The sequence below is a fragment of the Gammaproteobacteria bacterium genome (assembly GCA_022450155.1).
Classification (GTDB): domain Bacteria; phylum Pseudomonadota; class Gammaproteobacteria; order Arenicellales; family UBA868; genus REDSEA-S09-B13.
The window spans coordinates 1-57,671 of the sequence record JAKUQR010000012.1 but is presented as its reverse complement, the minus strand read 5'-3'; the positions used below and the strand labels follow the sequence as shown (position 1 = coordinate 57,671).

53 protein-coding genes (1 of these 53 running past the window's edge) are annotated in these 57,671 nt (G+C 56.3%); 18 read left to right on the top strand and 35 right to left on the bottom strand.

Annotated features, from left to right (window positions below; genetic code table 11):
• Positions 1-43, bottom strand: the 5' end (the start) of a protein-coding gene (locus MK323_08555; protein MCH2482214.1) for a hypothetical protein. It extends 185 nt beyond the left edge of the window; the window shows 43 of its 228 coding nt (coding positions 1-43); the start codon lies at positions 41-43; its stop codon lies beyond the left edge, outside the window.
• Positions 44-119: 76 nt separating this feature from the next.
• On the opposite strand from MK323_08555, the gene MK323_08550 reads away from it, so the two are divergent.
• Both MK323_08550 and MK323_08545 read left to right on the top strand, forming a co-directional pair.
• On the top strand, positions 120-2,183 hold the full coding sequence (locus MK323_08550; GenBank protein ID MCH2482213.1) for a hydantoinase/oxoprolinase family protein: 2,064 nt from the start codon (positions 120-122) through the stop codon (positions 2,181-2,183).
• The gene (locus tag MK323_08545) at positions 2,180-3,856 is read left to right on the top strand and encodes a hydantoinase B/oxoprolinase family protein (GenBank protein MCH2482212.1); all 1,677 of its coding nucleotides are present in this window, start codon (positions 2,180-2,182) and stop codon (positions 3,854-3,856) included. Before MK323_08550 ends, MK323_08545 begins: the two co-directional genes overlap by 4 nt.
• 53 nt (positions 3,857-3,909) lie before the next feature.
• On the opposite strand, the gene MK323_08540 is transcribed toward MK323_08545, so the two are convergent.
• From MK323_08540 to typA, 6 genes are all read right to left on the bottom strand, one after another.
• On the bottom strand, positions 3,910-5,214 hold the full coding sequence (locus MK323_08540; GenBank protein ID MCH2482211.1) for an ArgE/DapE family deacylase: 1,305 nt from the start codon (positions 5,212-5,214) through the stop codon (positions 3,910-3,912).
• A 9-nt stretch (positions 5,215-5,223) separates the two neighbouring features.
• A complete protein-coding gene (locus tag MK323_08535) occupies positions 5,224-6,216 on the bottom strand; it encodes an amidinotransferase (GenBank protein ID MCH2482210.1) in 993 nt (330 codons plus the stop codon).
• Positions 6,217-6,341: 125 nt separating this feature from the next.
• Entirely contained in the window at positions 6,342-7,574 is a 1,233-nt protein-coding gene (locus MK323_08530) for an ABC transporter permease (protein ID MCH2482209.1), read from the bottom strand.
• On the bottom strand, positions 7,571-8,314 hold the full coding sequence (locus MK323_08525; GenBank protein ID MCH2482208.1) for an ABC transporter ATP-binding protein: 744 nt from the start codon (positions 8,312-8,314) through the stop codon (positions 7,571-7,573). The genes MK323_08530 and MK323_08525 overlap by 4 nt, the downstream gene beginning before the upstream one ends.
• A 15-nt stretch (positions 8,315-8,329) precedes the next feature.
• A complete protein-coding gene (locus MK323_08520; GenBank protein MCH2482207.1) occupies positions 8,330-9,826 on the bottom strand; it encodes an efflux RND transporter periplasmic adaptor subunit in 1,497 nt (498 codons plus the stop codon).
• Positions 9,827-9,969: 143 nt separating this feature from the next.
• Positions 9,970-11,784 (bottom strand): translational GTPase TypA, encoded by a 1,815-nt coding sequence (gene typA, locus MK323_08515; GenBank protein ID MCH2482206.1) that lies wholly within the window; start codon positions 11,782-11,784, stop codon positions 9,970-9,972.
• 195 nt (positions 11,785-11,979) lie between these two features.
• On the opposite strand from typA, the gene MK323_08510 reads away from it, so the two are divergent.
• Both MK323_08510 and MK323_08505 read left to right on the top strand, forming a co-directional pair.
• On the top strand, positions 11,980-13,251 hold the full coding sequence (locus MK323_08510) for an MFS transporter (GenBank protein MCH2482205.1): 1,272 nt from the start codon (positions 11,980-11,982) through the stop codon (positions 13,249-13,251).
• Positions 13,252-13,253: 2 nt separating this feature from the next.
• The gene (locus tag MK323_08505; GenBank protein MCH2482204.1) at positions 13,254-14,246 is read left to right on the top strand and encodes a serine/threonine protein kinase; all 993 of its coding nucleotides are present in this window, start codon (positions 13,254-13,256) and stop codon (positions 14,244-14,246) included.
• A 54-nt stretch (positions 14,247-14,300) separates the two neighbouring features.
• Here MK323_08505 and glpE read toward each other — a convergent pair whose 3' ends face one another.
• Positions 14,301-14,615, bottom strand: coding sequence for a thiosulfate sulfurtransferase GlpE (gene glpE, locus MK323_08500; protein MCH2482203.1), 315 nt, complete (start codon positions 14,613-14,615; stop codon positions 14,301-14,303).
• 119 nt (positions 14,616-14,734) lie between these two features.
• Between glpE and MK323_08495 the strand changes: the two genes are divergently transcribed.
• The 3 genes from MK323_08495 (at position 14,735) to MK323_08485 (ending at position 18,981) form a co-directional block, all read left to right on the top strand.
• The gene (locus MK323_08495) at positions 14,735-16,570 is read left to right on the top strand and encodes an ABC transporter ATP-binding protein/permease (GenBank protein MCH2482202.1); all 1,836 of its coding nucleotides are present in this window, start codon (positions 14,735-14,737) and stop codon (positions 16,568-16,570) included.
• Between the two features lie 110 nt (positions 16,571-16,680).
• Positions 16,681-17,712: a phosphotransferase gene (locus MK323_08490; GenBank protein ID MCH2482201.1), complete on the top strand. Its 1,032-nt coding sequence runs from the start codon at positions 16,681-16,683 to the stop codon at positions 17,710-17,712.
• A gap of 18 nt (positions 17,713-17,730) precedes the next feature.
• A complete protein-coding gene (locus tag MK323_08485) occupies positions 17,731-18,981 on the top strand; it encodes an acyl-CoA dehydrogenase family protein (protein MCH2482200.1) in 1,251 nt (416 codons plus the stop codon).
• A 33-nt stretch (positions 18,982-19,014) separates the two neighbouring features.
• Here the strand turns inward: MK323_08485 and MK323_08480 are convergent, their stop codons facing one another.
• From MK323_08480 to MK323_08465, 4 genes are all read right to left on the bottom strand, one after another.
• The gene (locus MK323_08480) at positions 19,015-20,127 is read right to left on the bottom strand and encodes an ABC transporter ATP-binding protein (protein MCH2482199.1); all 1,113 of its coding nucleotides are present in this window, start codon (positions 20,125-20,127) and stop codon (positions 19,015-19,017) included.
• 3 nt (positions 20,128-20,130) lie between these two features.
• Positions 20,131-21,840 carry an iron ABC transporter permease gene (locus MK323_08475; GenBank protein ID MCH2482198.1) on the bottom strand — a complete coding sequence of 570 codons (1,710 nt, stop codon included), beginning with the start codon at positions 21,838-21,840 and terminating at the stop codon, positions 20,131-20,133.
• Positions 21,841-21,908: 68 nt separating this feature from the next.
• The gene (locus MK323_08470; protein MCH2482197.1) at positions 21,909-22,931 is read right to left on the bottom strand and encodes a Fe(3+) ABC transporter substrate-binding protein; all 1,023 of its coding nucleotides are present in this window, start codon (positions 22,929-22,931) and stop codon (positions 21,909-21,911) included.
• A gap of 150 nt (positions 22,932-23,081) precedes the next feature.
• Positions 23,082-24,287, bottom strand: coding sequence for an MFS transporter (locus tag MK323_08465; protein MCH2482196.1), 1,206 nt, complete (start codon positions 24,285-24,287; stop codon positions 23,082-23,084).
• 138 nt (positions 24,288-24,425) lie between these two features.
• On the opposite strand from MK323_08465, the gene MK323_08460 reads away from it, so the two are divergent.
• Complete coding sequence (locus MK323_08460) at positions 24,426-25,034, top strand: peroxidase-related enzyme (GenBank protein MCH2482195.1); 609 nt, start codon at positions 24,426-24,428, stop codon at positions 25,032-25,034.
• A 43-nt stretch (positions 25,035-25,077) separates the two neighbouring features.
• On the opposite strand, the gene MK323_08455 is transcribed toward MK323_08460, so the two are convergent.
• The 3 genes from MK323_08455 to MK323_08445 all read right to left on the bottom strand — a co-directional run bounded on the left by MK323_08455 (position 25,078) and on the right by MK323_08445 (position 27,621).
• Positions 25,078-26,142, bottom strand: coding sequence for a TauD/TfdA family dioxygenase (locus MK323_08455; GenBank protein ID MCH2482194.1), 1,065 nt, complete (start codon positions 26,140-26,142; stop codon positions 25,078-25,080).
• 33 nt (positions 26,143-26,175) lie between these two features.
• Positions 26,176-26,838 carry a class I SAM-dependent methyltransferase gene (locus MK323_08450; GenBank protein ID MCH2482193.1) on the bottom strand — a complete coding sequence of 221 codons (663 nt, stop codon included), beginning with the start codon at positions 26,836-26,838 and terminating at the stop codon, positions 26,176-26,178.
• 84 nt (positions 26,839-26,922) lie between these two features.
• Complete coding sequence (locus tag MK323_08445; GenBank protein MCH2482192.1) at positions 26,923-27,621, bottom strand: SDR family NAD(P)-dependent oxidoreductase; 699 nt, start codon at positions 27,619-27,621, stop codon at positions 26,923-26,925.
• 186 nt (positions 27,622-27,807) lie between these two features.
• Here MK323_08445 and MK323_08440 point away from each other — a divergent pair, with 186 nt between their 5' ends.
• Together MK323_08440 and MK323_08435 are read left to right on the top strand one after the other, a co-directional pair.
• Entirely contained in the window at positions 27,808-28,944 is a 1,137-nt protein-coding gene (locus MK323_08440; GenBank protein ID MCH2482191.1) for a Rieske 2Fe-2S domain-containing protein, read from the top strand.
• Positions 28,945-28,982: 38 nt separating this feature from the next.
• The gene (locus tag MK323_08435) at positions 28,983-29,384 is read left to right on the top strand and encodes a nuclear transport factor 2 family protein (protein MCH2482190.1); all 402 of its coding nucleotides are present in this window, start codon (positions 28,983-28,985) and stop codon (positions 29,382-29,384) included.
• Positions 29,385-29,471: 87 nt separating this feature from the next.
• Here MK323_08435 and MK323_08430 read toward each other — a convergent pair whose 3' ends face one another.
• On the bottom strand, positions 29,472-29,771 hold the full coding sequence (locus tag MK323_08430) for an HlyU family transcriptional regulator (protein MCH2482189.1): 300 nt from the start codon (positions 29,769-29,771) through the stop codon (positions 29,472-29,474).
• A 124-nt stretch (positions 29,772-29,895) separates the two neighbouring features.
• The gene (locus MK323_08425; protein MCH2482188.1) at positions 29,896-31,689 is read right to left on the bottom strand and encodes a DUF885 domain-containing protein; all 1,794 of its coding nucleotides are present in this window, start codon (positions 31,687-31,689) and stop codon (positions 29,896-29,898) included.
• A gap of 59 nt (positions 31,690-31,748) precedes the next feature.
• Here MK323_08425 and MK323_08420 point away from each other — a divergent pair, with 59 nt between their 5' ends.
• Complete coding sequence (locus MK323_08420; protein MCH2482187.1) at positions 31,749-32,489, top strand: sulfite exporter TauE/SafE family protein; 741 nt, start codon at positions 31,749-31,751, stop codon at positions 32,487-32,489.
• Positions 32,490-32,516: 27 nt separating this feature from the next.
• On the opposite strand, the gene MK323_08415 is transcribed toward MK323_08420, so the two are convergent.
• From MK323_08415 to MK323_08375, 9 genes are all read right to left on the bottom strand, one after another.
• Positions 32,517-33,620, bottom strand: a complete 1,104-nt coding sequence (locus MK323_08415) for a pyridoxal phosphate-dependent aminotransferase (GenBank protein ID MCH2482186.1) — start codon at positions 33,618-33,620, stop codon at positions 32,517-32,519.
• A 43-nt stretch (positions 33,621-33,663) separates the two neighbouring features.
• A complete protein-coding gene (locus MK323_08410; protein MCH2482185.1) occupies positions 33,664-34,884 on the bottom strand; it encodes an MFS transporter in 1,221 nt (406 codons plus the stop codon).
• 13 nt (positions 34,885-34,897) lie between these two features.
• Entirely contained in the window at positions 34,898-35,812 is a 915-nt protein-coding gene (locus tag MK323_08405; protein ID MCH2482184.1) for a hypothetical protein, read from the bottom strand.
• A gap of 67 nt (positions 35,813-35,879) precedes the next feature.
• Positions 35,880-37,187 carry an amidase gene (locus MK323_08400; protein MCH2482183.1) on the bottom strand — a complete coding sequence of 436 codons (1,308 nt, stop codon included), beginning with the start codon at positions 37,185-37,187 and terminating at the stop codon, positions 35,880-35,882.
• Positions 37,177-38,550, bottom strand: a complete 1,374-nt coding sequence (locus MK323_08395; GenBank protein ID MCH2482182.1) for an AMP-binding protein — start codon at positions 38,548-38,550, stop codon at positions 37,177-37,179. The genes MK323_08400 and MK323_08395 overlap by 11 nt, the downstream gene beginning before the upstream one ends.
• A complete protein-coding gene (locus MK323_08390; GenBank protein MCH2482181.1) occupies positions 38,547-39,920 on the bottom strand; it encodes an MmgE/PrpD family protein in 1,374 nt (457 codons plus the stop codon). Before MK323_08390 ends, MK323_08395 begins: the two co-directional genes overlap by 4 nt.
• A 2-nt stretch (positions 39,921-39,922) precedes the next feature.
• Entirely contained in the window at positions 39,923-40,795 is an 873-nt protein-coding gene (locus MK323_08385; GenBank protein MCH2482180.1) for a polysaccharide deacetylase family protein, read from the bottom strand.
• A 39-nt stretch (positions 40,796-40,834) separates the two neighbouring features.
• Positions 40,835-41,749: a 3-hydroxyacyl-CoA dehydrogenase NAD-binding domain-containing protein gene (locus MK323_08380; GenBank protein ID MCH2482179.1), complete on the bottom strand. Its 915-nt coding sequence runs from the start codon at positions 41,747-41,749 to the stop codon at positions 40,835-40,837.
• Positions 41,750-41,848: 99 nt separating this feature from the next.
• A complete protein-coding gene (locus MK323_08375; protein ID MCH2482178.1) occupies positions 41,849-42,160 on the bottom strand; it encodes a hypothetical protein in 312 nt (103 codons plus the stop codon).
• 138 nt (positions 42,161-42,298) lie between these two features.
• On the opposite strand from MK323_08375, the gene MK323_08370 reads away from it, so the two are divergent.
• Positions 42,299-42,718: a DUF971 domain-containing protein gene (locus tag MK323_08370; protein MCH2482177.1), complete on the top strand. Its 420-nt coding sequence runs from the start codon at positions 42,299-42,301 to the stop codon at positions 42,716-42,718.
• Between the two features lie 31 nt (positions 42,719-42,749).
• Positions 42,750-43,139 (top strand): nuclear transport factor 2 family protein, encoded by a 390-nt coding sequence (locus MK323_08365; GenBank protein MCH2482176.1) that lies wholly within the window; start codon positions 42,750-42,752, stop codon positions 43,137-43,139.
• Here MK323_08365 and MK323_08360 read toward each other — a convergent pair whose 3' ends face one another.
• The 9 genes from MK323_08360 to MK323_08320 form a co-directional block, all read right to left on the bottom strand.
• Positions 43,140-43,340, bottom strand: coding sequence for a hypothetical protein (locus MK323_08360; GenBank protein ID MCH2482175.1), 201 nt, complete (start codon positions 43,338-43,340; stop codon positions 43,140-43,142). It lies immediately after the preceding gene.
• A gap of 134 nt (positions 43,341-43,474) precedes the next feature.
• Entirely contained in the window at positions 43,475-44,605 is a 1,131-nt protein-coding gene (locus MK323_08355) for an aromatic ring-hydroxylating dioxygenase subunit alpha (GenBank protein ID MCH2482174.1), read from the bottom strand.
• A 41-nt stretch (positions 44,606-44,646) separates the two neighbouring features.
• Positions 44,647-45,621, bottom strand: a complete 975-nt coding sequence (locus MK323_08350; protein ID MCH2482173.1) for an NADPH:quinone oxidoreductase family protein — start codon at positions 45,619-45,621, stop codon at positions 44,647-44,649.
• A complete protein-coding gene (locus tag MK323_08345; GenBank protein MCH2482172.1) occupies positions 45,618-46,823 on the bottom strand; it encodes an acetyl-CoA C-acyltransferase in 1,206 nt (401 codons plus the stop codon). Before MK323_08345 ends, MK323_08350 begins: the two co-directional genes overlap by 4 nt.
• A 14-nt stretch (positions 46,824-46,837) precedes the next feature.
• Positions 46,838-47,734 (bottom strand): thioesterase family protein, encoded by an 897-nt coding sequence (locus tag MK323_08340; GenBank protein ID MCH2482171.1) that lies wholly within the window; start codon positions 47,732-47,734, stop codon positions 46,838-46,840.
• Positions 47,718-48,509: an SDR family NAD(P)-dependent oxidoreductase gene (locus MK323_08335; protein ID MCH2482170.1), complete on the bottom strand. Its 792-nt coding sequence runs from the start codon at positions 48,507-48,509 to the stop codon at positions 47,718-47,720. The genes MK323_08340 and MK323_08335 overlap by 17 nt, the downstream gene beginning before the upstream one ends.
• A gap of 8 nt (positions 48,510-48,517) precedes the next feature.
• Complete coding sequence (locus MK323_08330; protein ID MCH2482169.1) at positions 48,518-49,657, bottom strand: acyl-CoA/acyl-ACP dehydrogenase; 1,140 nt, start codon at positions 49,655-49,657, stop codon at positions 48,518-48,520.
• Positions 49,658-49,680: 23 nt separating this feature from the next.
• Positions 49,681-50,856 (bottom strand): acyl-CoA dehydrogenase family protein, encoded by a 1,176-nt coding sequence (locus MK323_08325; protein ID MCH2482168.1) that lies wholly within the window; start codon positions 50,854-50,856, stop codon positions 49,681-49,683.
• Positions 50,857-51,074: 218 nt separating this feature from the next.
• Positions 51,075-52,355: an aromatic ring-hydroxylating dioxygenase subunit alpha gene (locus MK323_08320; protein MCH2482167.1), complete on the bottom strand. Its 1,281-nt coding sequence runs from the start codon at positions 52,353-52,355 to the stop codon at positions 51,075-51,077.
• On the opposite strand from MK323_08320, the gene MK323_08315 reads away from it, so the two are divergent.
• The 5 genes from MK323_08315 (at position 52,354) to MK323_08295 (ending at position 57,504) form a co-directional block, all read left to right on the top strand.
• The gene (locus MK323_08315) at positions 52,354-53,313 is read left to right on the top strand and encodes an isopenicillin N synthase family oxygenase (GenBank protein ID MCH2482166.1); all 960 of its coding nucleotides are present in this window, start codon (positions 52,354-52,356) and stop codon (positions 53,311-53,313) included. The two genes, MK323_08320 and MK323_08315, sit on opposite strands and share 2 nt — an antisense overlap.
• Positions 53,314-53,464: 151 nt before the next feature.
• Entirely contained in the window at positions 53,465-54,874 is a 1,410-nt protein-coding gene (gene cysS, locus MK323_08310) for a cysteine--tRNA ligase (protein MCH2482165.1), read from the top strand.
• Positions 54,875-54,877: 3 nt separating this feature from the next.
• Positions 54,878-55,537 carry a thiopurine S-methyltransferase gene (tmpT, locus tag MK323_08305; protein ID MCH2482164.1) on the top strand — a complete coding sequence of 220 codons (660 nt, stop codon included), beginning with the start codon at positions 54,878-54,880 and terminating at the stop codon, positions 55,535-55,537.
• A gap of 53 nt (positions 55,538-55,590) precedes the next feature.
• Positions 55,591-56,166 (top strand): class I SAM-dependent methyltransferase, encoded by a 576-nt coding sequence (locus MK323_08300; protein ID MCH2482163.1) that lies wholly within the window; start codon positions 55,591-55,593, stop codon positions 56,164-56,166.
• Between the two features lie 216 nt (positions 56,167-56,382).
• Positions 56,383-57,504 carry a hypothetical protein gene (locus tag MK323_08295; GenBank protein MCH2482162.1) on the top strand — a complete coding sequence of 374 codons (1,122 nt, stop codon included), beginning with the start codon at positions 56,383-56,385 and terminating at the stop codon, positions 57,502-57,504.
• Positions 57,505-57,671: the final 167 nt, after the last annotated feature.

Below are 57,671 nucleotides of genomic sequence, written 5' to 3'. Positions count from 1 at the left end.
GTTCCCGGACTTCAGGAATATTGGATGAATCCGTGTCGGTCATTCGTATTAAGACGCACGTGGCAGATAACTGCAATTATACTTCCGGCGAGAGTTAGGGTTTTCCGGAGCGACAAAGCATGGTGTGGACTGTAGGTGTAGATGTAGGTGGGACTTTCACAGATTTCTTTGCCGTTGACGAGTCTAGCGGGGCAGTTCATGTGGGCAAGTTTCCATCGACACCGGGGAATCCGGCCCATGCAGTGCTCAATGGCCTTGAGACACTGGCCCGGGAACACAGCCTGGATCTCTCCGAACTCCGCCAGTTCTCGCATGGTACTACCGTGGCAACCAACGCCCTGCTGCAGCGGCGCGGCGGTGATGTCATGCTGCTGACGACCGCTGGTTTTGCCGACCTGCTCGATATCGGGCGCCAGACCCGGCCGCACATGTTCGACCTTTATCAGGATTACCCTGCAGCCCTGGTCCCAAGGTCGCGACGGATCGAAGTATCCGAAAGAATCACCGCTGGCGGAGAAGTCCTGACTCCGCTTAGTCAGCATGAAATCGAGCGCGCAGTCGACTGTGTCCGCGCTGCCGACCCTCAGTCCTGTGCCGTGTGTTTTCTGTTTGCGTTTCAGAACCCCGAACACGAACGGGCAATTACCGATGCACTGCGTCAGTCTTTGCCAGACATCGAGGTCAGTGCGTCATCTGAAGTTCAGCCTGAATTTCGCGAATTCGAACGTTTCTCAACAACCGTTCTCAACGCTTACCTACAGCCGGTTATGGCGCAATACATGACTGATCTCGACAGCGGTCTCAAAAGCGCCGCTCCCAATGCCAGCTTTGGCCTCAACCAGTCCAGTGGCGGCCTGATGTCTGTGGGTCGGGCTCAGCGGCTTCCCGTTCGCACTGCTTTGTCTGGTCCGGCCGCAGGCGTGGTTGGCGCCGCACATGTCGCCACTGCGGCACAGCGATCGGACGCTATTACGCTGGATATGGGTGGAACCAGTGCCGATGTTGCGCTGATCCGCCAGGCGCGCGTACCCACGGTGTTTTCCCGGGAAGTTGGCGGCTTTCCCATTCGCATGCCGATGGTTGATGTCGAAACCGTGGGTGCTGGCGGTGGGTCGGTTGCCTGGATCGACCGTGACGGTCTGCTCAAGGTTGGCCCGAAAAGCATGGGAGCAGATCCCGGTCCGGCTTGTTACGGACTCGGCGGCACACAGTCGACCGTCACTGACGCCAACCTGCTTCTGGGTCGACTCGGCGAAGATGGTCTTCTGGGCGGGACGATGAAACTCGACAAGGCAGCAGCGGACTCGGCATTCGATACCTTGGCACAGTCGCTTGACGTGAGCCGTCTGCGCGCCGCTCAAGGCGTGATCGACATCGTTGTTGCCAACATGGTGCGAGCGATCCGTACCATATCGGTAGAACGCGGCCATGATCCCCGGGAATACTGTCTGATGCCGTTTGGCGGGGCCGGTCCACTACACGCCAGGGATGTTGCGCGCAACCTGGGCATTCAAGAGATTCTGGTTCCACCGGCCCCGGGCATCATCTGTGCGCACGGCCTGGTGGTGTCTGATCTGCTGGAGGACTTTGTTGACAGCGGCCGAATCGAGGTCAATGCGGGAAACGTCGAACATATCAGGCAAATCCTCGACTCGCTCAGCCTACAGGCTCGAAAATGGTTCGAACAGGAAAGCATTCTGGATCACACCCGGTCCATCCAACTCCGGCTCGATATGCGCTATGTGGGACAGAATTTCGAACTTGCGGTACCCCTTGAGACAACGGGTAATCAGGTGCCTGAGCTGGTGGTCGACGATCTTCAGCAACGGTTCTTCAGGACACATGAAGGAAGCTATGGCTATTTCAACCCGGACGATCCAATCGAGATCATCAATATCCGGCTGACTGCCCGCGGTCGGCTCTCCCCGCTTGCAGATTACCGCAAACTGGACCCATCAGATACCGCACCGGTTATGGCTGGAGAACGTCAGGTCGTGTTTCATTCCGATAAACCCGTGAACTGCCCCGTGTTTGAGCGCAGCGAGCTTAGAGCCGGTCACATCCTGACAGGCCCAGCCGTGATTGCCCAACTGGATGCGACTACTCTGCTGTATCCAGGCGATGTCGGTACAGTCGATGAATCCGGGACACTCCTTATTACCCTTACGGAGGATCTCAATTGATCCGACTCGACCCCATCAGTCTGGAGATCATATCGAACGCCCTGCGTTCGATTACAGACGAGACCTATGTCGCGCTGATGAAGTCGGCGTATTCAACCAACATTAAGGAGCGCCACGATCACTCGACTGCAATCATGGACCGTTCCGGTCGACTGGTGGTGCAGGCGGTCGAATCCCTGCCGATTCATATCGCGTCCATGCATGGCCTGATGCAAGCACTGCTCGATAAATTCGGCAATGACATTCAACCCGGTGACCTGTTTGTGGCCAACGATCCGCATGCAGCAGGCGGCACACATCTGCCCGATGTCAATCTCGCGATGCCGGTTTACATTGACGACGAAATCTTCGGTTTTATCTGTAACATCGCACACCACGCAGATATCGGTGGGATGGCCCCTGGCAGCATGGCCGGCGGTATGTCTGAAATCTATCAAGAAGGACTTCGAATACCCGTTGTTCGCCTGTTTCGCAACGGCGAACTGCAGCAGGATCTGTTTGATTTGATGCTGCTCAACGTGCGGGTCCCCAAAGAACGGCGGGGAGACTACTTCGCCCAGATCTCGGCCTGTCGCCTGGGTGAACGCCGTCTGCAGGAAGTCGTTGCCGACCACGGCACGGAACAGATCAACACTGCGTTCAGCGATATTATCGACCGGACCCGAAAACGAATGGGCGACAGCATCGAGACCATTCCGGACGGAGACTATCATTTTGCCGACATGATGGATGGCGATGGCATCGATGCCCTGGACCTGCCTATAGAACTGATGATCACGGTAAGCGGTCGTGAGATCACGTTTGACTTTGAAGGCACCTGTGCACAGGTCGCCGGCAATATCAACGTGACCCTGAACGCGACACAGGCCGCGGTCTGCTACTCGCTCAAGGCTCTGCTGGATCCTGACGTGCCCAACAATCAGGGTGTGCTCGATTCAGTAAAGATCCTGGCCCCGCGCAGCACTCTGGTCAACTGCACCTTTCCGGCACCGGTTGCGGCCCGCGCCAACACCTGCCAGAGAATCATTGACGTGGTTCTCGGCGCACTGTCCGTCGCCTTCCCGGAACGGGTCATTGCTGCAGCGAACGGTGCCAATACAACGGCAGTGTTCTCCGGGACAGACCCCAGGACGGGTCAGTCGTACCTGTATTTGGAAACCCTCGGCGGAGGTATGGGGGCAAGACCGACCAAAGACGGAAAAGACGGTGTTCAGGTGCACATCACCAACACATCCAACCTGCCGATTGAAGCCATCGAAATGGAATATCCGCTTGTGGTCGATGAGTACAGCCTCGTTGAAGACTCAGCCGGGGCCGGCAAATACCGTGGCGGAATGGGACTGCGGCGGGTCATCACACCGCGCCATGACAACTGTATTTTTAACGGTGCCGGCGAACGCTTTCGTCACCAGCCCTGGGGGCTGTTTGGCGGTGGCGCCGGTGGCGCCGGACGGTTTCTTTTGCGCTCACCAGACAAAACCACACGGCTGGACAACAAACCAAACGCCGTCAAGGTGCCACGCGACTCTGCCATCGTGATCGAAACACCCGGGGCCGGTGGTTATGGGCCTCCTTCTGAAAGGACTGCCGACTCTCTGCGCGCTGATCGTGAAACAGGCAAGTTCAGCGACGATTACCTGGCGCGGCACTACGGAACCGAAGATCGTTCATAGCAGATTCGGCATCGATCGAGCATAGTTTGCAGCTGTCGACCGCAACCGAATCTTCAGCGCAGCTTTTCCAGCCCGCACCAGTTGGCAATGAACAACGCGATGGTGCCGGTGATACGCTGTACCGAAGCGAGGCTGACGCGCTCGTCGAACGCGTGGATGTCTTTTGATACCGGCCCGTAAACCAGGCAGGGACAGTCGTCGTACAGAACGAAAACCCGTCCGTCCAGATAGCCCGGTGTGACAAACGATTCCAGTGAACTGCCAAAACTCACGGCATGCGCTTGGGACAGTACTTTCTCCGCGTCGCTGCCTTCCTCCAGTACGTAACCGCGGCTGAAAAAACCGTTGTATTCGACCGTCGGTGGGTTGTCAGACAAAAACGGGTCCTCGCGGCTGCTGGACTGCAGGCATGCTTCAATTTCACGGGCCGCGTCCCGCGGGTTGACGCCCGGATAGATGGCCGCACGGATATCCAACGTGCACCAGGCCGGAACGGAGGATGCCCAGTCGCCGCCTGCAATCTTTCCGACATTGAAATTGATCGGGTGATCCAGGTCTTCGAAGTACTTAATATCTGCTCGACGGGCATTCCATTTTGCCTCGAGCTTTTTCAGCGAACCGATCAATCGGTAAGCAGCCTCGATAGCGTTCGCGCCCTGACCTGCTTCGCGAACATGCACAGGACGCCCACGGACGTGCACCTGAAACCAGATAACACCCACATTTGCCCGCACCAGCATATCCTCTTCCGGTTCAGGAATCAGTGCCGCATCGGCGCGGTAGCCACGGACCAGCGCGGACAAGGCACCGTTACCGGTACATTCCTCTTCGGTCACAGACTGCAGGAACACATCAGCCGAAGGTTGCAGGTCGAGGTTGCGCAGTGCGTCCAGGGCAAAGATATTTGCGCACAATCCGGCTTTCATGTCGGCGCCGCCCCGCCCGTAGAGCCAGTCACCATCTATCGACGGGTCGAATGGGGGACGTGTCCACATGTCCAGCGGCCCGGTCGGTACCACGTCGATATGACCATTGAGAATCAACGACCGGCCGAGATTCTGTGCGGGAGTGTGTGTACCCACGACATTGACTGCGTTGCTGTAATCGACCTTGACCGGGGAAAAACCCGGGTGCGCTTCGATTTCACCGATATCGATGGCCCAGCGATCCGTCTGATAGCCGCGGGTTTCAAGCGCCGTGTACACCAGCGCCTGGGCGCTTTCCTCCTGGCCCCGCACAGAAGGCTGCCGCATAAGATCCATCGTAAAACCGAGTTGGGATTCAAATCCCGCGGCTACCGCGTCAAGAATCCGGCTGGACAGCTCGCTGTCCAGCTGACCTGGCAGACTACCGCTCACTGACGATCTTCAAGGGTCGCGAGACACAGCATGAGTGGAACAGGACACGCAACCGCCCCAGTAACTGACGTGGTCATAGTCGATCTCGATCGGTTCCACCCCGCGCCGGGACAGCTCGTTGGCTATCCGACTCAGCCCGGAAGGCATGATGTATCGTGAATCATCCAGACTCACACCGACCGTCGCGTAGGCCCGTGCTTCCGATTCGTTCACTTCAATAACTTCCCAGTCGGCAAGAATCTCAGGCAGCTCACAGTCAAGATCGTCGCGATGCAGAAGCAGTAATCCTTCCCGAACTAACACCATGATGCCCAGCAAGTGAAGGAAGTCACCTTTCATCGGCATCGGATGCACCTGGTAGCCAAAAGGACCGATGTAGTGCTCAAGCCAGCGCGTACCGGCTCGATTTGTCGCGATATCGGATTCGCCAACGAAAAGATGGTTGTTGTAGCAGATGATGTCGCCGCCTTCCAGATAGGGCCCGGGACCACCGCTGGACGGTGCAAAAGGTTGCGCTGGAGGCATCACGGCATAATGAGTGTCTGCACCGTCGTCGATCAGCGGCGCCACCGTATCACGCAACGGAAACACTTCTTTTCGGCGATAGGCCCGCCGGATATTCACTTCAATATAGTGTGTGCCCACGGTATACACCGGATCAGCCGGGTATAACAGCGACGCACCTGGCTGCAGATCTGCAAGGTAGCCCCTTTCCTCGGCTGTATAGGGTCTGGGCCGGTAGACCTTGACGCCATTGGCCTCATACAGGGCCGCAAGGTTATCGAGTTGTTCTGCTGTTTTTTCCCAGCGCTCCGGCATCGCCTTTCGGATATCCAGGGGTTGATCACCACAGGCTTTCAGTGCGGTCTGAACTTCCTCGTTGTAGTGGTACAGGGTCGGATTGAACGGTGGCAAGCTCAGACCATCGGCACTGCCGACTATCGCGCCGCGCAATGCGCCGTAATCCGTATAGGCACCAAAACTAGGATTTTCCTGGTTCATCATCTGTACTCCAGATCAGTTTAAGCTCAAGTCAGGATCTGACTCACCCGACCTGATTGTCTATTGCAGCCCACGACACGCTTCAGGTCAACGCATAGCATTAGACGGGATGTTCTGAACCGAGTTTACTCGTGGCGAAGTGCTGCGATAGGATCGAGCCGGGACGCTTTGAGTGCAGGATAATAGCCAAAAAATATGCCGACCACGGCCGCAAATCCCATGGCAATCACCGCAGACAAAGGTGAGGTGATCACCGGCCAGCCGGCAATTCTAGCCGCGGCCAGGGAACCCCCAAATCCCAGCACCACACCAACAACTCCCCCGATCAAGGACACCACAACGGCCTCGGTCACAAATTGAAGCAGGATGTCACGACTGCGGGCCCCGACGGCCATTCTCAAACCCACCTCGCGGGTGCGCTCGGTCACCGAGACCAGCATAATATTCATGATTCCAATCCCTCCCACCAGCAGGGAGATTCCTGCGACCGCCGCAAGCAGCAGCGACATTGTCCGCTCCGACTTGGCTCTGGCTTCGAGGAACTGGGCGATATTCCGTACATAAAAATCGTCCGGCTGACCCGGGCGAATCCGGTGACGCTGTCGTAGAAGATCATTGATCTCCTGCTCAGCCGCCTCCAGTACATCGCTCGAGCGCGCTTTGACAGTAATGTCACGCACGTACCGACTGCGGTACCGCTCACCGACATTCATGCGTGACTTGGCGGTTGACAGGGGCACAAATACCACATCGTCGTGGTCGCGACCCCATGAAGACTGACCCTTGGCTCGGGTGACCCCGATTACGCGAAACGGGATTCTCTGGATACGGACAATTTCACCCGTGGGATCCTGTCCGCCGAACAACTGTTCAACGATGGTCTCTCCGATAATCGCCACTTTCGCTGACGCTCGCTCTTCCTGAGGATTAAACGTACGCCCTCGGTCTATGACCCAGTCGCGGGCCCGAAGGTAATCGTCTCCAACACCGAATATCGTCGTAAACCAGTTTAGATTTCCGGAAATCACCTGACCGGTAGACCGGACCGTAGGCGCAGCTATCGCCACCGAAGGGGCCTGATCCTCGATGGCAGCGGCATCAGCCTCTGTCAGGGACACTTTGCTGTTGGCACCCCCTCGCACCCCGCCGGACACACTGGTCCCGTTGCGCACGAACAGAACGTTTTCACCCAGGCCCTGAATCGCTTCCTGGATCCGTTTCTCAGCACCCTTGCCGACGCCGACCATCGCAATGACCGCCGCCACGCCAATGATAATGCCCAGCGTTGTCAGCCCGGTTCTGAGCTTGTTGGCGCGTAACGAAGCCAGCGCAGCCTGAAGGCAATTCCAAAGCGTCATTGCGTCGATGCTCTTGTATCCGCTGTCGGGGTCGAAGGGCTACTGACCTTTTCTACCACTTGGTTTTCACCCAACAGCCGACCATCCCGAAACTTCAGCACCCGCTCTGCGTACCCGGCCACCTCCGTCTCGTGCGTAACCACAATTACGGTCATACCCTGACCATTCAGCTCCTTGAGCAAGTCCAGGATCTCGCGACCGGTCACCGAATCCAGCGCCCCGGTAGGTTCGTCGGCCAGCACGATATCCGGTTGATTGACGATTGCCCGTGCGATCGCCACCCGCTGCATCTGACCACCTGAAAGCTGCGTCGGCCGATGGTGCATGCGATCGGAAAGTCCAACTCTTCCCAGTGCGCTTTTAGCCTTTTCTGAACGCACAGCGCGTGGGTCTCCCCTATATAACAGCGGCAATTCGACATTGGCCTGGGCACTGGCATCGGCCATGAGATTGAATGACTGGAAAACAAACCCGATCTTGTTTCGACGTATGCGGGCCAGGTCGTCAGGCTGGAATTCCGAAACAGCCTCGCCGTCGAGCAGGTATTTGCCCGCTGTTGGCGTATCCAGGCACCCCAGCACGTGCATACAGGTGGACTTGCCTGATCCCGACGGTCCCATGATCGCGATAAATTCGCCTCGATGGATGCGCAGGTCTACATCGCGCAAGGCATGTACGACGTGAGCCCCCACTGAAAAATCCCGACACAAACCCTGGGTCTGGATGACAACGGGTTGCATAGCAGGATCCATTACTCAGGAACCATCCGATGATAGGCCAACGATGACCTGTGCACCTTGAGCAATATCACCGCGGACAATCTCCGTATGGGTACTGTCAGAAATGCCAACCGTAATACCCACCGCGACAGGCTCACCCCCATCGAGTACCCAGACGTTTGCCCGCCGGTAACTCGAACTTTTTTCTTCGGCACGCATCAAGCGGTAGCGTTTCTTCTGATCACTTTCCAGCAGCTTCTCCACCCGCTGTGCGGCCTGGGCCCGGAGCTGGCGAATTGCTTCCCGGAATTCATCGCCACCCATACCGGCTTCCCGCAGTCCCCTAATCGACTGGCCCATCTCGGCGTAGATCGATTGAACCGATGACAGCTGGGCCTCACTCAATTGAAGTTTCTGCGAAAGGTTTTTGATCATTGCCCGCATGCGCTCGCGGCCGCCGCCTCGAGCAGACGCCCCGGAATCTAAGCGCTTGAAACCAGGCGGTTTAAATCGAAGTGCCTGTGACGACACCTTAAGCGCATCTTGTCGTTCACCCAGCACAATCTCTACACTGGCTGTCATACCCGGCATCAGACTCTGATCAAGGTTCTGGGTACCGACAATGACCACGTAGGTCACAACACCTGAGACCTCTATCGGCTGCTTGCGGATCTGCACGACCTCTCCTTTGGAGACCCGGTCTGGATAGGCATCGACTGAAAACCGTGCCTGCTGCCCTTCGGTGATACCGCCGATGTCTGCCTCATCGACACTGACTTCCAGATGAATCTGGCGCAGGTCCTGGGCCAGGGTAAACAGGACTGGTGCCTGTAGACTGGCAGCCACCGTCTGACCCGTATCCGCTGCCCGGTTGATCACAATGCCATCAACCGGTGATCTGATCAGCGTGTGTTCCAGTTCCAGTTCCGCCTGGAGCAGCTTGCCGCCGTGCGACGCGACGTTGGCGTGGGCTGTTCGTATCTGTGCCTGCTGCTTCTTCATCCGGGCCTGTATGCTGGCTACCTTTGCCATCGCCTGAACGTGACGTGCCACCGCATGATCCACTGTACTCTCGGGGATGACCTTACGTTCAAAAAGCGACTGCTGCCTTTCGAGGTCTTCGGCAAGCTCGGCCAGAATCGCTTGTGATCCCAAGAGCTCGGCCTGCAGTTCCTCCAACGCTGCGGTCTGCATGTCAATATTTGCCTCAGCAAAAGCAAGATCGGCTCGAGCCACCTGAACTCTGGCTTCAAAGGGTGCAGCGTCTATCTTGGCAATGACTTCACCGGCCATGACTTTCGAATTGAAGTCCACCAGCACTTCTGAGATCTGACCAGAAACCTGGGAGCCGATGTCGACGGTCATGACAGGCTTCACTCGACCAGTCGAAGAGATGGTCTTTTCGATGGTGCCCCGTTCAACTGTCTCCAGACGATAGGACGCAGCACTCTGGCCTGTGTTCAGGCGAGAGTAGCCGTAGGCAATCGCGACAAGCACGATAACCCCTCCCAGCAGTAGACTTAACCGCCGCATATTTTGTGTCCTCATTGCGCTTTTGGTTCGAGCTAAACCGCGACGCGAGCGCAGGCAAAATCTACCACATCACCCGGTGTCAACCTGAACGCCAGGGTTCTTACGCCAAAAGTCTTAGAAATACCGGGTCAGGTCGCGCTGTCTCAGGCGGCTCGAGCGGCACGTTTTCGCTCATGCCCGCGCAACAATTTTTTCCGCACGCGAATAGCAACCGGTGTGACCTCAACCAGTTCATCATCGTTGATGAATGCTATGGCAGCTTCCAGTGTCAGTTGGAGCGGCGGTGTCAGAAGTATATTCTCGTCGCTGCCGGCTGCCCGAATGTTGGTCAACTGCTTGGCCTTGAGCGGGTTGACCACAAGGTCGCCACTGCGGGAGTGGAGGCCAATCACCATCCCTTCATATACCTGCTCACCGGGCCCGATGAATAACCGCCCTCTTTCCTGCAGATTGAACAATGCATAAGCCAGCGACTTGCCGACACTGATAGAAACCAGCACACCATTGACTCTTTCACCAATCTTCGACTGTGCACGTTCTGCATAACGATCGAACGTATGGTACATCAGACCCTTCCCACGGGTTATCGTCATAAATTCAGACTGGAATCCGATCAGGCCGCGACTGGGCACAGTGTAGTCCAGGCGCACACGCCCGTTACTGTCCGGCAGGATATCCCGAAGTTCGGCACGACGTTCACCGAGTCTTTCCATCACCCGGCCCTGGTCAACAGACTCAACGTCGACTGTCAGCGTTTCCCATGGTTCATGGACTACCCCGTCGATTTCCCGCAGGATGACTTCGGGTCGTGAAATCGCGAGTTCGTAACCTTCACGCCGCATGTTTTCCACGAGAATAGACAGGTGCAGTTCACCCCGACCGGACACCTTGAATTTATCCGGGTCGGACAGCGGCTCCACCCGCAACGCGACATTGTGAATCAGCTCCTGGGCAAGTCGCTGCCCCAGGTTCCGACTGGTCACGAACCTGCCGTCCTGGCCGGCAAACGGCGAATCATTGACCTGAAACGTCATACTCAGCGTGGGTTCATCGATCTTAAGCGCTGGAAGCGGATCAATACACGATGGATCACACAATGTGTCGGAAATGCGCAGGCCATCAACGCCGGTAAAGGCGACGATATCACCGGCACTGGCACCATCGAGTTCAACTCTATTGAGGCCGTGGAAACCCAGAATCTGCAAAATCCGTGCTTCGCGCACCGATCCATCCGTAGCGGCAACACAAACAACATCATTTCGGGAAAATCTGCCCCGCTGTATCCGGCCTATGCCGATGACACCGACATAAGTCGAATAGTCCAATGCACTGACCTGCAGCTGTAAAGATCCTTCTGGATCAACCGCCGGTGGGGCGACATTGTCCACGATCGTCTGAAACAACGACTGCATGTCGCTGCCGATAGCATCAGAGTCCAGTGCTGACCACCCCTGCAACGCCGACGCATAAACAACCGGGAAGTCGAGTTGACTGTCTGATGCACCAAGTCGGTCAAAAAGCTCGAACGTCTGGTCGACGACCCAGTCTGGACGACTGCCGGGTCGGTCGACTTTGTTCACAACAACGATCGGCGCCAAATCGTGTTCCAGGGCTTTCTGCGTCACGAACCGCGTCTGCGGCATCGGGCCCTCTACCGCATCGACTAAAAGCAGCACCGAATCCACCATCGATAACACCCGTTCCACCTCGCCCCCAAAGTCAGCGTGTCCCGGTGTATCGACAATATTGATTCGCCAGTCCTGCCAGCGAATGGACGTATTCTTCGACAGAATCGTGATACCCCGTTCCCGCTCGAGTTCATTCGAGTCCATGACCCTTTCCTGAACTGCCCCGTGACCCTTGAGCGCGCCAGATTGGCGTAACAGTTGATCGACTAATGTCGTTTTACCGTGGTCAACATGTGCGACGATCGCAATGTTACGCAACGAACTGATCAAGTCTTTCATCTGATTGGAGGAATACGGTGGGTGTCAGCCCGCCAACGGCCGGGCGGGTGCGGATTATAGTGGCGGCACTGTGGTTTGTCGCGCCGGCGCTGATCCGTTCTTGAGAACCAGGCAACAGCGGCCGGCACTCACGACTTGAACATCTGTATAGTCTCGCCACTGGTTCCCACCCAATTCGCTTGCTTCATGCCGTTAAACGCCTACCGAGAACTGCTCAGTACCAACCGAAGACTGCTGGGCTTCGGTTTCGTGACAGCACTGTATTCGAGTTTCGGTCAGACCTACTTTATCGGCATTATCGGCCCGCATATTCAGCTCGAATTTGAGCTCAGCCACACCCTGTGGGGTATGGTCTACATGATCGGCACGATCGGCAGTGCAGCCCTGCTGCCCTGGACGGGTGGACTGATCGACCGTTTTGAATTGCGCCGGTACACCCTCGCGGCCTGCCTTCTTCTGGTCTTCGCCTGTGCCTATATTGCGACCACGACCGGCCCGGTGACGCTTGTGCTCGCCATCTTTCTGCTGCGACACGCTGGCCAAGGCTTGATCTCACACATCTCAATCACCAGCATGGTGCGGTATTTTGATCGTGAGCGCGGCCGAGCCATTGCCTTTGCCTCTCTGGGCTTTACTGCCGGTGAAGCGATACTGCCGGTCATCGCAGTTTTCACACTTGCACTGATAGGCTGGCGCTGGACCTATGGCGCAGCGGCTGTTCTGATCGGTCTGACCGTAATTCCGACGGTGACCTGGCTTTTAAAACACCACGACACTGTACACAGCAGGAGCAGCAAACTAAGCAGAACTGTAACCCAAACCTCACAACTTGCCGTCCGATCCTGGACCCGCAGGGAGGTTATCAGAGACTATTTTTTTTACTTACTCATGCCGGGTCTTCTGGCAGTTTCGATGATCAGTACTGCGCTGTTTTTCCACCACCTCAATCTGGCCGATGAAAAAAGTTGGTCGCACACGTGGATCACCAGTAACTACTCAGTTTATGCCGCCACGACCTGCGCAACTCTGATCTATTCGGGCACCTTGATTGACCGGTTGAGTGCCATTCGCATCATGCCTTACCTATTGACCCCGCTCGTACTGGCGATGTTGACGATCGGCCTTGTCGACAGTGCGTGGGGTGTCGTACCCTATATGCTGCTACTGGGTATACAGTCCGGTCTTTATTTCACGGTGGTCTCAGCGTTGTGGGCCGAACTCTACGGCGTGACTCACATCGGTGCGATCAAAAGTCTTTACGCGTCCGCGATGGTCCTGTCGTCTGCAATCGGCCCGGTCCTCATGGGATCGCTGGCAGACCTGGGGGTTCCGCTCAGCACTGTGTGCCTTTATTTCGCAGCCTATACTGCTGCCGCCGCTGTGTTGGTTGTCCTGGCACTACGAATCCGGAAGAGTCAGCCAGTAGATGTTCCAAGGCCATCTAAGACCAGAGCTTGAGCATGCACACTGACACCGTTCTTGATTATCAGAACCTGGGCCCGGATGAAGTGCTGGCAGCGGTTGAAAGCCGTGGTTACATCTGTGATGGCCACCTGCTGGTACTGAACAGCTTCGAGAACCGGGTTTACCAGGTTGGCGTAGAAGATAACAAAGCATTAATCGCAAAATTCTACCGGCCACATCGATGGAATGACGCCATGATCGGTGAAGAGCATACATTCGCTCTGGAACTGGCAGCTGACGACATCGCTTTAATTGCACCCATCGCAGACACACGTGGAGAAACCCTGTTCCAGTATGGCTCCTACCGCTTCGCACTGTTTCCACGCCGCGGCGGGCGCGCCCCTGATCTTGAAAACCCTGAACATCAGCGTCAGCTTGGACGCTTTATAGGACGATTGCATGCGCGAGGATGTATGCGCGCCTACGAACATCGGCCCACGCTTGATGTAACCACATTCGGCGTTGAGTCGTGCCAGTTCATTCTGGCACATGACTTCATACCAAAAGATCTGGAAGCGGCTTATCAGTCACTCACCGAAGATCTGATTCAGCAGATTGGCTGGTGTTATGAGCGTGCTGGTTCGGTCGATCTGATCCGCACACACGGCGACTGTCACATCGGCAATATTCTGTGGACCGATGATGGTCCTCATCTTGTCGACCTAGACGATTCCCGTATGACACCGGCTATTCAGGACCTGTGGATGTTCTTGTCCGGAGACCGAACCGAACAGGAGGTTACCCTTGCTCGACTGCTTGAAGGATACACCCGGTTCTATGAATTCGATGCACGCCAGCTACACCTTGTCGAAGCACTGCGAACACTGCGGCTGATCCATCACTATGCCTGGCTGGCCCGGCGATGGACTGACCCGGCGTTCCCCAGAGCATTTCCGTGGTTCAACTCACAACGCTGCTGGGAGCAACACATACTCGATCTCCGCGAACAGGCGGCACTGATGTCGGAACCTCCGTTGAACATCCCTTGAGCGCTTGAATGGGCACCACGTCGGCCGAGTCAGGTCCTACCCTTTTGACAGGTCTTAACCACTGCTGGTCGGTAAACCACTGTGTTGCCAAGCTTCGAAACCGCCCTCGATATGGGAGACCTTCTCGAACCCCTGCTCCGAGAAGAACGACGCAGCGCCGGCACTGGAAATGCCATGGTAACAGTAGACAATCAGTGGCTGCTGTCTGTCGGCAGACTCAAGAAACTCCTGGATATTAGTATCATTGATATGCACGGCATCAGCCAGGCGGGCCGCTTGAAACGACTCAGGATCTCGTATGTCAACGAGCGTGACATCTCCGTCAGATATCGCCTCGTGGGCTTTTGCGGGCGCAAGTTCAAGATACATAGAATCCTCCAAGTTGCTCAAAACAGACCATAATGCAAAATTCAGATCAGATAAACCGAGAACCATTACGGTAATACGGGCTCTGTCTGCATAACCGGACTTACGAACCGTCAACACTGATGAAAACCGAACCCGACACAACGCCGGCAACTCCGTCTGACGGGGAAAACGGAAACCTATGGAAGACCTGCGCGCTGGTGTTGCCTTTTTTCTGGCCGGCAGGGCGCAAAGACCTCAAGGCCCGGGTCGTGGTGGCCGTGGTCAGCCTGGTTATGGCCAAACTCGCAAATCTCACCGTGCCCTTGATTCTCGGCAGGGCCGTGGACACACTGTCGAGTCTGGAAGATCAGATGGGCCTGCTGTTTGGCATTCCCATTGCCGCGCTCGCGGCCTACGGACTGGCACGGTTTTCTTACGTTGTCTTTAACGAGATCAGAGATGCGGTCTTTTCCAGGGTCTCCCAACATGCCGTCCGGCAGGTCGCCATCAAGGTCTTCAATCATCTGCACTCGCTATCGATACGCTTTCACCTTGAGAGAAAGACCGGCGCACTGAACCGGTTTATCGACCGGGGCACCAACGGAATTCAGTTTCTGCTGACTTTCGTTGCCTTTAACATCCTGCCGACCCTGTTCGAAGTGGTTCTGGTCTGCGGCATTCTCTGGTACCTGTTCGGTATCTCTTATGCACTGGTCACAGCAGTCACTATAGGCATCTATGTGTGGCTGACCTTTGGCATCACGGCCTGGCGCATGCGTATCCGCCGCAAAATGAACGATGCGGAAAATGAAGTCAGCACACGCCAGGTCGACAGTCTGCTCAACTTTGAGACAGTACGATATTTCAACAACGAATCGCATGAACTGACCCGTGTTGACCAGGCACTCAAGACCTATGAGCAAGCCGCAGTCAAAAGCCGCGAAAGCTTGTCTCTCCTGAATGTCAGCCAGGCGATCGTCGTGCTCAGTGGTATCACCATCATGCTGATCATGGCCGCCCTGAATATCCGTGACGGCACGATGACTATCGGGGGATTTGTGGTGGTAAACACCTATCTGATGCAGCTGTCCATCCCACTGAATTTTCTTGGCACGGTGTACCGAGAAATCCGGCAGGCTCTAGTCGATATGGAGAACATGTTTTCCCTGCTGGAAGAGGTGCCGGAGATCAAAGACCTGCCTGGCGCGCAGCCTCTGGGCTCTACCCGGGGTGACATCAGATTCACCGACGTTCACTTTGGCTACGACGTGCAAAGGAAGATTCTGCATGGCATCAGCTTTCAGGTGAAAGCCGGAGAAAAAGTGGCCATTGTCGGTCCCACAGGTGCCGGCAAGTCAACGATCAGCCGTCTGCTGCTGCGATTTTACGAGCCCAGTTCAGGCCGGATCTCAGTCGATGGTCTCGATTTACAGGAAATTACTCAGACGTCACTCCGCGATGCCATCGGTGTGGTTCCGCAGGATACCGTTCTGTTCAACGACACGATCTATTACAACATCGCCTATGGAGACCCGAGTGCCGACGAACAGCATATCTACGAAGCCGCCCGTACAGCCAGGATTCACGATTTTATTGTGCAACTGCCCGCCGGCTACCAGACCCGTGTCGGTGAGCGAGGTTTGAAGCTCTCCGGTGGCGAAAAACAACGTGTCGCAATTGCCCGGGCCGTACTCAAGAACCCGACAGTATTTTTCTTTGACGAGGCCACCTCTTCCCTGGACAGCGCAACAGAAACCGATATACAGACGAACCTGGATGAAATCTCCAGCGGGCGGAGCACCCTGATCATTGCCCATCGGCTATCCACGGTGGTCTCGGCCGATCGAATCCTGGTGCTGGACGATGGCCGAATCATCGAACACGGTACCCACCAGCAACTGTTGGCTAAGGACGGGCTTTACGCGGCTCTTTGGCAAGAACAGGAAAAAGAACGCAAACGCAGTCAGCATGCCTGAATTTTGCCGCCAGCGAAAAACTGTTTAATATGATGTTTCTACCTGACCCGATAGCTAAAGCTGCGGCTTCAGACCGGATGGCCCGGATTGGGTACACTCGAACACAGCTCATGACTTCTGCCCCTTCGCCCGATACCACTCGCCTTGTGCCCTGGTTGGAGTCGAACGTACCAGGGTTTTCTGGGTTTGAAACCATCGAGAAATTCCCCACCGGTCAGTCCAACCCGACCTACCGCGTGCGTGCGCGCAGCGGCCGTTATGTACTGCGGCGAAAACCTTTAGGCCAGCTGCTTAAGTCGGCCCACGCTGTGGATCGAGAGTATCGAATCATGCGAGCGCTGGCCGATACAGCTGTGCCCGTGCCGCGGATGTACACACTGTGTGAAGATGACAACGTATTCGATACGATGTTCTACATCATGAGCTGCGTTGAAGGTCGAATATTCTGGGATCCATCTCTATCAGAACTGGCCGCATCCGATCGCGGCCAGCTTTACGATGAAATTATCCGGGTCCTTGCGGAACTGCACAGCGTAAATCATGTTGCTGTTGGCCTCGAGGATTTCGGACGCCCCGGGAGCTACTTTGATCGCCAGACTGGCCGCTGGAGTAAGCAGTATCGTGCCAGTGAGACCGAAAGAATCGAAGCGATGGAACACCTTATGGACTGGCTGCCCGAACATTCGCCGCCGGACGATGGTCAGAATGGTTTGATACACGGCGATTACCGACTGGACAACATGATTTTTCACGACCACGAATACCGGATCCTGGCGGTGATCGACTGGGAAATCTCGACAGTCGGCCATCCCCTGGCAGACCTGGCTTATTTCTGTATGGGCCTGCGCATAACTCCGGGCCAGCACATTCAGGGGCTAGGCGGCAAGGATCGTCGCGCTCTGGGTATACCCGAAGAAGCGCAGATGCTTGACCGATACTGCCAGCTGCGCGGCATTTCCGGTATCGATAACTGGCACTACTACATCGCTTTCTCTCTGTTCCGGCTGGCCGCAATACTGCAGGGTGTCTACAAACGTTCGCTTGACGGGAATGCATCAAACGAACGGGCAGCAAAAATGGGCAGCATGGTGCGCCCTCTGGCTGAGTTGGCCGAACGCATCCTCAACGATGAACGCACCTGATTGCAGTACAGTTGACTGATGGATTTCGCCTACACACCTAAGGTCGAGGCACTGCGTGCCAGAGTCAATACGTTTTTGACTGAACACATCGTGCCTCGGATCTGGCTGTGGCACGAAGAGATAGAGCAAGGGCAGTTTCCGGTCTCCTTTATGGAACCCTTGAAGGCCCGAGCGCGTGATCAAGAGCTCTGGAACCTTTTTCTACCGGACCTTCGGGAACAAGAGCCCGGGACTCGTCTCAGCAACCTGGAATACGCTCCGCTCGCTGAAATCATGGGCCGTGTGGCCTGGGCATCTGAGGTGTTCAACTGCAATGCACCCGACACCGGTAACATGGAACTCCTGCACATGTTCGCGACACCTGAACAGTATGAGCAATGGCTGCGTCCGCTGCTGCAGGGTGAAATACGATCCGCGTTTGCGATGACAGAACCGGATGTGGCGTCATCGGATGCCACCAACATCCAGACCCGTATTGAACACGTCGGGGATGAATACGTAATCAACGGCCGAAAATGGTTTATCACCAATGCGGCTCATCCCCACTGCCGGCTGATTATCCTGATGGGGAAAACCGATCCTGAAGCCGCGCGACACAGCCAACAAAGCATGGTGCTTATTCCCATAGACACACCCGGCGTGAACATCGTACGCAACATCCGGATCATGAATCACCACGCCCCGGAAGGTCACTGCGAGATGATCTTCGATAGCGTCCGTGTGCCTGTAAGCAACCTGCTCGGCCAGGAAGGCAGTGGCTTCACGCTGGCCCAGGCCCGCCTTGGACCGGGTCGGATTCACCATTGTATGCGTTCAATCGGAGCAGCAGAACTTGCAATGGAACTGATGATCAAACGGTCGAAACAACGACAGACCTTTGGCAAAAACCTTTATGAACACGGTGCCGTAACCGACTGGATTGCCCGTTCGCGAATCGAGATCGAACAAGCCCGCTTACTGGTTCTGAAAACTGCCTGGCTGATCGATGAGCGTGGCGCCCAGAGCGCCCGCAAGGAAATTGCCATGATCAAGGCTCTGGTGCCCAATCTTCATGTCACCGTGATTGATCGGGCCATGCAGTTGTTCGGGGCAATGGGTATCAGCCCGGACACACCCCTGGCCGATCACTGGACCTGGGGCCGGGCACTGCGCTATGCCGATGGACCGGATGAGGTCCACCTGCGGTCAGTCGCGCGTGCGGAATTAATGGAGCATGATGACGACGATGGAACCACCGCCGCCTACCTCAGGCCCTCAGAGGCACCCTAACCGCTACATCGGCACTGCTGGAACGTACCCGGTTTACTCAACCGGATCTACCGTGGCAGTATCGATCGCGAAGGTTACCAGATGGTCGACTTCGAACCTTATCCCGATGTCATCACCGACTTCGAAATTGGCGTGGCTGGGAAACAGGGTTAACACGGTCGTGCCTGTTTCAAAACGAATCGTATAGAGGATTTCAGCTCCCTTGAAGGCTTTGCGTACGACACGGCCTCTGATCGGGCTGTCTAAATCGAGCACTACATCGTCGGGCCGAATCAGCACTTCGACCTGACTGCCAGGCGGCGTCACAATACTCTGATCTCCGGTGAGTTCTCCAAATTCAGAATCCACCGTGCGGGAAGTTTTGACTTCGGCGGGTAGAAAAATTCCGTTGCCGATAAAATCGGCAACGAAACGGTTTCCGGGTTCGTGATACAAGTTGTAAGCCGTGTCCCACTGCAGAAGGCGCCCGTCCGCCATCACTCCGACCTTGTCACCCATTGCAAACGCATCATTTTGGTCGTGGGTCACCAGGATGCAGGTGATCCCGTTTGCTTTGAGCATATCGGCCACCTCCTGTCCCATCCGTTCGCGTAGATCCAGATCCAAACTGGAAAACGGCTCATCCATCAGCAGTAACAGTGGCCGGGGTGCCAGTGCTCGTGCAAGCGCAACCCGTTGCTGCTGGCCACCAGAAAGCTCATGTGGAAACCGCTGTGCCACGCTCGTCAAGCCGACACGTTCCAGTAATTCCGACACCGTCGTGCGCCGTTCTGGCGCAGACAAAGTACGCAGGCCCGACCCGACATTTTGCTCAACAGAAAGATGAGGAAACAGCGCATGGTCCTGAAACACCATCCCGACCCGGCGCTTTTCCGGTGACAGGATCTCGCCCGGTCGTGAGATACATTGACCATTGATCGAGATACTGCCGGAAAGCAGCGCCTGAAACCCGGCAACTGCCCGCAGCACCGTGGTCTTGCCGCAACCACTGGGACCCAACAGGCAAACCTGTTCGCCTTTGTTAACAGTCAGACTGAGATCATAGACCGCCCGTTCCAGACCATAATTGCAAGAAATACCCTGAATTTCGAGTAACGGCACATCAGGAGAACCGTCCAGAAAGGTCTTTGAAGGCGTCCTGCTCATAACCTAAGTCACTGTACCACTGCTGAGTCGGGTTGAACGTGCCCGTGCGGTCATGGTGCTCAGGAATAAAACTGGAATCAGTCCAACCAGTACTATGGTCAATGATCCCAGTGCCGCTTCGCCGAGCATCTCGTCAGATGCAAACCAGTAAACATGCGTCGCCAGGGTCTCAAAATTAAAAGGTCTCAGAATTAATGTGGCCGGCAGTTCTTTCATACAGTCCACAAAAACAATCATGACAGCTGTCAGCATACCGCCTCGAATCAGTGGCATGTGATAGCGCAGAAGCGTTTCGCCTGCCCCGTAACCCAGTGTTCGAGCGGCCATGTCTAACGATGGCGATACCTTGGCCAGGCTGGATTCGACCTGGCCCAGGGCAACAGCAAGAAAGCGGACCACGTAAGCAAATACAACCGCCACCAGCGTGCCGCTGAGCAATAATCCAGTGGATATCCCGAACATCTCCCGCATCAGTGCGTCCAGGGAGTTGTCAAAATAGGCGAACGGTATCAGCACACCCACCCCCAGCACGGCACCCGGCACGGCATACCCTAAAGATGCAATGCGCGCCGCAAAGCTGATAACTCGCCCGCCACGCAAGCGCTGTCCGTAAGCAATCAGCAAAGCAACCAGCAGCGCCCCCGCAGCCGCGATTGCAGAGAGCATAAGACTGTTCAGTACATAGGTCCTGAAGTCTACTGTCCACGATTCATCAAAATAGATTACCGCCAGCCTGATCAGAACAATCAACGGAATGACAAAACCGATGAGTATGGGCAGCAGGCAGGCCATGAAAGCCAACAGCTTGGGCAAACCTTCGAGGTGGTAGCTGGGTAACTCACGAAAACGACTGCTGACGTTCTGGTACACCTTCTGCTGACGGCGACTAAAGCGTTCTACAGAGATCAATAAAACAACAAAGGCCAGCATAGCGGTTGCGATCTGCGCGCCGCCAACCAGACTGCCCATACCCTGCCACACATCAAACAGTGCGGCAGTCATGGTCTGCACGGCAAAGAAATCAACCGTCCCAAAGTCGTTGAGTGTTTCCATCAATGCCAAAGCCACACCGATTACAATTGCCGGGCGGGCTGCAGGCAAAGACACACGAAAGAAAGTTCGCCACGGGCCATGCCCCAATACCCGGGTCACCTCCAGAACATTCACCGATTGTTCGAGAAACGCGGCACGGGCGAGCAGATAAACGTAGGGATAAAGGACGACGCCCATCAGTGTGACAGCACCGCCAAGGCTTCGGATCTCAGGAAACCAGTAGTCCTGTGGCGCCTGCCAGTCAAACGCCATGCGAAGAAAAATCTGAACTGCACCGGAATATTCAAGTAAATCAGTGTACGCATAGGCGATAACGTAGGCTGGAAATGCCAGCGGCAGCAGCAGTAACCATTCAAAAACCCGCCGGCCCGGAAAACGACACATCGTCATCAGCCACGCAGTCGTTACACCAGTCAGAAGGACACTCGTCCCGACACCCAGCATGAGCCAGAGTGTCGTACTGACGTAGCCCGGCAATGATGTGGAGATTAGGTGAGACCAGATATCGCCGCTGGGTCTCAGTGCTGTCCAGATGACAGCAGCAACTGGCAGTGCGACCAATATGGCAACAAATACAGATGCTAACGTCCAGCTTTTCTGCGGTAAGTCAAAGCCGAAACGAAATCCTTTAAATCCAGCCAGCGTGGAGGCATTCGCCATGAAATCGTGATCACCCTGGAGAAAGAGTGCCGAGAAGTTGGCGCTTCAACCGCTGACAGGCTGCTCGCTTATCCACCGTTAAAATTCACTTCATCCGCCAATTTGATCGCGGCAGCTCTGTTGTCGGCGACAACAGCCATACTGAGCGAGTCTTCCTTAAAACTACCCCAGGAGTTTTGCAGGTCACTCCAGGCAATACCCGGTTTAACCGGATATTCTGCATTTTTCTGAGCGTACATTTCCTGACTGGTTTCACTGGCAAGGAAAGCCATCAATTTTATGGCGTTGTCCTTGTTGGGCGCGTGCTTGGTCAACGCAACGCCGCTCACATTCATGTGTGTGCCCCGTCCCGCCTGGTTGGGAAAAATAACATTGACGGCCTCGGCCCACGGCACCTGCTCCGGGTCCTTGAGCATCTTGGCTATGTAGTAGTGATTGATGACCGCAATATCACAAACCCCTTGTTTGATTGCTTTGACTTGTGCGCGGTCATTACCCTGCGGCTTTCTCGCGAGGTTATCTCTTAATCCAGAAAGCCAGGTCCGTGCTCCCGCTAAGCCGTGATGGGCGATCATACTGGCTGTCAAAGCCACCATATAGGGATGTTTAACCGAACGGGTACAGATGCGTCCTTTCCACTTTGGATCGGCGAGATCTTCATATGTCGAAATAGCCATCGGGGCAATGCGTTCTTTCGAGGCCACAATGATTCTCGCTCTCGTTGTTAAACCGAACCAGTGACCATTAGGCTCCATGTAATTGTCGGGTATGTCTGCAGCAAACATAGACCGATCCACTGATTGAGTGAGTCCGGCTTTATGGATATCAGACAAACGGCCAATATCCACGGTAAACACAAGATCAGCTGGACTGTTTCGACCTTCGCTTTGTAGTTTCGCAAGCATGCCTTGCTTGGCATACACCGAGTTAACCTTGATGCCGGTCTGTTCAGTGAATGCTGCGAACATCGGATCGATCAATTTCGGTTTACGATAACTATAGACGTTCACCTCACCGACCTGGCCCGCCGACACTGAACTTGCCAGAGCAATGACTACACTCAGCCAGACAACGACACACTTCTTAGCCACTTTTTCTCCACTGACAATTAATATAACGAATTATCTTTAGAAACGAATGCGAATGATTCGTATTAAATATAAACTACCGAGCACTGTCAATACTGTGATGACAGACCGGCGCCAACTCAATCAGGTGCCGGTCGAAAGAAACGCCGAGACTTACCTCGCGATCTCCGATCGGGCAGCTGCAGCGGGGAGGAATACCACAACGATCAAGATTGCCAACGCGGCTGCCGTCAGCACCCAGAACAATGCGTCAAAACCCCAGAACCCGTAAATCCAGGCGATCAAAGGGATCGAACTCGCACTGACCGAAAAGGTGACGATATAGCGAAGACCAAACACCCTGCTGCGCCATTCACTGCGCGTAATCCGGCCGATGAGTACGTCGTTGATGGGTATCTGCCCAAATACCGCCAGCATGAACACCGCGCTGACTGCCAGCGCAACTGAGCCCGTAGCCCCGACCATCAGTGTAAAAAACACAACCTGGATTCCGGCAACCACCAGAAAAACCAGCTTAAGTGATATCCGGTCCAGCAGGTAGCCGACAATGAGCTGTCCGATTGAGGCCAGTGCAAACACGGCAAACGCGAATCCACCCACCGAAGTAGCTGTGACGGCGAGTTCCCCCAACCGTTCATCAAAAATTTTGGGCAACGAAAATGTGGTGCTTTGAAAAATCAGTCCACCGACTGCGGTTGAAAAGAAAATGACGGCAAAGATTTTTATCAGAATGGTACCTGTAACCTGTAACGTCTGGCCAGAATTTGCTTTCGCGCCACTTGCCCTGTCTGCATCGTTACCTGACTGACGGATCGCAAACAGAAACAATGCGTAGGCGAGCCCGAGCACGATACAGACCACGCCCGGCCAGACAAATGCTGAACGCCACCCGGTCTGATCGATCAGGAATCCTGTAATCAAGGCCGCGCAGCCGACGCCTAGATTTCCGAATACGCCGTTGACCGCCAACGGCATACCGGTTTTCGTTCGGCCCTGCACAACCATCGCTAATCCAACAGGATGATAGATAGCACCGAACATGCCGATGACGAACAACCCTAACCCGATCTGCAGGGGTGTATCTGCCAGGGCCGTGAGCACAGCCGCAATACCAATGCCCAGGAAAAACAACAGCATCATACCCTCCCGACTCCACTTGTCGGCCAGCCAGCCGGCCGGTACAGCAAACAAACCAAAAGCCACGAATCCAGGGGTTGCATAGGGAATCAGTTGCGCATAGCCCATGCCCCACTCCCGGGCGAGTGCAAGAGCCGCGACCGCCGCAAAAATCAGGATAATCAGGTGATCAAAAAAATGACCTGCATTGAGAAACAGGAATTCCAATTGCCGCCGCTTCAACTGCCGAATCCTTTTTGTGGTTCTTCTTCTGGGTGCCGGAACCAATCAAAATCTTGGTCAGTGCCAACCCGACGTTGGAATAAGCCGGCAGTTTGACACACAATCAGCCCTCACGATACTGAAGCATCGAGAGCAGACATGTCCTGGATCAAGACAATTGCCTACGACAGTTCGTCCGGTTACCTGCGCACGCTGTATGACCGGGTCAAAGGCCCAGACAATAACGTCGACAACATCATGATGGCCCACAGCCTGCGCCCCCATACCATGGATGGCCACATGGTGATCTACAAGAATGTTCTGCACCATTACTCGAATTCACTGCCCAAGTGGTTTCTGGAGACGATCGGCGTCTGGGTCAGTCTGCTGAACCAGTGCGACTATTGTGTGGTGCATCATTTTGCCGGTCTTAAGCGGCTACTGAATGACGATGACCGTTCTGACCGCTTAAGACAACGATTGGAAGCGGCAGATATCGAAAGTCTGGATCTCACCCCTCGCGAGAAGTTGGCGCTGTCTTATGCCAGGCAACTGACGCTAAGGCCGGCCGAGATGGATGCTTCACTGATTGAGGCACTGCGTGATAGCGGATTTGAGGACGGTGAGATCTTGGAGATCAATCAGGTCGTCGCTTATTTCAATTATGCCAACCGGACCGTACTTGGACTGGGTGTATCGACTGACGGAGATATCCTCGGGCTCTCCCCGGGCAACTCCCAGGACCCGGACGACTGGCGCCACGGTTAGCCTGGCAGCCAGTGCAGTTGGCGCCGGATCAGATAGCGTTATTTTAGGACGCGGGCTCCAGGGCAACACCGCCGCGCAGACTGTCAGCTTCGACTGTGCGCCAGAGCGGCGCATGATCTTCCGGTAATACCCGGTTTCCCGGCGGGCACAGCCAGATCCGCATCAAGTTTCGTTTATACCCGGACTCCTCGTCATCGATGAACGGTCGACGCGCATGATAAATCACGTGGTTATTCAGAAATTGAATATCGCCTGGCTCAAACACACTTTCCACACAGTGTTCATCCGCAAGCTCTGCCAGAAGATCCAGTGCAACCCATTGTTCATCCATCATTGTCGGTACTTCGGGCAACAACTGGGCCGCCTCCACATAAGTGCGAGAGTAATGACTGGTGAATTTCCCCTCGCGACAACCAAACACAGGCAATGGGTAAAACATCTGGCCACCCCCTTGCTCCTCGCCCAAACGCGAGCGGAAAATCGGTGCATACAACAGCGTGGCAAGCGCAGGCCGCCTACGAATCATCTCGTTGTGCACAGTCACCGAACTGGCGATTCGTGTCTCACCACCGCTCTTTGCGCGACCGACACACAGCAACCCCACGATATCGGCTCGATCAGTATGAAACCGCAGTTCTGCAGTCGACGCGGTTCGTGCCCGGGAAGAAAGAAAGACACCGTCTCCGCTTGTCATCTGACCATAGCGTTTCCCAACCCCTTCCCCTTCGTTACAGATTTCCCGGAGCAGCTGGCCCTGTGAGTTCTGGTAGACCGGTATCCCTAGATGCAGGCACAAGCCATACCACAGTGTGCGCAACTCGTCAGCTGTGTAGCGCTCCGGCGAAATGCCACGCAAACAGACCATCCCGCAACCGTCTTCAAGTTCGTTCGAAATCGCCTCGAGTTTTTGCGACAGCTCCGGCAACGGGAACTGAGACTTTGTCAGTGACGACCAGGCAATCTGCCGGGACATCACCACATCAAGGGCACTGTCCAGGCAGGCTAATTCATCCGCGTGCAGAACGACTGACCAGCCACTGTTCTGATCCAGCTCTGCTGCGGTCCAGGCAAAGGGGCCGCAAAGCGGTTTGATTCTAGGCGCGCTCATAGTGTGAATATAAATCGCAGGTTGCTGCCTCAGCTACCGTTTCAGCGCGAGTGTCAGGCCATCACCGACCGGAAGCATACTCAAGGACACCCGATCATCGTGATGCAGAAAAGTATTCAAGGCACGAATTGCTTCGGTATCCTCATCGGTCTTATCCGGGTTGGCCACACTACCGCCCCACAGCACATTGTCAATCAGCAGCAACCCCCCAGTCTTCAGCAACGCCAGTACGTGCTCGTAATAGGATCGGTAGTTCGTTTTGTCCGCATCGATAAAACCGAAGTCGAACGTGCTTTCTTCTCCGGCATCACGGATGGCCTTAAGGGTATCGACTGCCGGTCCGATCCTGAGACTGATCCGATCGCTGACCCCGGCCTGTTCCCAGTATTTTTTGCCCACAGCCGTCCACTCCTCGCTCACATCACAACAGATAAGTGCGCCATCTGCAGGCAGTGCCTGCGCGACGCACAGCGCACTGTAGCCGGTAAAGGTTCCGACCTCGACCGCTTTGCGGGCGTCGGTCAGTTCGACCAGAAATGCCATGAACTGTCCCTGTTCCGGGGAGACCTGCATCATGCCCATCTTCATGGGTCTGGTCTCTTCACGCAACTGCTGACAGAAAGTGCTCTCGCGCAGCGAATGCCCTAACAGATAGTCGTGAACCTTTTCACTGAGTTGAAATGTTGACCTCGACATGTTGGATCCTGGTTAAGTCTGATTATTGCTTGTTCTAATATCTGCCGTGTCTGACATCCAGACTCAATAGGCCCCGAATACGGTCTACCATTTCTCTCCGAATGGACGCAGATCCAATTCAAAAGTCCAGGCAGAACGATGCTGGCAGGTTAGATCGTAAACACTCTGGGCGATATCGTCTGGCTGCAGATAATATTCATCCGGAATATCTGGCCGGGCAGCCCGGGTCCTTTCAAGATCAATGATGCCGTCGATAATCACATAGCTGACATGTATACCCGTGGGACCTAAGCGTCGGGCCATCGACTGGGCCAGACTGCGCTGCGCCGACTTCGCTGAAGCAAATGCTGTCGAATTGGCACCTCCACGCAATGATGCGGTCGCACCAATCACGACAATCGAGCCACTCGCGCGGGCCTTCATGGGGGGAATCACCTGCTGGCTGGCAACAAGCAGACCCAACGTGTTGGTCCGCCACGACGACTCCATCCCTTCGATTGTGGTCTCTTCCACGCTGTTCCATTCGCCAGATCCTGCGTTATAGATCAGCACATCTACTTCCCCCGCCTCACCACGAATACGATCAAAGGCGGTCTCTATGGCTTCGGGGTCCCTCACATCGCAGGCGATGGGCAAAGACCCAGGCAGCTGAGCCGAGAGCGATGCGAGATAATCAGCATTTCGAGCCAGCATCACGATCGAGTAACCTTCGGCGGCAAATCGACGGCAACACGAGGCACCGTTTCCCGGGCCAACGCCGGCAACCACACAAACTTTGGACATCTCTGTTCCTCCTCAAAGGTACTCCTGCCCTTATTCTGACCGAACCCGGTTGAGACTTCATCTCTGTCAGTCGATTCTCTGGTACTCGTATGCCCCGCCGCTACACCCTTTCCCGATACCCAATCACGTTACAATCAGCACCATCCGCCGTAGATGCCAGGCAGAAAATCCGCAGGATACAAGAACATGCCGAGTGAAACAGTTGTCGAACTGAAAACACAGCGACCTGTGCATGAACAACCACAGCATTCATACACGATACCCTCATCTCTTTACCTGGACGAAAAAATATACGAACAGGAAAAACAGAACATCTTCTACTGCAACTGGCATTACGCGGGCCATGCCTCACAGTTAAGCAAAACCGGTGACTACCTGACTGCCAGCGTTGCCGACGAGAGTGTTTTCATCGTTCGCTGCCAAGACGAAACATTGCGCGGGTTCTATAACGTCTGCAGGCACCGCGCCCATCAGTTGCTTGAAGGCAGCGGTAACACCCACAACATCGTCTGCCCCTACCACGCCTGGTCTTATGCACTTACCGGGGAGCTGCGTCATGCCCGTAATTCCGAGAAAGTCCCCGGCTTCGATAAATCCGAATTCTGTCTGCAACCGGTACAGGTCGATACTTTGTGTGATTTTGTTTTTTTCAATCTTGACCTTGAAGCGGACTCACTCAATAACCAGGCGCCTGGGCTGGAACAAGATCTCCAGGAACGCCTACCGAACTTGGATCAAATGAAGCCGCTTGATACGTTTACCTACGGACCCGCTGCTATGGCGGCAAACTGGAAAGTGGTGGTCGACAACTTTCTGGAATGCTATCACTGTGCTCCTGCGCACCCGGATTTTGCGACCCTGTTCGACATGTCCAGCTACCAGATGGAGACCTTCAGCAACTGGTCGCGACAACTGGGCCCTGATACCCGTGCAAAAAACACTGCCTATGCGCTGGCCCCGGACAGTCCAAACCGTTCAGGTGCATTCTGGTATCTGTGGCCCACCACAACCATCAATCTGTTGCCCGGTGAACCTTACTTACTCGTACTGTCGTTTCTTCCCTTGGATCATGAACGCACCAGTTTCTTCGGTCACCGCTATGGCCTGTCTGATAACAGTCAAGTTGATGCACAGGACCATTACATGAACACCGTGCTCGGCCCGGAGGATGCCGCTCTGTGTGAATCCGTTCAAAAAGGACTCAAGTCCCAGTCGTACGATCAGGGACGATTTATCGTCGATCCCGACTTAAGCGGTATCGCCGAACATGCGGTTCACCAGTTCCATAGGCTAGTACTGGCCGCGTTGGAACCGACCGGTTGAAGGAATACCTGATCAGGGCTAAGAGGAGAGATCTAAACATGGCAGCTGCCCTGGATTCCTGGCACGACATCATCCGCAGCGGTGACGCGTCGGCACTGGACACCCTGATTGCCGATGACGCGGTCTTCCATTCACCAGTGGTTCATACGCCACAGGTGGGCAAGGCCATCGTGGTGAAATACTTAACAGCAGCAGCCAAGGTGCTGCTGAATGGGAGTTTTCACTACGTCAGGGAAATGGTCGATGAGCGCCAGGCCATGCTGGAGTTTGAGGTGACCATCGACGACATCGTGATCAACGGTGTGGATCATATCTGCTGGAACGACAACAATCAGATCATCGAATTCAAGGTCTGGGTACGTCCGCTCAAAGGCATGCAGAAACTCCACCAGTGGATGGCGAAAACGCTCAATGTGCCAAACGACAAACCGTCGCCGTAGGATCAGTCCTAAACCTGAACAGCTCCATGATGCGGTTCACTGCGCCACCACATCCCGCAAAACCCGATGGCATAACTCGACGCGCCGTCAGTCTCCAGCGGCAGGGCGCATCCGACTCTCTTCGTCGATGATCCGCCGGCCCTTGAGAATCGTGTGACTGATAGCCTGGTCCCGGTCCATGTGGGTCTCGGCCCGGATAAAGTGGCGTGATTCGACTTCGCCATCGACTTCCCGCTCAATAAGGCCTTCCGTGGTCCAGCCGTTCTCACCCTGTCGGGGCGTCGGTACAATTGTGAAACCCTCATGTTCTACCGCGTCTTTCCGGCTATCACTGTCGCCGTTATCTGCTCTGCCAGAAAAGTGCTTCTTCAGAAAATCAAAAACCATATTCACGTACCTCCTGCTACTCCGAGTTGTACCTTCTGCCACCCTGCTACAGGGTCTGCGGCATACTGCATCACAACGCACATCTCATCGTAATCACCGTACTTATCCATCTCAAGCCGCAGGCCTATTCCTGGCCAAGGATCAGTTCTTTGAGATGATCGAGTCCAACCGGACCGGAAACAAGTATACGTCGATGAAACTCCTTGAGCGTAAACCATGCCTCATGTTCGGCTTGAGCACGCAGGTCCAAGATAAACTGTTCGCCTACTTTGTAGGAGATTGCCTGGGCCGGCCATCCCAGATAACGTGTTACTTCGGAGCGAGCACCCACTGGCGACATCAGACCATAGTCCCGCAGCATCTCGACGGCCAGATCAAACGTCCAGATGTCACCCGAATGGAAAACCGCATCTTTGGGTATGATCATTCCTAGGTGCATGCCAATGTCAATCACCACCCGGCAAGCGCGCATCAGTTGGCTGCACAACAGCCCAAAGCGGTATTCCGGACGATTGATAAATCCCAGTTCGTCCATCAGTCTTTCGGCGTACAGTGCCCAGCCTTCACCATAGCCGTCGTACCATATGGCGAGCCGATGAGCGCGGGTCAATTCATCGCCCAAGCACATCTGCACACCGATCTGCAGATGGTGTCCGGGGAAACCTTCGTGATACGCGGTGGTCACCTCGTCAAACAACGGGTAGACGCTGGTATCGGTGAGCTTTGCATACCAGACGCTGCCGGCACGGGAAAAATCCTCCGACGGCTGAATGTAGTAGGCCCCAAGCGTAGTGCCGGGCGGTGCGATCTGCACATCAATCTGCTTGATCGGTACAGGAACGTCGAACACCGTACCGTCCAGCTGATCCAGGGCATCCATCTGACATTGCCGCATTTGGCTGAGAAATTCAGCTTCTGAGCTCACGACATAGTCAGCGCCTGTCTTCAGCAGTTGCACGATCTCCTGAAAGCCAAGCGCCGGATCGATTTGCCGACCAACTTCCACCATCTGCGCCCGTAAGGCAGCGACTTCCTGCCACGCCCAGTGGTAGACCGCTTCATGGTCGATCTCAGTAAGCAGAAAGTGACGACTGGCTCTGCGGTAACGTTCAAGACCTACCCCATCAGCCTCGACACTGTCGGGTAGATACTCATCCTCAAGGTAATTCGCTAGGTGCGCATATGCCAAGCGGGCAGCCGCGGCTCCCGTGTCGACCTCAGCCTGCAGGGCGTCGGGCACCTGCGCATCATGGGCCCCCGCCGAGAGCTGATAAAAGAAAGAACCCGAGCCTGAATTGACCCGGCACTGCTCGATACAAGCCTCGACCTGACGCCGAGCTGCGGCAAGTCCGCGTCTACGACCTTCAGAGAGACTCTCTATATAGCCGTCTACTGCCCCGTGCAGGCTACTGAGTCGGCTGGCAATCAATTCCCAGTCATCGGCGCTGACCTTCGGCATCAGGTCAAAAGTCTCCCTGAACCCCTGCACCGGCGAGGCGATGTTGTTCAGATCCTGCAGCGGGTGACCGTGCTCAATGCGTTCCACCCGACCACTGAGATGGTCTTTCAGTACCCGGCGGCCGAGTTGCTCCCGATGTCGATCCGATGGTGGCAGCGCCTCGATCGCCGACAGGGTACGCTTGAACAGTGCCCCGATGTCCTGCCACCCCGACGGATCCTGTACGCCCCATTGTCCATCAAATCCGGGTACCCCCATTTGAGTGGCGAGCATTGGCTGGAGTGCTGCGAGCTGATCAACATAACGATCAGCAAGTAAAAAAATATTATTGGTCACCGGCACCGATGATCTTCTATCGTGTACTGGAACATCGCGATTCGATCCTTCAAGACAATACGCACCGCCATTGAGTGACAGTCTGACACGCTGGGCATCCCAACGGTTATTGCCTACACTCAAATCCTCTTCCCTGGGGGTAGATCCTGTCTGATCACCGCCACATCCGGAAAAACAAAAAATTGGAGAACGGAGACATTCTGGTTGTATGTGGTGCATTTTTGTTCGCCGGGCTGGTCAAAGGCACCACCGGTCTTGGATTTGCCACGACCGCACTGTCGTTTCTCGTCTATGCCATCGGCTTGAAAGAGGCACTGCCGCTGCTGATTGTGCCTTCGGTCGTCAGTAACCTGATTGTGATGCGTGATGCCGGGCATTTTCGAGCGACGCTGATACAGTTTCGACTGATGTATGCAGCGGCACCGGTAGGAATCTTCATAGGACTGGCCCTGCTGATGTGGCTCGACCCGACCATCTCTTCGGCAATACTCGGCCTGGTGCTGATCATTTACGGTGTGATTACCATCACTCAACCAGCATTCAGACTGCCCACAGCGCTCGCCAGGCGTCTTGAAATACCGGTCGGTTTCACAACGGGGCTGGTTAACGGTGTCACCGGTTCGCAGGTGATGCCGGTATTGCCGTACCTGTTGTCGCTGCCGCTCGAGCGGAACGTTTTCATTCAGGCAATCAACATCTCGTTTACGATTTCAAGCGTTGTGTTTGCCATCGGTCTGGCCTGGCTGGGTCTTTTCACCGTCGACACCACACAGATATCGTTTGTCGGGCTAGTGGCAATGTTGGTGGGACTGAAACTTGGGATACCGATCCGCCGCAGGCTGTCTCAGAGCAGTTTCCGCCGGGCAGTGCTGGGCCTGCTCGTGCTACTCGGTGCGGGACTGGTCCTTCGGTCATTGCTCTAGCGTTGGCCTGTCCGCAACACGATGCGGTCAGTTAGCGTCGACAAGTGACAGCGGCAGTGCCGCCGCAAACGCATCCAATTCGTGATCGAGCCCGGCCGTGATGCGAATACAGCGGTTTAGCGGTGGCACACCTGGCATCCGGACAAAAATACCGCGTTCAACCAGACTGTTCAATACGCGGGTCGCGAATTCTCCATCGCGGCCACAATCCACAGCCACAAAGTTTGTGGCCGAGTCGACAGTCGCCAGCCCGTTGTCTGACGCGATCTCAACGATTCGACGTCGCGCTGCCTTGACCTGATCAATCACCCGATCGAGATGAGACTGGTCCGCCAGTGCAGCAAGGCCAGCCGCCTGAACAACCCGGCCGACACCGAAATGATTTCGGACCTTGTTGAACTCGGCCACCAGCTCCGAGTTCCCGACAACATAGCCCAAACGGATCCCCGCCAGCCCGTAGGCTTTTGAGAAAGTTCGGAAGCGTAGCACCCGGTCACTGGACACATCGATCTCCGGCAGCGTCCCCGGTTCGGCAAATTCGCCATAGGCTTCGTCCAGTACCAGCAACGCACCCGCGGGCACCCTCGAAATCATGTCGTCTATCTTCTCGGCGCACGACCAGGTACCCATCGGATTGTCCGGATTTGCCAGATAGATCAGCTTGGCCTGACACTCAGCGGCCGCTGCCAGCAAGGCATCCACATCCTCCCGATCATCACGGTAAGGTACGGTTACCAGTTGACCGTCGTAACCGACGACATGGTAGTTGAAGGTCGGGTAAGCACCCTGCGAGGTCACCACCGAATCACCTGGTTCTACAAACATGCGCACAACGTAACCCAGCAGAGCATCGATCCCTTCTCCCACCATGATGTTGCCAGGCTCCACCCCGTGCTGAGCTGCGATCGCCTGGCAAAGCACGTGATTTTCCGGGTCACCATACATCCAGGCACTGCTGGCCGCTTCGGCAATAGCAGCTACCACCCCCGGAGACGGTCCGAAGACACTTTCGTTTGCACCGATCCGGGCGTCAAATGGTCCACCGCGGGCCCGTTCCTGCGTTTCCGGCCCCACAAACGGTACCGTTGCCGGCAGTGACTTTGTGAGCTCTGTAAGTCGGTATTGCACCATAGCTTACCCCTGGTATCGGTGCCGTCTGACAGCGATCACTGTATCAGACAGGCTGACGCCGGACCGGTACGTAACGGCGCACATTGACCACGGTCAGCACGGTCACCAGCAGCATACTCGCGATGATATAGAAAACCACGGGCGCTGATCCATGGTCAAGCACCCAGCCCAGAACCAGCGGAATAACGCAGGACCCGAGATCGAGCCCGGAGTAAACAAATCCAAAAACCCGGCCGGATGCGCCCTCCGGCGTCACCTTGCGCACCAGCATATCGCGCGACGGCGTGGTAGTCCCGGCAACAAACCCGGCGATGATGAGCGCAGGAATCAACACTGAGGGTGAAATCGAACCAGAACCGATCACAAAAAAGACCATCGCACCGATCGTCATACCCGACATGGCGATGACATCATGCCGATCAGTCCAGTCAGCGGCAAAACCGCCGCAAACCACACCGACACCTGACGCCACAAGAAACAAAGTCAACCCAGCGGTCGCCAGTGTTAATGGCACCGAATAGATCTGAACCATCGCTGTGACGCCGAACGTCTGAATCCCGATCAGGGCGGTAGAAAGAAAAGTAAAGTAAAGAAAACAGGACACCACTGTGGGTGACAGCAGCATCCGGACGTTGTCACCCGCAGTGCCTTCTGGACGCCTCGTACTGACAGCATGCCGTGCTGACTCGACCAGCTCTCTACCGGACAAGAGCAGCACCAGCAACACGGCAAAACCGACGCAACCGGCCAGCACCAGTGCGGTTCGCCAGTCGCTGAACTGTACCGCCGTCATGATGAACACCGGCGCAGCTGCCCAGCCTATATTGCCCGACAGCGCATGGATACCATAGGCTCGGCCGAGACGGGGCCGGCTGACCTTATCGGTCAGGATGGCGAGATCGGCCGGATGGAAAACACTGTTGCCGACGCCGCCAACCACAGCGAGGGGAATCAACATCCAGAACTCTGACACCAGCCCGCACAGCAGCATGCTGATCGACAGCAACGCCAACCCAGCCAACAGCACGCGACGCGCCCCAAACTGATCCACCAGAAAGCCACTGATAATCTGCATCACACCCGATGCTGCGAAAAACAGTCCCGGCAAAAGGCCGAGCTGCGCATAACTGACATCGAACTCCTGCTTGAGTATCGGGAACAGTGGCGGCAGAACCAGATGGAAAAAATGGCTGGAAGCATGGGCCAGACCGACCAGGCCCATGACTTGGGCATCCCGCCGCAGGGAAGGTGCCAGCACACTCACGGCAGACTGCAGATCAGGTCCAGCTGAAGCCCGGTGTACGGGTGTAATAGTGGAGCGCTTCGTCCTGGAAGATCAGGCATTCCATCCGCTCCGGACCACGATTGTGATGGGAATGAAGCGCTGCGGGCGGTGTGATCTGTACACCACAATCGATCCAGTCGACCCGCTGATCATCGATCTGCGAGTAAACACCCTGACCGCGGATGCACAAGGTGACCGCGACACCGTTGTGGCGATGAGGACGCTGGTCCTTACCGCTCTCCAACGTGTTCACCGCACAGTTCACTGTGGGCAGGATATTGGTACTCCCGCCTTGGGCAGTGCTCGAAAACAGTACCGCGTGACCGGAGGTAGTTTCGGTAATCGGCCGCCTCAGTACCGGCTCAAACTGCCGTGTGATCTCGTCTGCCGGCCAGTGCACAGCCTCGACCACAGCCTCGGCCGGTGGCGGCGGACTCAGGCGGTCAATACTGAGCAGAGGTTCGTTGGTCGCCAGGAACAGAAGACTGTCACGACCGCCTGCCCGGTGAACGGTCTTGCCGGCACCGGGAAAACAAAAGAGATCTCCTTCGCCCCACTCAATCGTGTCGTTATCCTGCGTTGAACAGCCCTGACCCCGAATAACGTAATACACGGCACCTGCCGCCTTGAACGAAACCGATAACGCCTCCCCGGCACAGATCTTGGCGTAACGCGTGAGCAGGGTTGGCGTGGTGGCGGGATAATCAAGACCCAGTACATCCCCCAGATCCAGCGGTATCAGCCCCGTCGGAGTGTGCTCAGCCAGCGCGCGGTCGCGTTCTTCAACGAACTGGTGTGCCGGTACTGCCGGCCAGGAAAATTCGAAATTGTTCTCACTGCTGTGGTAACGGGCACGTTGACTGAACAGCGTCTGCGAATGCCGTTGTTCGTTCGGGTCTGCTGCCATGGGTAATTCCCCGGGGATGAGGTCGGTGGCAGTTTAGCAGAAAGACCTATCCGACCCTGCCAGTCACTTAACAATCTGCCAACAAGCGCTCGACCTGTAAAGCCCATGCCAACAATTTCTCGTCACTGCCCGGCGCGCTCATCAGCTGCAGTCCAGCCGGGCGGCCCGCCGCCGGCGTCAGGCAGGGGATAGAAATCGACGGGCAACCAGCGGCGTTGGCCAGTGCTGTGTAATCGGCCTGATTGACGGGCACCGCCGTATCACTGTCAAACGCCGTCTGGGGGGTCGTCGGCATCAGGATCACATCGACTTCGGTGAAGGACGCGAGCAGGTCCGATTTACTTTCACGGACGCAGCTTTGCGCCCTGGCCAACCGATCGGCGCTCGCTTCACGCCCATACTGCAGCATCGATCTCAGTCGTGCCGAATAAGCGCTGGCCGGATCGGTCCAGTGGCAGGCCGCATGATGTTCTGCCAGTAACAGTCCCGAACGCCGCAGTGTCCCGGGGTCCCAATGGCGAAGTGCGACTGGCTGCGGGCGCACGACAGCAGACAGACCCGCAAGCGCCGACTCAAACGGCACCTGGACATCCACATCAAGTTCTTCCCCACTGAAACTATCGGGCACGCCCCAGCGCAAATGACCCAGTGGAAGCTGCTCGACCGACACGGTCCACCCCTCAAGCTGAGTCATCAGGTAGACAACATCGGCGACCGACCGGGTGATGGGTCCGACTGCATCCAGCTCGGGCAGCAGAGAAATGATGCCGGTGGTCGACAGACGCCCATGACTTGGCTTGAATCCGACCAGGCCGCAGTACGCTGCCGGCAACCGGACCGAACCCAGGGTATCCGTACCGAGCGCTGCACAGCAGAAACCGGCGGCGACCGCAGCCGCCGACCCACTACTGGAGCCGCCGCTTGCATAGCCTGGAAAATCCGGGTTCATGATGCGGCCATGATGGGGATTAACGCCAGCGGCAGCCAACGCACCTTCGTCCATATTGGCGCTGCCGAGCATCACCACGCCCTGCCGACGCAGGCGACTCACGATATCGGCATCTGCACTGGAGGTATGCTGGACCGCCAGGCCATTGGTCATAGGCCAGCCGCTGACAGCAATGTTGTCTTTAACCACGATTGGCAGGCCATCGAGCAGACCCAGTGGTTGCCGAAGAGCATAGCGTTGTTGCGCTTCAGCCGCTTGCGCAATCGCAGTTTCCGGATCGACAAACACCAGCGCGTTCACTTGACCGTTAGCTGACTCGATCCGGTCCAGACAGGCCTGGGTCAGTTCAACCGGACTGGCCTTACGCTGAATCAGAAGTTCAGATACTTCAGTCAGTGGCAGAGTCGGCAGAACGTCAGCGGTCATCAATCAGCCGTCGGGGTTTCTGCCGATCTTCCAGCCCGGTTAAGGCAGCCGTCTCACCCTTGCCTGCAAGTTCTATGCCCAACCTGACACCCAGTTGTTCTCTTAGCGACTGCGCCAATGTATCCTTAAATCCGGGATCGCTACCGACATATTCAACGATCACGGTGAGTTCGTCCTGATCATTCGAGGTATGCAATCGACAGATGTATTCACCGGTGGTGCCTTCAATTTCATGCAGCAATTTGCCAATGGCGGTTGGATAAACGTTGACACCGCGCAGCTTGACCATATTGTCACTGCGGCCGGAAAAACCGGTGATGCGCTGAAAGTTGATGCCACTGGTCGGATCGGGCGGCAAAAGGCTGGACACGTCCTGGGTGTCGAAACGTATGATGGGGTAGACCGTGTCCTTAAAAAGCACCGTCACGCAGATGTTGCCGGGTTCGCCAGGGGCGACCGGCTTGCCCGACTCGGGCGCCACGATCTCAAGAAAGTGCGCATCTTCCCAGACGTAAAGACCCTCCTGACAAGGTCCTTCTGCAGCGATGATCCCCGTATCGCCCACACCATACCAGTCGTAAACCGACGCACCGCCCCAGGCACCCGACAATGTCTCGCGGGCATCATGATCCAGGTGCCCGGAAATCATCCGCAGTGGAATATCCGTGCCGGGCGCCAGCCCGGTGTCGCGCGCTGCCTGGGCCAGCCTCAGCATGTAATCAGCAAATCCCACCAGCACAGTCGCGCCGAATCGATGCATCAATTCAACCTGCTGACGGCTGCGTGTTTCGGTGCCCGTACCGGCTGACAGCAGCAGGGCATCGGTATGGTGAAGAATCGCTTCGCGAATATAGTGACCGCCGTTGACCATGCCAAAACCATAAATGGAGTGCACCACATCGTTCGGTTTCAGACCCTGCAGCAGGTAGGCACGGGCGAGAAGAATATTCTGGATTTCCCGGTCGCGGGCACCGAAGAAAAGCGGTTGAGGCACGCCAGTGGTTCCACTGGTGGTCTGCAGAACCGTGCGATAGCGCCCGCCGTCGGCACGGGTCATGCCGTGATAATCCCCATAGGGCGGCACTGCTTCAACACTGGCCATCAGGTGGTCTTTGGTCACGACCGGTAATCGCTCGAGATCATCCAGGCTTGTAATATCACCCGGTTCCGCGCCTGCCCCGCCCCAGTGCCGACGATAGAAAGGGATTTGCCAGGCGCGCGCAACGACACGGGAAAAGCGATCCTCCTGCAAAGCCCGCAATCGTTCAGGATCGAATTGTGCAGGACCCGACAGGAAAGCGTCGCCGATGGGAAACGCCCTGTTCAGTTCGGGAAAATCAGCCTGTGTGAAATAACGGCTCACGGTAGCAGGTCATCGATGATCCGCGCCGTATCGACAACAGCCGGTAGATTGTCCACCTGTTCAATGACGCGTTCACGGGCATCCTCACCCAGCGCAACGGCTGCGTGTTGCCAGTTACTCCGGAATTTCTTCAACCAGTCTTGCCGCGTCATCGGATTATCGGGATGACCGTACACCGTGTCGACAGCTATCTCATGATGAGCCCCGCCGTGCGTTTCAATATCGACTGTCACCGGCGTTAACGCGTTGGGATCGGGGTTGTCATCGACAATAATCTGGACTTTATCGGCCAGCGTAAGCGTATCGGGATCACTGCGGCCAGTGGCTGTGAAATCCTCAGTCACCAGGTCTCCGGCAATCAGAATCCGGGCGGCCGCGAACTGAGCACAAAGCTGGGCGTAGTTGATGTCCATGTCCGCTAGACACGGCCGGCCCACCAGGTGATGAATCAGCGGGGGTACTCGAGCGCTGACCCGGGTGATGGCCTCAGGGAGGATATCGTGTGTGCGGCGCAGTGTCATGCAGCCGTCGACAATTCCGTGTGTCGCACGGCCACTGGGAAACGGTTTGTGGGCCATCTCCGTGATTCGCCACTGCTGACCCAATTGGGGCAGAACGCTCGCCAAATCGTGGCTCGATTCAAACAGAGCAAAATAACCGAAAGGGCCTTCCAGAACATCGCGCGGCCCAGGCACACCTCGCTCAGCCAGATCACAGGCCAACACGGCATTACGCGCATTAAATCCCATCTGCATACCGAGCAAAGGAGAGCCCTCCGTATGTGCCTGCATGGTGCCGCACAACTGGGCGTGTACGATGCCGAACGCACTGACCAGGCAGGCCGTATCAAAGCCGCGCAATACCGCGAGTGCCGCCGTCGCACCAAATGCGCCGCAGGTCCCGGGTCGGAAAAACTTAAGGGCACTGGTACTGGCGACACCTAAATGACAGGCGACATCCACACCCAGCGCAATAGCGCGGATAAGTTGCTGGCCGGTCACGGGTCTGCCCGCATCAATGTTCTGGCGATCGACCTCGGCCAGAGCTACCGCCAGGGGGCACGTCACGGCATGCACCACTGCACCTTCGTGCACACAGTCGAACTCGGAGTTGTGCATCTGGTAGGCATTACACAGCGCAGCCGACGCAGCGCCGAGCGTCACTGGTCTGGCAAACACACGGGCCACCCCACTGGTCGGTGGACCACCCTGTGCCGAGATCAACTCCTCGACCCAAGGACCGCTGCTGCCGAAGATACCTACCCCCAGCGTATCCAGGATGAATTTGCAGGTCGCTTCAACAGCATCGTCAGGAAGATCCACAAACCTGGTCTGGGTCACGTGTCGTGCGATCGTATCGATACTGTCCATAGCTAGTTGCTCAACGGGTGATGTTCTGACCACCATTTGGCAATATCGATCCGCCGGGCGAACCAGACCGCCTGTTGCGACCTGACGTGTTCAAGAAACTCTTTAAGCGCACCGATGCGGCCCGGCCGTCCGATCACACGCAGGTGAAGTCCCAGTGACATCATCCGAGGCTGGGTCCGGCCCTCTTCATACAAACAGTCAAAGGTATCGACGGCATACTGCAACCAGTCCGACGGGCTGTACGCCGGCGTGGTCCATAACTTCATGTCGTTGGTGTCCACAGCGTAGGGTAGAACGAGGATCGATGTGTCACCCTGACGTTGCCAGAAAGGCTGGTCGTCGGAGTAGTCGTCCATGTGATAGAAAAAGCCAGCCTCGGCAAGCAGGCGGGCGGTATTCGCTGATGTCAGGTAACGGGACAGCCAGCCAGCCGGTCGCTGGCCGCAACTGTCGAGAATGGAGTCACTGGCTTTTTCGATAAAGACGCGTTCGTCTTCCTCAGACATCCGGTGCTGATAGGTCCAGCGCCAGCCGTGCGCGCAGATCTCATGACCCTCGTCAACGATCTGCCGGGCAAGCTGCGGCGCCCGCTCCAGGCTCAGGGCAGCACAGGTGAACGTCGCTGGCACCCCGTATAGCCGGAGCATATCCAGTACCCGCGGCGCGCCGCGCTGGATGCCATAGCGGTAGTTGCTTTCGTTGGAAAAATTTCGGACCTCACCTTTCAGCGCGATACCCAGTTCATCGACCGGCTCCGGACCTGAATCACCATCAGCAACCGAACGCTCTGCACCCTCCTCAACGTTGACCACAATGGAAAGCGCAAGCCGGGCGCCTTCCGGCCAGCTGAACGCTTGGATTGTGCCGTCACTCATCAGATCAGACACAACTGTGTTGCTGCAGAACCCGGGCGGTCATTGTCGGGGCGGGGGTGTCACCCCCTCTAGAATGGCCAGTAGATTGTCATCGCGCCAGCTTTCCAGTTCGGCGATGGATACGTGTCCCCATCGACGCTCGACCGCATCGATAAATGCCACTTCGCCCCCGGGTACGCCGTTCCACCCAAAGTGGTCGATCATATGTCTCACCCCGCCCTTGCCGCCGCCCAGGTGACGGTGCAGAACAGGCCCCTGCACCGCCCAGCGCAGCCCCGGACCCCAGGTCACCGCATCATCGATATCGGCATAGTCGCATATGCCCTGTTCCACCAGACTCAGTGCCTCGAGATAAATGGCATGCTGCAGTCGATTTGCAATATAGGCCTCGATTTCTTTTTTGAGTTTCAGCGGCCGCTTACCCACCAACCGATAAAAGTCCACCGCCCAATCGAGAATCTCTGCAGGCGTAGAGGCGCTGCCCACGACCTCGACCAGTGGCACCAGGTAGGCGGGAACGAATGGATGCCCGACAATGACGCGTTCCGGGCGGTTGCAACCGGAAGCCACTCTACTGGGCAGAAACTTGGATGATGAACTGGCGATCACCACATCGGAACGACAGGCCGCATCAATCTGCCCGATCAGTTCGATTTTCAGCGCCTCATCATCAGGTGCGCTTTCCTGAATGAAGTCAGCATCTGCAACCGCTCGCTCAATATCTTCGACAAAACGCAGTCGGTCGCGACTGGCGCCTGGTGAAAGTCCAAGCCGTTCGAGTTTTGGCCAGGCATCGTCGATGTTGGTCCGTAACCGTGTTTCAGCATCTGGCGCAGGGTCGGACGCGATAACTTCCATCCCTCGTGACAAAAAATAAGCTGCCCACCCGGAACCGATTGTTCCGGCACCCACACAGGCAACTTGCCGGACATCTTGTGGCTTGATCGTATTCATCGACACTCACTCCTCGAATTGGGTTTAACGACTGCGTGAACTCGAACGCAACATCACCCGGTCGGGTGTCGGTTCACAGCCCGCGTCTTGGAGGCCACTTCATCTTGAAATCGACTGGGCAACCTCGACGTATTCACGGGTTCTGGCAACCCGATCCTGCCAGTTTTGATCGAAATCAGCCCGCATGGTCTTCATGGCATCGGAATCTCCAACAGACTTTGCCTCATCCAAGGTTGGAAACTCATAAAAAGCGAAATGAACCGCCGGATCATCATCACTCCAGCCGCGCCATGCGCTTACGGCATGAAACGCAGCCAGGGCGTCCGGCAGGTGAACATCCTGATACCACTGGTCGAATTTTTCGCGCTCCGCTTCCGGTACCACTGCACGAACAATCAGGTAAGCTGCCATTGTCACACTCCAGTTCAGGGGTAAACTCCAACCTTAACGCAACGAGCGGTCCGGCTTCCACAGAAACCTTAGTTCACGTTTAACATTCACGGTCGAATCAGGTAAGGTGGCCTGAATCGATACTATAGGTTGCGTAGCATGGGTAAACATCCGCGTCCAACAAACATTCTTCTGCACAAGCAATCCCGTGTACTGGCGGTGGATTTTGATGACGGCAGTCACTTCGACCTCTCGTGTGAATATCTACGGGTATTTTCGCCTTCTGCAGAAGTCCGGGGCCATGGCCCGGGCCAGGAGGTACTCCAACACGGCAAGGAACATGTGGGCATCGACCAAATCGAACCCCAAGGCTCGTATGCCGTCAGATTGTATTTTGATGACGGCCACAACACCGGTATCTACTCATGGGAAACTCTGTACGAACTGGGGCAGAACTACGACACATCCTGGCAGGCATATTTAGCCCGACTGAACCAGGCCGGCCTGTCCCGCCGTCCGACAAACGGTGGTATCACGGTGACCGTGACGCCACCGACACCCAGAAAAACGAATACCTGACACCCTAAATTTTAGTCTGGTAGAACGTCTCATGGCTGATGTCGATTCAGAGAAACAAGCGCTTCTGCACCGGTTCGGGAAGGCGCTGAACACTAACGATGTCGCGACGGGCAGCGCCTTTGTGACCGACGACTTTGTCTGGATCTACTATGAGGGCCCCGATCACCCGGAAGGTCGGATCATTCGTGGCTTCAAGGCGGCCTGCGAGGCAGTGGTCGAGCGCGCCAGCCGCCTTAAAACCCCCATCGTCTTTAGCGAATCGAACGAATACTCCAGCAGCGACAAAATATTTGCGACTTATAGGGTCAGCGGAGAATTTATCGACACCGGCCCCTTCGACGTCCGGGCCATCGATATCTACTCGTTTCGCGGCGACAAGGTATGTTCCAAAGATACCTACTGGAAGATCATCACTGCTTGATTATTTGTGCCCTCTGCTCGACAGTATCAGTGGTCCAGCAAACAGAATAGGCAGCCCCAGCCAGTGCCAGTGCAGGTATTGTTGAATTCCGCTGCCAAACGAGACCTGCTCTCCCACAATATCAGTCGGCAGAAACAACGTGCTGAAGTAAAGCCAGAACGGCAACCACAGGATGTACCAGAGAAACGTCCACACTGTCACACTGATGCTCCCCGTGTTGGCTCCAGAATCAACCTATTGAACAACAAAGCCGTGAACACATCAACAGCTGTTGTGTTGCCAGCCAGATCACTGACTGTTCAGTACGGATCATCAGAACTATCTTTTGCGGCGATTCAGCCGGTAGGCCAGACACCCAAGCGGACACCGGCCCATTCATGAAAAGCAACCGTGGCACGATCCATTAAAGGCGACAGCACACCCCCATCAAATCCAGGCGATGCCCTGCCTTTTTGCATGCCCATCACCGCACTGACATCCTCCTGAAACACGCGCGTCCAGAATGCATGCTGGTCGTGTCGCAGGGTCCGGAATCGTTCCGTCAACGATTCATCCCCCACACAGTACAGACGGGTCTCCTCGCGGGTACGACCATATTCCAGCGGGATGACCACCATCACAAACAGGTGGTCTGCCTGCAGGCCGAGCAGTGTGTTTGGAAATAGAGCGGGGTAATCCGCCTCTTGGAGAAGTTTAGATGACCAATTCGGGAAAATCGGAAGGTGATCTTGGCTGCCAGCACCAAGTTGATAGCAGTGGGATACCTGACCGGCAAATTGCTCCGAGATATGGATCTCGTGATCCTGCAGCGGCGATACGCGGTTTAATTCCGGGTGTACGGTGGGCAGGTGATAGGCGTCAAGATAGTTTTCCACCGCAAGCTTCCAGTTGGTCGCCAGATCAAATGCGATCGAACCGTAGTCTTCAGGGACCCGCAGATGGTCCGCGCCGGTTTTGCCCCAGAGTTTTGACCAACGATTTTCCAGTGGCTCGATAAATTCATCAAACGGACCGGCCGACCCGTCCAGGTTGATAAATATGAGGTCATGCCATAACGCACAGCGGATCTGTACCAGCCCCAAACCCGCACGATCAAAACCTTCAACTTGGTGTACGCCCGCGCCACCAATATTCGGCGTTCGGATCAGTGAACCGTCCAATGCGTAAGTCCACGAGTGATACGGGCAGCGTAGAGAACGGCCCAGCTGCCCAGGTTCGGCAACCAGTAGATGGCCCCGGTGGCGGCAGACGTTATGAAAAACCCGTACTCGGTGATCGTGATCGCGCACCAGCAGCAGCGGCAGTTCCATGAATTCAAGCGGAAATACATCGCCGGGGCCGGACACATCACTGGCGAACCCGATACACACCCACATGGGTGAGAAAATTTTCGCCCGCTCAACCAGAAAGTCGTCCCGGTTGTCATAGTACCGGTTGGGTAGACCCTGTTTGACCTCGTGACTCATTAGCGATCGCGGCTGGTGGCTGTCTTAGCCAGCATATACCGTCAAGGTGTCAGAATAACCTTGCCGATCGCCCGGCGCCCCGATACCTCGCCAAAAGCATCGAGAAACTGATCCAGCGTATAAGTGCTCGAGACATGTGGCTGAATCGTACCTTCAGTGAACAACTCAAACAGTTCTGCCATGTTCTGTTCGTGTGCTTCGGGCTCACGCTTGGTCCAGGAGCCCCAGAACACACCCACGACGGCAGCGCCTTTTAACAGCGGCAGATTCAGCGGCAGCTTGGGAATGGGCCCCGAAGCAAATCCAATCACCAGGTGTCGACCTTCCCAGGCGATACCCCGGAATGCAGCTTCTGCCAGCTCCCCGCCGACCGGATCGTAGATCACGTTCGCTCCGGCCCCTTCGGTGATCTCCTTGATCCGGTTTTTGAGATCTTCGGTTGCGTAATTAATGCCGACTTCTGCGCCGTGCTCAGCGGCAACGGCCAGCTTTTGGTCGCTGCTGGCCGCTGCGATCACCCGGGCACCCATCGCGGCACCCAGTTCGACAGCGGACAATCCCACACCGCCCGCTGCTCCCAGAACCAGCAGTGTCTCGCCGGACTGAAGACCCGCACGCTGCTTGAGCGCGTAATAGGAGGTGCCGTACACGACGGTCAATCCTGCGGCCTGCTCAAAAGGCATACTGTCGGGGATTTGTGTCACCGCAGAGGCCGGGATCGCGATCACCTCGGCAAACGCACCGCTCGACGCGTTGAAACAGACACGGTCGTCGACCGACACACCTGTCACATCTGCTCCCAGTGCCGTCACAACACCTGCGCCCTCACTGCCCGGTACAAACGGCAGCGGCGGCTTGAACTGGTATTCGCCGCGCACACACAGAAGATCGGGAAAATTAAGACCCGCCGCCTGTACCAACACCAGAACTTCACCAACGGCCGGGACAGGCGCCGCTATCTCTTCAACAGTAAGGTCGGTCTCAGGTCCGAAGGCCCGGCAGTACAGTGCTTTCACGATACCACTTCAAACAAGCCTGCGGCACCCATACCACCGCCGACACACATGGTGCAGACCACATACTTGGCGCCCCAGCGACGGCCCTCAATCAGGGCATGGCCGACCATGCGGGCCCCTGACATGCCGTAGGGGTGCCCGATCGAGATCGAGCCCCCGCTGACGTTGAGGCATTCATTCGGAATACCCAACTGATCTCTGCAGTAAATGACCTGAACGGCAAAGGCTTCGTTCAACTCCCAGAGATCAATATCATCCATGCCAAGACCGTTTGCTTTGAGCAGCTTGGGAACCGCGTAAACAGGCCCGATACCCATTTCATCGGGTTCAAGTCCAGCGACCGCCATACCCCGGTATACCCCCAGCGGCGTCAGGCCCCGCTTTTCAGCTTGCCTGGCCTCCATCAGTACCGCTGCCGAGGCACCATCCGAAAGCTGAGACGCATTGCCCGCGGTAATAAAGCGACCCTCGTCGACTTTCATTCCATCCGCAAACACCGGCTTCAGCGCAGAAAGAGCCTCGAGCGTCGTACCGGGCCGGTTACCTTCATCCTGTTCAAGCGTCACCTCGACATCGGTCACCGTGCCGGTTTCCCGGTCAACCGATTTCATGATCGAGGTGAGCGGGACGATCTCGTCGTCAAACCGGCCTTCGGTCTGTGCCTGGTGAGTACGATCCTGCGACTGCACGGCGTATTCGTCCTGTACCTGCCGACTGATGTTGTAGCGTGTAGAGACGATCTCGGCCGTTTCAAGCATCGACATATACAAGGCAGGCTGGTTGGTTTTGATCCAGTCATCACTGGCTCGATGACGGTTCATGTTGTCATTCTGAACCAGCGATATGCTCTCCAGACCACCTCCCACCGTGATCGTCATACCGTCGGCAACAATCTGTTTGGCTGCGGTCGCGATGGCCATCATGCCGGAGGCACACTGCCGATCGACTGACATCCCTGACACGGTTACTGGCAGTCCAGCACGCATCAGCGACTGGCGGGCAATGTTCTGGCCCGTGGTGCCCTGCTGCATCGCAGCTCCCATCACGACATCGTCGACTTCAGCGGGGTCAATACCCGCACGAGCGACAGCATGTTTGATGCAATGGCCGCCGAGATCAGGACCCGAGGTGTCGTTGAATGCCCCGCGGTACGCTCTGCCGATCGGGGACCTCGCGGTCGACACAATGACTGCTTCACGCATGATGCTGCCTCCAGTTATTGGGTTGCGCGGTACCAGACGATCTGCTGGGTAGTAACCAGCAGCCGTCCATCCCGACCCCATATTGTCGCATGCTGATCATAAAACCCTCTGCCGCCACGGGCGCCCCAAGTATCTACCAGCAGATAATCGTCACCCACCGCGGCATAGTCCGCAGATGTCGCATGCAGGTACACGGTCATCGAAACCGTCGCCACCGGCTCTGGTCGCCCGATCACCTGAAACAGCCGCGGCATGGGCGTGTCCGCCAGTGCAATCAGCCCAACGCTGTCGAGATCTCGCGCTGGCGTGAAACGGACCCAGGCCGAAAAATGGCTGTCCCTATTAATAGACATTGGAAGATCCACGGTGGGCCTGATTTCGATAGCCTGACTCCAGGCCATGGGCAGGTCGATGGTCTGACAGTTTTCCGGCGGCGGAACTTCAGGGCGGCTGCCTTCAGTCCACTCGAGGGTGTCCCGGCGGCGCGAAAGAATGGCGATCGCCCGGTTGGCAGGACTCGTGTCGGCTCGACCGGTGAGGACGGCGCGCCAGAACTCGGTTCTGCGGCCCGACCGGTCGCACTCCACATCGATCTGCAGCCGACCACCGGAGGGAACAGACAGGTAATCCGTTGTCAGCGAAACCAGTTCCAGTTCCGGATCACAGGTCTCAAGAATCGCCTTGGCCAATACCGCAGCGCTCCAGCCCCCATAGGGATCATTGATGTTTTTGAACACCGGGTGCACCTGCCCTTCATAGGCAGCCCGACGATCTGTGGTTTCCACCTGCGCAAGTGCGAGTGCCTGATCGAATAGGTGACCGCCCGACGGCTGTGCCGACTCGGCCTCAGCTCCGCCAGCTGTATCAGTGCGGCCCTGGATAGACCGGGCTGTGTTAGATGGGTCGTCCACGTTCACTCATCATCTTGCGCCGGAACTTGCGCATTCCACCCAGCCAGCGATCACGCTGGCCAGCGCGCATAGTCTCGTAGTCCGCCACATTGGGATGCGGCAGGGCAAAAAATATTTTTTCCTCGATCGCGGCAAGCGTGACGTCGGCTACGGCTGATGGTTCAACAATGCCATCGACACCGGCGATGCCACCGTCGTCGCTGTCACCCAGCATCGCTGTACGCACACCCTGTGGACAGACACAGACCACCTGCAGGCCGTCATCCCCATGGGCAATTGAAAGACTCTCAGCAAACGCAACCGCTGCGTGCTTTGTCGCGGTATAGGGGGCGGCACCAATCTGTGCCAGCAATCCGGCGGCCGAGGCAACGATCACAAAGATACCGCCGCCGCGTTCACGCATGCCCGGCCAGACATGACGTGCTCCCCGGACCGCACCCATCAGGTTAACCTCGAACGCCAGTTGCCAGTTGGCATCTGTCGCACCGGCCGCATCCCAGCTGGGCTCATCGGTCATCAGCACACCGGCGTTTGACACGTAGACATCGATAGGGCCTAGCACAGTCTCGGTTTTCTGAATGAACTCAGCGACCTGACTGTCGACGGCAACATCTACGGTCATTCCCAGACCGTCGAAGGTTTCGGCCGTAGCCTCTGCCCCATCCAGATCCGCCAGTGCGATACGCGCACCGCGGGCATGAAACGCCTGAGCCATTGCCAGTCCGATTCCGCGTGCAGCGCCGGTAATCGCAACCACCTTGTTCGCGTAATCCATGGAGCCTCCTAATAATTCCGCATACGGGCAAACTTATCCGCATGAAAGTTCGCATCACCATATAACGCTTCAGCGACGCGCACGCGCTTTAAGAAAAACCCAATGTTGAATTCGTCGGTCATGCCGATGCCACCGTGCATCTGTATCGCTTCCTGGGCCGCCAGCTGTGCAACTCGTCCGACCTTGGACTTAGCAACGGACACGATAAGCTGCCTGTCATTCGATGCTGCATCGAGTGCCTGCAGCGCACGCATTACGGCTGACCTGCCGATTTCAATTTCTGTAAAAAGATGCGCCGCACGATGCTGCAGCGCCTGAAACGAGCCGATGGTCCGGTCAAACTGGCGACGGGTCGAGAGATAGTCGATCGTTTGTGCCAAACATTCCTGGGCCGAACCCAACATCTCGGCAGCAAGGCAGGCGCGACCGGCATCGAGCACATGCTCAAGCACCGCATAGCCGGCACCTGCTTCACCGACAAGCGCATCGAAATCAACCTCGACTCCGTCAAACTGGACTGTGGCGGAATTTCGACTGTCCACCATCATCTGTCGCTCGATCGTAAGGCCTGCGCAGTCTCGGGGCACAAGAAACAACGAGATGCCGTTCTCGTCTCGCACACCACCTGAACTTCTGGCGGACACCAGTATCAGATCAGCCACATGGCCGTCTGCAACAAAGGACTTGCCGCCGGAAATCCTGAAACCTCGGTCGCTAGCCTGTGCTGAGGTGGTCACCAACCCCGGTGAGTGGCTGCGGTCTTCGTCTACCGCCACGGCCACATTCGTCGTGCCATCTGCTATCTTTGAAAGCCATTGCTCACGCTGGCTTGCCGAGCCATAGCCGGCGACCGCGATAGCACCCATCACGGCTGTCGAAAGAAAAGGTGATGCCGTCAGCGTTCGACCCATTTCTTCGGCAATCACGCCAGCTGCAACATGTCCCATTGCCACGCCGCCGTGATCTTCAGGTATCAGTACCCCCGACCAGCCCATTTCGGCCATCGACTTCCAGGTATCGCGATCATATCCGTCACTGCTGGCTTCATCGCGCAACCGACGCAATTGATCAATGGGTGCAGAGGCCTGCAGGAACCCGCGCGCGGCATCGCGCAGCATGTTCTGTTCGTCGGTCAGCAGCATCGCCATGAGTATCGTCCTTGATGCTCAGTTCAGACCGATGGCAGACCAAGAATTCGTTTCGCAACGATGTTGAGTTGCACTTCGGAAGTGCCGCCTTCGATAGAGTTTCCCTTGGTTCGTAACCAGTCTCGTGCGAGGTGATCTTCGCGATCAAGCGCCAGTGCATCGTGTCCCGCGCTGTACATCATCAACTCATAACGCCGCTTGTTCAACTCGGTGCCATAATATTTCAGCATCGCCGACATGGCGCCGATACCCTGCCCTGCTTTTGCTTCGTCTGCGATACGTTCGGTTGTCCACAAAAACGCCAACGCATCGATTTCAGTTCTGGCCACATCAGTCCGCAGCACCGAGTCCAAAAGAACGCCGAACTCGTTTAGCCCGACCTGTTGTGCCACGAACTCACTGAGCGGCCGCATCGCCGCACGACCGATCGCCGATCCACCGATCATCTCACGCTCATGGGTCAACAGATACTTGGCCACGGTCCAACCCTGGTTGAGTTCCCCGACAACGTTATCAAGCTCGCAGCGTGCATCATCAAAAAAGGTCTCGCAGAAATGTGACGCGCCTGAAAGCAGCTTGATCGGCCGAGTGGTCACACCGGGTTGCGCCATATCGACCAGCACCAGGCTGATACCATCGTGTTTCGCAGCCTCAACGTCCGTCCGTACCAGGACAAAGATCCAGTCCCCTTTGTGGCCGAAAGATGTCCAGATTTTCTGCCCGTTGATCAGGTAGTGATCGCCATTGTGTTCACAGCGTGTCGACAGCGATGCCAGATCCGAGCCGGAATTGGGTTCCGAATAACCCTGGGCCCAGCGAATCTCACCGCGTGTGATCGGCGGCAGGTGTGTTTTCTTTTGTGCTTCAGTACCGTATTTCAGCAGTGCTGGGCCCAGCATCCAGATCCCGAAGGACATCAGGGGCGGTCGGGCAGATATCGCTTTCATCTCCTCGCGCAGAATCTTACCCTGCGCTTTTGACAATCCACCACCGCCGTATTCCACTGGCCACTCGGGGGCGGTCCAGCGTTTTTCGACCATCCGTTCAAGCCAGACTTTCTGCTCGTCATTCTTGAACGTCGGTTGTCGACCGCCCCAGACGGAATCATCTTCGTCCCGGAGTGGCTGGCACATCGCGGACGGGCAGTTGCTCTCGAGCCACGCCTGGGTCTCGCGCCGGAATGTATTTAGGTCAGTCATTATCGTTTCGAATTTATTCGACCAGCGGCTCAACACAGCATCAGGATGCTGCTGCAAAGTCTACCACCCACGCAGGTCTCCGACGTCGAGCTAGAATTAAGTCAGCCCCAGAAGCCGACCGGACCCGGGCCGTTTAGGCAAGACGTTATGGATGGTGCGGGTCGTCAGCCTTGCTCGGAATGTCCCGTGACTCACTCAAACAGTTGGCACGTACAAGATCAGGCGCTACCAACCTCTGAAGCGTCACCCTGAAGCACGCGGTCCAACACCCAGTTCGCCAAGTGGTGAACCAGGGCCTCCTCGCTCGAGAAGCGCCCCGCCGGCCTTATTTGCACCGCCTGTCCTGCCTGCTGAGCTTCACAGACCGTATTGTCTTCCGGCGTCGCAGTATCCCATCGCTGGTAATAGGCTTTTACCTGTTCACTGAAGTCAGGCCTGGCCACCGAAGAACCGGGGAAACATGAGCCGAGCACCAGGCTGCACTGCGCCGGCCCTCTCGGTTCTACCGATAGCCACCACATACAGTCAGGCGCAAATACAAATTGGGTGCACGGATGAACGTTGGTAAAAAAAGTACCCTGGCTGCTCTCGCCATACAAGTTCGGGTTCATCGGCAATGAAACACGGCTATCCGGCAGTACCGACACCGACTCTTTTCCATCGATGTGCACAAACAAACATGACCATTCACCGTAGGTAGCAATCGGTTTAGAGTGCTGACGGCCCAGGGTTGTCGGATGGACGGTCCCCGTGTGGTAGGCCTCCATCGCATTTTCGATCAGCAGTTTCCAGTTGCACCCGACATCAAACCGCTTGCGCCGTACACATTGCAGATCCTCGGGGCAATGATCAGCAAAAAACTGGGGCATATCGCCCAACCAGTCCTTCAGGTCAGCTGGCTCATCACCATAGTGGACAAACAGGAACCCGGCCCAAGACTCCAGATGTACTGGCAGTAACCCGTGATCCTTTGGATCGAATCCGGCGACTGACGTCATCCCGGGCGCACGGATCAAACGCCCGTCGCAGGCATATACCCAGCTGTGATACGGACAGACAATGCGCGGCGCTGAACCCTGGTCGTTGAGCAGTCGCGTCCCGCGATGCCGGCAGGTGTTGTAAAAGGCTTTAATGTCACCGGCTGGCGTCCTGATCACGATGACTGGACCCCCTACCCCGTCATAGATCAGATAGTCTCCAGGTTCTGGCAGTTCCTCTTCACGACCCACGAAATGCCAGCTTGGCCAGAACACCTGCCTAACCTCACGTTCATAGAAAACCGGATCCGTATAACACCAACCGGGCAGCGTGCTGGCTTCAAGCAGCGGTTGACGGACCTGCTGATAATGCGCGGGGTCAAAAAGATCGTCCGGTCCCATTGGCACAGCATAGCAGATGCGCTTTGGGCAACTGGTCTTCCTGCGTCCTGTAGAGAAATCAGCCGGGTGCTGGTATAAGTAATCGCTGCAGCTCCAAGCGTCCACTGGAACCCTGATCATGACCCTGCCCCAGTCCCGTCGCCTTGATTTTTCAGAGATCCCGATCGTTGACGTCGGCCCGTTGATTGCAGGCGATCACGATCCGACGCTGATCAACGGCTTGCACCAAGCCTGTACTGATGTGGGTTTTCTGTATGTACGCAACCATGGCGTGTCCATGGCACTCGTTGAGGCGCTAAAAGAATCAGCGGTAACGTTCTTTGCGGCGCCAATGGCAGAAAAGATGAAGATCGTGATCGACCCGCGGATTCAGGGCTACCTGCCTTTGGGTTACCGCAGTTACGAAGGTGAGGCCAGGGCAGGCACCAGTCAGCAGGAAGGCTTCTGGATCGGCCACGACCGCCCATTGAGTAACGACGCTCTGTTGGATGGTCCGAACCAGTGGCCAGACGGCCAGCCTGACCTGAAACGGGCGATGCTGCGGTATTTTGATGCCGTTGAAGGTCTGGCTGGGGTACTGCTGCGGGGATTTGCTCTGGCACTCGGACTTGACGAACACCGCTTCGCAACCTTTTTTAAGAAGCCTCTTAGCCGTTTGAAGGTCAACCATTACCCCCCACAGGATACTCCGACAGCCGACAACGACATCGGTGTGGTGCCACATTCCGATTCCGGTGGCTTCACCATCCTGTGGCAGGATAACTGCGGAGGTCTTGAGATCCAGAATAAAAATGGCGAATGGGTGGGTGCGCCGCCTCTCGAGGAGACCTTCGTCATCAACCTCGGCAATATCATGCAGATCTGGTCGAACGGAAGGTTCTCATCTACCCCTCACCGGGTAATCAACCGCAGCAATCGCGACCGTTTCTCCATCCCGCTGTTTGTGAATCCCAGCGCAGACGTCAGTATCAGCCCGCTGATCGATTTCGACTGCAACCACTCGACCACGTTCAACTATGGGACCTATCAGCGTGATCTCTGGCGCCAGACATTCCCGGTTGCTGAAATCCCTGTTTAACCCGATACACCCGGGCACAAGCAAAGCTTGGTTTATAATTCACATGTCCATCCGGCAAACACTCTGTCGCCGGTGATGGCACTGCCTGCGTTCTGATCACGCCTGCATCTCAGCCGGAAAACTGACCTCTGTATTTGATCACACCTGCTCTATGACTGACCCCGCGCCCGACTCGATCTTTCTGTATAACAGTCTGACTCGCCGCAAGGAGCAACTGGAAACACTGCTCCCGGACCGTGTCGGGATGTACGTGTGTGGGCCAACGGTGTACAACCTTGCGCACATTGGTAACGCCCGGCCTGCTGTTATTTTTGATGTACTCGCACGGCTGCTGCATCTGTTCTATTCTGACGTGACCTATGTACGCAACATCACCGACGTTGACGACAAGATCAATGCGGCATCGATCGAAACCGGCGAGACGATCGGCGTGATCACTGAACGTTTCACGGCTGCCTACCATCAGGATATGGCAGCACTGAACACTGCCCAACCGGACGCGGAGCCTCGGGTCACCGACCATATTGAACAGATCGTTAGCATGATCGAATCCCTTGTAGAACGCGAACATGCTTACCTGGCTGAAGGGCATGTTCTGTTCGATATCAAATCATTTCCTGAGTACGGTGAACTGTCGGGTCGCAGTACCGACGACATGATAGCCGGTGCCCGGGTTGAGATCGCACCCTACAAACGCGATCCCATGGATTTTGTGCTGTGGAAGCCGTCAACGACTGAACTGCCCGGCTGGGAAAGCCCCTGGGGACGCGGCAGACCGGGCTGGCACATCGAATGCTCTGCGATGAGCGAATCCCATCTGGGTGAGACCATCGACATTCACGGCGGCGGCCGCGATCTGATCTTCCCGCACCACGAAAATGAAATCGCACAAAGCACCTGCGCCCACGGTGGAGCCCCGTACTGCCGGATGTGGGTACACAACGAGTTTGTCACTGTTGAAGGACAGAAAATGTCGAAATCCCTGGGCAACGTACTGCTGGTCCGCGACCTGCTGGACCAGGCCCCCGCTGAAGCGATTCGATTTGCGCTGCTGTCGACCCATTACCGCGCTGCCCTGGACTGGACAACGGTCCGGCTCGACGAGGCCAAACGGACGCTGGTTAAGTGGTACCGGGCCCTTGAAGCCTGCACCACGGGTTCCTCATCAGAAGAGCCTGTACCCGATAGCGAAGTAATCTCTGCACTGTGTGACGACCTCAACACATCCGTCGCCTTTGCCCGAATCCACCAGCTCGTCCGTGAGCTGGGACAATCGTCTGATCCGGCCGAACAAGCAAAGCTCAAACACACCATCGTGGCCTCCGCTGATGTGCTCGGACTGTTGCAGCAGGACCCGACCACCGCGCTGGCCGCATTGACAGCTTCTTCACTTAAACGTGGTGACATCGATGCTGCCTGGATTGAACAGCGCATCGAAGACCGGCGCTTGGCCCGGATAAATAAGGATTTCGAGCAGGCGGATCATATTCGTGACGAGCTGTCTGCGGCCGGTATCCGAATCGAAGACAGTGCCGACGGCACAACCTGGCACCCACTTTAGACTATGACGTTGTCGTTGGAAGACCGAGAAGCCTGGCTCGCCCGCTGGCGAGAAGGCCGCACACGCTTTCACCTTGACCAGGTCCACCCGGCTCTGATGCGTTACATCGGTCAGCTGATGTCGAGCGGGCGCATTCTGGTTCCCTTGTGCGGCAAGAGCCTTGATCTGGGCTGGCTGAAAGACCACGGCTGCCACGTGGTCGGGGTTGAACTCGCCGAACAGGCAGTATCCGAGCTTTTCGAACAACTTGAACTTGAGCCGACCCGAACGCCGGCAGGTGCGTTTGAAATCTGGGAATCACCCGGTCTTTCGGTGTACGTCGGGGATATGTTCGAACTCACCACGGACATTGCCGGCACCTTCGATGCCGTCTGGGACCGCGCCGCGCTGATTGCGTTGAATCCTGCCGACCGGGTCCGTTACGCACCGCACGTTTTAAGCTTCCTCAACAAAGGCAGTCCAGTTCTGCTGAGTGCCCTGCTTTACGATCAGCAGAAAATGAGCGGCCCGCCGTTCAGCGTCAACGATGATGAAATACACCGCCTGTATGCCGCCTGTCAGTCGCTGGAGAAGCTGCAAAGCAAAAACGTGACCTCGCGCAACCCGATGTTTATTGAAGCAGGCCTTGATGCCGTCACAGAACATATATGGCTCATCAAATAGTCGGCCGCACACTAGATTTCGGGTTTTCCACAGCCAGTGGTTTGGATCCGTAAATGACCAACACCTCAGGTATGGACCCTGCACGGATTCGACGCCTGAATGATCCGGCACGACTTGAGCGCGTAGACCCCCACCACATCTGGCAGGTACTTGAACCGTTCTCTGGCCACACCATTGCCGATATCGGCACCGGTACCGGTTACGTGGCGCTGCCATTTGCCGCCCACTTTCCGGCTGCGACCGTCTATGCCTGCGATATCCTGCCCGGCATGCTGGCGCTGGTGCGGGAAGCGGCCAGAGCGCAGTCGCTGAACAACATCAGCTGTGTGGAAATGACTGAATCACACACCACGCTACCCGAATCGAGTATCGACCTGGTCACCATGCTGCAGGTCCATCATGAACTCACTGACGCCGAAGGTTTGATGACAGAGTGTTTCCGTGTCCTCAAGACTGGCGGCACGCTGGTGATCATCGACTGGAAACATGAAGACGACGGTGGGCCACCTTCAACCGGGCGCCGTGTGAGCAGCCGCCAAATTCAGACACACCTTGAAGGTGCCGGTTTCAGTGACATCCACCCCCAGGCCGTCTACGAACTGCACAACCTCATCACAGCCAGACGCTGACAGCCCACCCTACTGAAAGGATCCGGCGCTCACCCCGCGTTTACGGCGCACCGTTGCCGTACTAGACTGTGGTCACATCCCGCCCTTTGCAACCCCACCGAAAAATGTGATGAGCACCCCCTTCACCACGCTGTCCACCACTTCCAGAACACGGTTAGCTGCGCCCTTGCGATGGACGCCTCGCTGGATCCCTGATCGAAAAACCTGGCCGTAGTGATGCAGATTGAGCGTGTCGAGATTCAGGTCATCGGGTCTGAAACCGAGCGCTACACCTGGTCGGACGACCTGCCGGAACAATACCAGAGCAACACGTTGCTCCGTGTCTACACCGACGCGGGACTGGAAGGCATCGCAGGTATCTGGAACGCGACTTCTTTCGGTTACGATCGCTACACCGCCGAGTCGTTACGCCACCTGGTGCCGATTCTGATCGGCCGGGACCCGTGCGAACGCGAGTCGATTCTCCACGACTTGCGACCCCGAGTCTTTCCACAGCCACCTGGCGCGCTGGCGGTCATCGACATCGCACTGTGGGACATCATGGGCAAAATCCAGGACAAGCCGATTTATCAACTACTTGGCGGTGCGATGGAACGTATCCCGGCTTACGCCAGCACCCCGATGTATGCCGATATTGACACCTACATGTCCGTGGTTGCTGAACTGGTGGACCAGGGATTCCAGGCCGTCAAGTTTCATACCTGGTGTATTCCAGACCGGGACCTGGCACTCGCACGTGAGGCCCGCCGTCAGTTCCCGGACCTTGCGCTGATGCTGGATGCGGAAAACAACTACGATCTAGACAGTGCCATTGAAGTTGCGAAAGCGCTCGACGCGCTTGCATTCACCTGGTTTGAAGCACCTTTACCCGACTGGGATCTAACGGGCTATCGCAAACTCACGCGAGCAGTCGACATTCCCGTCATACCGTCGGGCAACTGGATTCAGGATCTGTCTCTATTCGAGGAGGCACTAAAAACAGGTGCCTGGAATACCACACGTACTGATGCCACCATACTTGGGGGGATAACCCCGGTACAAAAAGCAGTGTCCCTCTCCGCTGAAGCGGGCATGAAGTGCGAGCTGATGTCCTGGGGATATACCCTGCCATCAGCTGCGAACCTCCATCTGATGCTGGGCTGTGGTCACTGCAGCTACTACGAACAACCCCTGCCCTACAAAACCTTTGAATACGGCATGCACGATGTGCTCCGTACGGCCAGTGATGGTTATGTCTATGCGCCAACCGGTCCAGGTCTTGGCCTAGCTGTAGACTGGCCGGCAATGGAAGCTGCCACCGTGCACCGAATCATCTGCGACCATAATTCAACCCGCTAGGTTGAACTGGCCCATCGACACACTGATGCCACAACTGGGCGTCACTGGATCTGCCGGGCAACCTCCAGCAGCGTGATGTAGCGCGTTGCAGTCGCGATGGTCTGCTCGTTCTCCCAGGTGGTTCTGGCTACTGCCAACTCATTGGCCAAGAGTTCTTTGGGTGGCTT

Excerpts from the sequence above, each read along its gene's own strand:
- MK323_08550 (MCH2482213.1), top strand. The coding sequence starts at position 120 with ATGGTGTGGACTGTAGGTGTAGATGTAGGTGGGACTTTCACAGATTTC.
- MK323_08535 (MCH2482210.1), bottom strand. The coding sequence starts at position 6,216 with ATGAACCAGGAAAATCCTAGTTTTGGTGCCTATACGGATTACGGCGCA.
- MK323_08530 (MCH2482209.1), bottom strand. The coding sequence starts at position 7,574 with ATGACGCTTTGGAATTGCCTTCAGGCTGCGCTGGCTTCGTTACGCGCC.
- MK323_08525 (MCH2482208.1), bottom strand. The coding sequence starts at position 8,314 with ATGCAACCCGTTGTCATCCAGACCCAGGGTTTGTGTCGGGATTTTTCA.
- MK323_08520 (MCH2482207.1), bottom strand. The coding sequence starts at position 9,826 with ATGCGGCGGTTAAGTCTACTGCTGGGAGGGGTTATCGTGCTTGTCGCG.
- MK323_08510 (MCH2482205.1), top strand. The coding sequence starts at position 11,980 with ATGCCGTTAAACGCCTACCGAGAACTGCTCAGTACCAACCGAAGACTG.
- MK323_08505 (MCH2482204.1), top strand. The coding sequence starts at position 13,254 with ATGCACACTGACACCGTTCTTGATTATCAGAACCTGGGCCCGGATGAA.
- glpE (MCH2482203.1), bottom strand. The coding sequence starts at position 14,615 with ATGTATCTTGAACTTGCGCCCGCAAAAGCCCACGAGGCGATATCTGAC.
- MK323_08495 (MCH2482202.1), top strand. The coding sequence starts at position 14,735 with ATGAAAACCGAACCCGACACAACGCCGGCAACTCCGTCTGACGGGGAA.
- MK323_08490 (MCH2482201.1), top strand. The coding sequence starts at position 16,681 with ATGACTTCTGCCCCTTCGCCCGATACCACTCGCCTTGTGCCCTGGTTG.
- MK323_08485 (MCH2482200.1), top strand. The coding sequence starts at position 17,731 with ATGGATTTCGCCTACACACCTAAGGTCGAGGCACTGCGTGCCAGAGTC.
- MK323_08480 (MCH2482199.1), bottom strand. The coding sequence starts at position 20,127 with ATGAGCAGGACGCCTTCAAAGACCTTTCTGGACGGTTCTCCTGATGTG.
- MK323_08475 (MCH2482198.1), bottom strand. The coding sequence starts at position 21,840 with ATGGCGAATGCCTCCACGCTGGCTGGATTTAAAGGATTTCGTTTCGGC.
- MK323_08460 (MCH2482195.1), top strand. The coding sequence starts at position 24,426 with ATGTCCTGGATCAAGACAATTGCCTACGACAGTTCGTCCGGTTACCTG.
- MK323_08455 (MCH2482194.1), bottom strand. The coding sequence starts at position 26,142 with ATGAGCGCGCCTAGAATCAAACCGCTTTGCGGCCCCTTTGCCTGGACC.
- MK323_08450 (MCH2482193.1), bottom strand. The coding sequence starts at position 26,838 with ATGTCGAGGTCAACATTTCAACTCAGTGAAAAGGTTCACGACTATCTG.
- MK323_08445 (MCH2482192.1), bottom strand. The coding sequence starts at position 27,621 with ATGTCCAAAGTTTGTGTGGTTGCCGGCGTTGGCCCGGGAAACGGTGCC.
- MK323_08440 (MCH2482191.1), top strand. The coding sequence starts at position 27,808 with ATGCCGAGTGAAACAGTTGTCGAACTGAAAACACAGCGACCTGTGCAT.
- MK323_08435 (MCH2482190.1), top strand. The coding sequence starts at position 28,983 with ATGGCAGCTGCCCTGGATTCCTGGCACGACATCATCCGCAGCGGTGAC.
- MK323_08430 (MCH2482189.1), bottom strand. The coding sequence starts at position 29,771 with ATGGTTTTTGATTTTCTGAAGAAGCACTTTTCTGGCAGAGCAGATAAC.
- MK323_08415 (MCH2482186.1), bottom strand. The coding sequence starts at position 33,620 with ATGGTGCAATACCGACTTACAGAGCTCACAAAGTCACTGCCGGCAACG.
- MK323_08405 (MCH2482184.1), bottom strand. The coding sequence starts at position 35,812 with ATGGCAGCAGACCCGAACGAACAACGGCATTCGCAGACGCTGTTCAGT.
- MK323_08400 (MCH2482183.1), bottom strand. The coding sequence starts at position 37,187 with ATGACCGCTGACGTTCTGCCGACTCTGCCACTGACTGAAGTATCTGAA.
- MK323_08390 (MCH2482181.1), bottom strand. The coding sequence starts at position 39,920 with ATGGACAGTATCGATACGATCGCACGACACGTGACCCAGACCAGGTTT.
- MK323_08385 (MCH2482180.1), bottom strand. The coding sequence starts at position 40,795 with ATGAGTGACGGCACAATCCAAGCGTTCAGCTGGCCGGAAGGCGCCCGG.
- MK323_08380 (MCH2482179.1), bottom strand. The coding sequence starts at position 41,749 with ATGAATACGATCAAGCCACAAGATGTCCGGCAAGTTGCCTGTGTGGGT.
- MK323_08375 (MCH2482178.1), bottom strand. The coding sequence starts at position 42,160 with ATGGCAGCTTACCTGATTGTTCGTGCAGTGGTACCGGAAGCGGAGCGC.
- MK323_08370 (MCH2482177.1), top strand. The coding sequence starts at position 42,299 with ATGGGTAAACATCCGCGTCCAACAAACATTCTTCTGCACAAGCAATCC.
- MK323_08365 (MCH2482176.1), top strand. The coding sequence starts at position 42,750 with ATGGCTGATGTCGATTCAGAGAAACAAGCGCTTCTGCACCGGTTCGGG.
- MK323_08355 (MCH2482174.1), bottom strand. The coding sequence starts at position 44,605 with ATGAGTCACGAGGTCAAACAGGGTCTACCCAACCGGTACTATGACAAC.
- MK323_08345 (MCH2482172.1), bottom strand. The coding sequence starts at position 46,823 with ATGCGTGAAGCAGTCATTGTGTCGACCGCGAGGTCCCCGATCGGCAGA.
- MK323_08335 (MCH2482170.1), bottom strand. The coding sequence starts at position 48,509 with ATGGATTACGCGAACAAGGTGGTTGCGATTACCGGCGCTGCACGCGGA.
- MK323_08330 (MCH2482169.1), bottom strand. The coding sequence starts at position 49,657 with ATGGCGATGCTGCTGACCGACGAACAGAACATGCTGCGCGATGCCGCG.
- MK323_08325 (MCH2482168.1), bottom strand. The coding sequence starts at position 50,856 with ATGACTGACCTAAATACATTCCGGCGCGAGACCCAGGCGTGGCTCGAG.
- MK323_08315 (MCH2482166.1), top strand. The coding sequence starts at position 52,354 with ATGACCCTGCCCCAGTCCCGTCGCCTTGATTTTTCAGAGATCCCGATC.
- MK323_08320 (MCH2482167.1), bottom strand. The coding sequence starts at position 52,355 with ATGATCAGGGTTCCAGTGGACGCTTGGAGCTGCAGCGATTACTTATAC.
- cysS (MCH2482165.1), top strand. The coding sequence starts at position 53,465 with ATGACTGACCCCGCGCCCGACTCGATCTTTCTGTATAACAGTCTGACT.
- tmpT (MCH2482164.1), top strand. The coding sequence starts at position 54,878 with ATGACGTTGTCGTTGGAAGACCGAGAAGCCTGGCTCGCCCGCTGGCGA.
- MK323_08300 (MCH2482163.1), top strand. The coding sequence starts at position 55,591 with ATGACCAACACCTCAGGTATGGACCCTGCACGGATTCGACGCCTGAAT.
- MK323_08295 (MCH2482162.1), top strand. The coding sequence starts at position 56,383 with ATGCAGATTGAGCGTGTCGAGATTCAGGTCATCGGGTCTGAAACCGAG.